General features: G+C 59.8%; 48 protein-coding genes (1 of these 48 only partly in view). 19 read left to right on the top strand and 29 right to left on the bottom strand.

The genetic code is table 11. The features are described from left to right. Positions 1-158: 158 nt before the first annotated feature. Positions 159-1,592: an FAD-binding oxidoreductase gene (locus tag AGR13A_RS02970; protein ID WP_035218750.1), complete on the bottom strand. Its 1,434-nt coding sequence runs from the start codon at positions 1,590-1,592 to the stop codon at positions 159-161. Positions 1,593-1,704: 112 nt separating this feature from the next. Here AGR13A_RS02970 and AGR13A_RS02965 point away from each other — a divergent pair, with 112 nt between their 5' ends. Next, positions 1,705-2,604: a LysR family transcriptional regulator gene (locus AGR13A_RS02965; protein WP_080836471.1), complete on the top strand. Its 900-nt coding sequence runs from the start codon at positions 1,705-1,707 to the stop codon at positions 2,602-2,604. A gap of 61 nt (positions 2,605-2,665) precedes the next feature. Here the strand turns inward: AGR13A_RS02965 and AGR13A_RS02960 are convergent, their stop codons facing one another. Further along, a complete protein-coding gene (locus AGR13A_RS02960; protein WP_080833569.1) occupies positions 2,666-3,940 on the bottom strand; it encodes a DUF3422 family protein in 1,275 nt (424 codons plus the stop codon). A gap of 310 nt (positions 3,941-4,250) precedes the next feature. Here AGR13A_RS02960 and AGR13A_RS02950 point away from each other — a divergent pair, with 310 nt between their 5' ends. The 7 genes from AGR13A_RS02950 (at position 4,251) to AGR13A_RS02920 (ending at position 11,919) form a co-directional block, all read left to right on the top strand. After that, a complete protein-coding gene (locus AGR13A_RS02950; protein WP_035218756.1) occupies positions 4,251-5,024 on the top strand; it encodes a FadR/GntR family transcriptional regulator in 774 nt (257 codons plus the stop codon). 103 nt (positions 5,025-5,127) lie between these two features. Beyond that, on the top strand, positions 5,128-6,474 hold the full coding sequence (locus AGR13A_RS02945) for a glycosyltransferase family 4 protein (protein ID WP_162180477.1): 1,347 nt from the start codon (positions 5,128-5,130) through the stop codon (positions 6,472-6,474). Beyond that, on the top strand, positions 6,471-7,241 hold the full coding sequence (locus AGR13A_RS02940) for an HAD-IIB family hydrolase (RefSeq protein ID WP_080833567.1): 771 nt from the start codon (positions 6,471-6,473) through the stop codon (positions 7,239-7,241). Before AGR13A_RS02945 ends, AGR13A_RS02940 begins: the two co-directional genes overlap by 4 nt. Before the next feature lie 262 nt (positions 7,242-7,503). Next, positions 7,504-7,944, top strand: a complete 441-nt coding sequence (locus AGR13A_RS02935) for an NUDIX hydrolase (RefSeq protein ID WP_035218764.1) — start codon at positions 7,504-7,506, stop codon at positions 7,942-7,944. 161 nt (positions 7,945-8,105) lie between these two features. Beyond that, entirely contained in the window at positions 8,106-9,614 is a 1,509-nt protein-coding gene (locus AGR13A_RS02930) for an inorganic phosphate transporter (RefSeq protein WP_080833565.1), read from the top strand. 20 nt (positions 9,615-9,634) lie between these two features. Beyond that, positions 9,635-10,372 carry a 16S rRNA (uracil(1498)-N(3))-methyltransferase gene (locus AGR13A_RS02925; protein ID WP_080833562.1) on the top strand — a complete coding sequence of 246 codons (738 nt, stop codon included), beginning with the start codon at positions 9,635-9,637 and terminating at the stop codon, positions 10,370-10,372. A 173-nt stretch (positions 10,373-10,545) separates the two neighbouring features. Then, a complete protein-coding gene (locus tag AGR13A_RS02920) occupies positions 10,546-11,919 on the top strand; it encodes a glutamate--cysteine ligase (RefSeq protein ID WP_035218769.1) in 1,374 nt (457 codons plus the stop codon). 301 nt (positions 11,920-12,220) lie between these two features. Here AGR13A_RS02920 and AGR13A_RS24835 read toward each other — a convergent pair whose 3' ends face one another. After that, entirely contained in the window at positions 12,221-12,652 is a 432-nt protein-coding gene (locus tag AGR13A_RS24835; RefSeq protein ID WP_167377387.1) for a hypothetical protein, read from the bottom strand. 750 nt (positions 12,653-13,402) lie between these two features. On the opposite strand from AGR13A_RS24835, the gene AGR13A_RS02910 reads away from it, so the two are divergent. After that, positions 13,403-13,984 carry a transglutaminase-like cysteine peptidase gene (locus AGR13A_RS02910; protein WP_167377386.1) on the top strand — a complete coding sequence of 194 codons (582 nt, stop codon included), beginning with the start codon at positions 13,403-13,405 and terminating at the stop codon, positions 13,982-13,984. A gap of 267 nt (positions 13,985-14,251) precedes the next feature. Here AGR13A_RS02910 and AGR13A_RS02905 read toward each other — a convergent pair whose 3' ends face one another. Continuing rightward, the gene (locus AGR13A_RS02905) at positions 14,252-14,545 is read right to left on the bottom strand and encodes a DUF1127 domain-containing protein (RefSeq protein WP_035218772.1); all 294 of its coding nucleotides are present in this window, start codon (positions 14,543-14,545) and stop codon (positions 14,252-14,254) included. A gap of 205 nt (positions 14,546-14,750) precedes the next feature. Between AGR13A_RS02905 and AGR13A_RS02900 the strand changes: the two genes are divergently transcribed. Next, a complete protein-coding gene (locus tag AGR13A_RS02900; protein WP_035218774.1) occupies positions 14,751-15,701 on the top strand; it encodes a LysR substrate-binding domain-containing protein in 951 nt (316 codons plus the stop codon). Between the two features lie 226 nt (positions 15,702-15,927). Here the strand turns inward: AGR13A_RS02900 and AGR13A_RS02895 are convergent, their stop codons facing one another. Continuing rightward, a complete protein-coding gene (locus AGR13A_RS02895) occupies positions 15,928-18,366 on the bottom strand; it encodes a DUF1217 domain-containing protein (protein WP_080833558.1) in 2,439 nt (812 codons plus the stop codon). Positions 18,367-18,732: 366 nt separating this feature from the next. Here AGR13A_RS02895 and AGR13A_RS02890 point away from each other — a divergent pair, with 366 nt between their 5' ends. Then, positions 18,733-19,299: a DUF6101 family protein gene (locus AGR13A_RS02890; RefSeq protein WP_035218780.1), complete on the top strand. Its 567-nt coding sequence runs from the start codon at positions 18,733-18,735 to the stop codon at positions 19,297-19,299. Between the two features lie 78 nt (positions 19,300-19,377). Here AGR13A_RS02890 and ubiA read toward each other — a convergent pair whose 3' ends face one another. The 4 genes from ubiA to AGR13A_RS02870 form a co-directional block, all read right to left on the bottom strand. Beyond that, positions 19,378-20,331: a 4-hydroxybenzoate octaprenyltransferase gene (gene ubiA / locus AGR13A_RS02885; RefSeq protein WP_080836469.1), complete on the bottom strand. Its 954-nt coding sequence runs from the start codon at positions 20,329-20,331 to the stop codon at positions 19,378-19,380. Between the two features lie 265 nt (positions 20,332-20,596). Beyond that, on the bottom strand, positions 20,597-21,397 hold the full coding sequence (locus tag AGR13A_RS02880) for a MipA/OmpV family protein (protein WP_035219028.1): 801 nt from the start codon (positions 21,395-21,397) through the stop codon (positions 20,597-20,599). Between the two features lie 281 nt (positions 21,398-21,678). Beyond that, positions 21,679-22,935, bottom strand: a complete 1,257-nt coding sequence (locus AGR13A_RS02875; RefSeq protein ID WP_080833556.1) for an SAM-dependent methyltransferase — start codon at positions 22,933-22,935, stop codon at positions 21,679-21,681. Between the two features lie 168 nt (positions 22,936-23,103). Further along, positions 23,104-25,428, bottom strand: a complete 2,325-nt coding sequence (locus tag AGR13A_RS02870; protein ID WP_080833554.1) for a Tex family protein — start codon at positions 25,426-25,428, stop codon at positions 23,104-23,106. 201 nt (positions 25,429-25,629) lie between these two features. Between AGR13A_RS02870 and purD the strand changes: the two genes are divergently transcribed. From purD to AGR13A_RS02855, 3 genes are all read left to right on the top strand, one after another. Continuing rightward, complete coding sequence (purD, locus tag AGR13A_RS02865; RefSeq protein WP_080833552.1) at positions 25,630-26,901, top strand: phosphoribosylamine--glycine ligase; 1,272 nt, start codon at positions 25,630-25,632, stop codon at positions 26,899-26,901. Positions 26,902-27,058: 157 nt separating this feature from the next. Continuing rightward, positions 27,059-27,562 (top strand): plant virulence effector HPE1-like domain-containing protein, encoded by a 504-nt coding sequence (locus AGR13A_RS02860; RefSeq protein WP_167377385.1) that lies wholly within the window; start codon positions 27,059-27,061, stop codon positions 27,560-27,562. A 329-nt stretch (positions 27,563-27,891) separates the two neighbouring features. Next, the gene (locus tag AGR13A_RS02855; protein ID WP_080833548.1) at positions 27,892-29,715 is read left to right on the top strand and encodes a methyl-accepting chemotaxis protein; all 1,824 of its coding nucleotides are present in this window, start codon (positions 27,892-27,894) and stop codon (positions 29,713-29,715) included. Positions 29,716-29,936: 221 nt separating this feature from the next. On the opposite strand, the gene AGR13A_RS02850 is transcribed toward AGR13A_RS02855, so the two are convergent. The 13 genes from AGR13A_RS02850 to AGR13A_RS02790 all read right to left on the bottom strand — a co-directional run bounded on the left by AGR13A_RS02850 (position 29,937) and on the right by AGR13A_RS02790 (position 41,393). Then, positions 29,937-30,422 (bottom strand): DUF523 domain-containing protein, encoded by a 486-nt coding sequence (locus tag AGR13A_RS02850; RefSeq protein WP_374701839.1) that lies wholly within the window; start codon positions 30,420-30,422, stop codon positions 29,937-29,939. 60 nt (positions 30,423-30,482) lie between these two features. Further along, the gene (glyS, locus tag AGR13A_RS02845) at positions 30,483-32,636 is read right to left on the bottom strand and encodes a glycine--tRNA ligase subunit beta (protein WP_080833547.1); all 2,154 of its coding nucleotides are present in this window, start codon (positions 32,634-32,636) and stop codon (positions 30,483-30,485) included. 125 nt (positions 32,637-32,761) lie between these two features. Next, positions 32,762-34,699, bottom strand: a complete 1,938-nt coding sequence (locus AGR13A_RS02840; protein ID WP_080833545.1) for a DUF2207 domain-containing protein — start codon at positions 34,697-34,699, stop codon at positions 32,762-32,764. A gap of 216 nt (positions 34,700-34,915) precedes the next feature. Next, a complete protein-coding gene (locus AGR13A_RS02835) occupies positions 34,916-36,193 on the bottom strand; it encodes a 3-phosphoshikimate 1-carboxyvinyltransferase (RefSeq protein WP_080833544.1) in 1,278 nt (425 codons plus the stop codon). Positions 36,194-36,280: 87 nt separating this feature from the next. Further along, positions 36,281-36,832: a LemA family protein gene (locus AGR13A_RS02830; protein WP_080833542.1), complete on the bottom strand. Its 552-nt coding sequence runs from the start codon at positions 36,830-36,832 to the stop codon at positions 36,281-36,283. Positions 36,833-36,952: 120 nt separating this feature from the next. Further along, positions 36,953-37,393: a hypothetical protein gene (locus tag AGR13A_RS02825; RefSeq protein ID WP_139786008.1), complete on the bottom strand. Its 441-nt coding sequence runs from the start codon at positions 37,391-37,393 to the stop codon at positions 36,953-36,955. A 51-nt stretch (positions 37,394-37,444) separates the two neighbouring features. Continuing rightward, on the bottom strand, positions 37,445-38,407 hold the full coding sequence (locus AGR13A_RS02820; protein ID WP_035218800.1) for a glycine--tRNA ligase subunit alpha: 963 nt from the start codon (positions 38,405-38,407) through the stop codon (positions 37,445-37,447). Positions 38,408-38,487: 80 nt separating this feature from the next. Beyond that, on the bottom strand, positions 38,488-38,904 hold the full coding sequence (locus tag AGR13A_RS02815) for a PIN domain-containing protein (RefSeq protein WP_080833540.1): 417 nt from the start codon (positions 38,902-38,904) through the stop codon (positions 38,488-38,490). Next, positions 38,901-39,131 carry an AbrB/MazE/SpoVT family DNA-binding domain-containing protein gene (locus AGR13A_RS02810; RefSeq protein WP_035218801.1) on the bottom strand — a complete coding sequence of 77 codons (231 nt, stop codon included), beginning with the start codon at positions 39,129-39,131 and terminating at the stop codon, positions 38,901-38,903. Before AGR13A_RS02810 ends, AGR13A_RS02815 begins: the two co-directional genes overlap by 4 nt. Positions 39,132-39,183: 52 nt before the next feature. Then, a complete protein-coding gene (locus AGR13A_RS02805) occupies positions 39,184-39,378 on the bottom strand; it encodes an NfeD family protein (RefSeq protein ID WP_020813606.1) in 195 nt (64 codons plus the stop codon). Between the two features lie 20 nt (positions 39,379-39,398). After that, a complete protein-coding gene (locus AGR13A_RS02800) occupies positions 39,399-40,265 on the bottom strand; it encodes a S49 family peptidase (protein WP_035218803.1) in 867 nt (288 codons plus the stop codon). Positions 40,266-40,355: 90 nt separating this feature from the next. Next, entirely contained in the window at positions 40,356-41,156 is an 801-nt protein-coding gene (locus tag AGR13A_RS02795) for a tRNA1(Val) (adenine(37)-N6)-methyltransferase (protein WP_139786007.1), read from the bottom strand. A gap of 6 nt (positions 41,157-41,162) precedes the next feature. Beyond that, complete coding sequence (locus AGR13A_RS02790) at positions 41,163-41,393, bottom strand: putative signal transducing protein (RefSeq protein ID WP_080833538.1); 231 nt, start codon at positions 41,391-41,393, stop codon at positions 41,163-41,165. A gap of 111 nt (positions 41,394-41,504) precedes the next feature. On the opposite strand from AGR13A_RS02790, the gene AGR13A_RS02785 reads away from it, so the two are divergent. The 4 genes from AGR13A_RS02785 (at position 41,505) to moaB (ending at position 46,044) form a co-directional block, all read left to right on the top strand. Beyond that, the gene (locus tag AGR13A_RS02785; protein ID WP_080836461.1) at positions 41,505-42,521 is read left to right on the top strand and encodes a polyprenyl synthetase family protein; all 1,017 of its coding nucleotides are present in this window, start codon (positions 41,505-41,507) and stop codon (positions 42,519-42,521) included. Positions 42,522-42,714: 193 nt separating this feature from the next. Continuing rightward, positions 42,715-44,562 carry a tetratricopeptide repeat protein gene (locus AGR13A_RS02780; RefSeq protein ID WP_080836459.1) on the top strand — a complete coding sequence of 616 codons (1,848 nt, stop codon included), beginning with the start codon at positions 42,715-42,717 and terminating at the stop codon, positions 44,560-44,562. Positions 44,563-44,568: 6 nt separating this feature from the next. Continuing rightward, positions 44,569-45,453, top strand: coding sequence for a 4-(cytidine 5'-diphospho)-2-C-methyl-D-erythritol kinase (locus AGR13A_RS02775; RefSeq protein WP_080833536.1), 885 nt, complete (start codon positions 44,569-44,571; stop codon positions 45,451-45,453). Between the two features lie 45 nt (positions 45,454-45,498). Then, positions 45,499-46,044 (top strand): molybdenum cofactor biosynthesis protein B, encoded by a 546-nt coding sequence (gene moaB / locus AGR13A_RS02770; protein ID WP_080833534.1) that lies wholly within the window; start codon positions 45,499-45,501, stop codon positions 46,042-46,044. Positions 46,045-46,316: 272 nt separating this feature from the next. On the opposite strand, the gene AGR13A_RS02760 is transcribed toward moaB, so the two are convergent. The 5 genes from AGR13A_RS02760 to AGR13A_RS02735 form a co-directional block, all read right to left on the bottom strand. After that, positions 46,317-47,192 (bottom strand): dienelactone hydrolase family protein, encoded by an 876-nt coding sequence (locus AGR13A_RS02760; RefSeq protein ID WP_080833532.1) that lies wholly within the window; start codon positions 47,190-47,192, stop codon positions 46,317-46,319. A 118-nt stretch (positions 47,193-47,310) separates the two neighbouring features. Next, complete coding sequence (gene adhP, locus AGR13A_RS02755; protein ID WP_080833530.1) at positions 47,311-48,339, bottom strand: alcohol dehydrogenase AdhP; 1,029 nt, start codon at positions 48,337-48,339, stop codon at positions 47,311-47,313. Between the two features lie 149 nt (positions 48,340-48,488). Further along, entirely contained in the window at positions 48,489-48,890 is a 402-nt protein-coding gene (locus tag AGR13A_RS02750) for an MAPEG family protein (protein WP_167377513.1), read from the bottom strand. A gap of 112 nt (positions 48,891-49,002) precedes the next feature. Next, entirely contained in the window at positions 49,003-50,508 is a 1,506-nt protein-coding gene (gene guaB, locus AGR13A_RS02745) for an IMP dehydrogenase (protein WP_080833526.1), read from the bottom strand. Positions 50,509-50,687: 179 nt separating this feature from the next. Then, positions 50,688-51,689, bottom strand: a complete 1,002-nt coding sequence (locus AGR13A_RS02735) for an MBL fold metallo-hydrolase (RefSeq protein WP_167377383.1) — start codon at positions 51,687-51,689, stop codon at positions 50,688-50,690. 210 nt (positions 51,690-51,899) lie between these two features. Between AGR13A_RS02735 and AGR13A_RS02730 the strand changes: the two genes are divergently transcribed. Beyond that, positions 51,900-53,297, top strand: coding sequence for an MDR family MFS transporter (locus tag AGR13A_RS02730; RefSeq protein ID WP_080833524.1), 1,398 nt, complete (start codon positions 51,900-51,902; stop codon positions 53,295-53,297). Here AGR13A_RS02730 and AGR13A_RS02725 read toward each other — a convergent pair whose 3' ends face one another. Continuing rightward, positions 53,298-54,038 (bottom strand): RlmE family RNA methyltransferase, encoded by a 741-nt coding sequence (locus tag AGR13A_RS02725; protein ID WP_080833522.1) that lies wholly within the window; start codon positions 54,036-54,038, stop codon positions 53,298-53,300. Further along, on the bottom strand, positions 54,035-54,975 hold the 3' portion of the coding sequence (locus tag AGR13A_RS02720) for a Ppx/GppA phosphatase family protein (RefSeq protein WP_167377382.1). 691 nt of this gene lie beyond the right edge of the window; only the last 941 of its 1,632 coding nucleotides appear in the window; the start codon falls outside the window, past its right edge — the gene reads right to left on this strand; the stop codon is at positions 54,035-54,037. The genes AGR13A_RS02725 and AGR13A_RS02720 overlap by 4 nt, the downstream gene beginning before the upstream one ends.

Raw genomic sequence — 54,975 nt, 5'->3', positions numbered from 1 at the left:
GGGGGAGATCGGCAAGAGGCTGGCATATCGTTTCAGTCGCGCCGTTCGAAAATTGAGCGGGAGGTCGCCGCTGGTCGATCTCCCCCCTTGAGGGGGAGATGCCCGGCAGGGCAGAGGGGGGTAAACCACACCCAAAGAGAGCACAGAATTCACACCTATCATCCCCTCCCCTCCAGCGGGAACACCTTGGAAGGGTTCATCAGCCACCCCTCGTCAAATGCCGCCCGCACCGCCATTTGCTGGGCAAGATCGGCCTCGCCATATTGGTGGCGCATCAAATCCCGCTTTTCGATGCCCACACCGTGCTCGCCGGTGAGACAGCCGCCGGCATCGACGCAGAGCTTCAATATTTCATTGCCTGCCTCTTCGGCCCGGGCCGCATCATCAGGGTCATTGGCGTTGAACAGGATGAGCGGGTGCATGTTGCCATCCCCCGCATGGAAGACATTGGCGACGCGCAGGCCGAGGCGGTCGGTGATCTCGCTTGTCTTTTTCAGCACGTAAGAAAGCTGCGAAAGCGGCACTGTACCATCCATGCAGATATAATCCGCGATGCGGCCCGTTGCGCCGAAGGCGGATTTTCGGCCTTTCCAGATCGCCGCCGCCTCCATGGCCGACTGGCATTCCTTCACGGTCTTCACACCATGTTTTCTGGCAATGGTGACGATATCGGCCAGCATGGCGTCCATTTCCGCTTCGGAGCCTTCGACCTCGACGATCAGCAATGCGCCGACATCCAGCGGATATCCCGCCTTGGCGAAGGCCTCGCAAATCTCGATCGCCGGCTTGTCCATGAATTCGATGGCGACCGGGATGATACCCGCACCGATGATATCGGCCACACAGGAGCCGGCCTCCTCAGAGGTTTCAAAACCGAACAGCACCGGGCGCGCGCCCTCCGGCTTGGCGATCAGCCGCACTGTCGCTTCCGTGACAATGCCGAGCTGGCCTTCCGAGCCGCAAACGAGGGCGAGCAGATCGTAGCCGGCAGCGTCGAGATATTTGCCGCCCAGTTCCAGCACCGTGCCATCCACCAGCACCATTTTTACGCCAAGCAGATTATTGGTGGTGACGCCGTATTTCAGGCAATGGGCGCCGCCGGAATTCATGCCGATATTGCCGCCGATGGTGCAGGCAAGCTGCGAGCTGGGATCGGGTGCATAAAAGAAACCTTCCGCACCGGCCGCATCGGAAATGGAAAGATTGGTAACGCCCGCCTGCACCCGCGCCGTGCGATTGTAAAAATCCAGTTCGAGGATCGAGGCCATCTTCGAGAGGCCGATCACCACCGCATCCTCCTGCGGGATCGCGCCGCCGGAAAGCGAGGTGCCGGCGCCCCGCGGCACGACCGGAATACCGTAACGGTGGCAATATTTCATCACCGCCGCCACCTCTTCCGTGGTCTTCGGCAGCGCCACGGCCAGCGGCAGGCGGCGATAGGAAACGAAGGCGTCCGTCTCGAAAGGCACGAGTTCGCGCGGCTCGTGGACAAGACAGTCTGCGGCCAGAATATCCTTCAGGTCGGATATGATGCGGTCACGGCTTGCGACGACGTTTGCGCGCGGCTCCAGAAACTTGATCGGCTGCGTCACCGCCCCTCCTCCATCTACATTTCCTCAACTGGTATTCTTTCTTTACCACTTTGAAAGAGCGCAATCAAATGTTATGGATTTTTTCCATTACGGAAATAATCAGGGGTTAACTGTGACGAATCTGGGCGATCTGGAAGTCTTCGCGAGCGTTGCCGCCTCCGGCAGCATGTCGCTGGCCGCCAAGGAGCTGGGTTATTCACCCGCCGTCATTTCCAAGCGCATCAAGCGGCTGGAAGAAAAGCTCGGCGCGCGGCTGTTTCAGCGCACCACGCGGCAGATTTCGCTGACCGAAGCGGGACAGGGCTTTTATGAGCGGGTGCTTGCCGTGCTGGAAGGGCTGGAAGAGGCGGAGGATTTCGTCTCCGGCCGCGCCAATACCGTCAACGGCACGCTGAAGGTTTCCGCCCCCACCTCCTTCGGGCGCATGCATATCGCACCGCATCTGAAGGGTTTCATGGAGCGACATCCGGACCTTTCGGTCAATCTGGTGCTCAGCGACGAGTTCATCGACATCATCGAAGGCGGTTACGATCTGGCGATCCGCATCGCAGACCTCAATTCCTCCAGCCTTGTGGCCCGCCGGCTAGCGCCGGTGCGCCGCGTGCTTTGTGCTTCAGCGGAATACGTCGCAACCCACGGCATGCCCGCGACAATCGAGGACTTGAAGAAACACCGCTGCCTGCCGGCCCATAATAACGATGTGTGGCGGCTGGAAGGACCGGGCGGCGCGCTCAGCATCCGCCCGGAAGGCATGCTGGTCACCAATTCCAGCGAGGTGATCCGCGAAGCGGTTATTTCCGGGCTCGGCATTGCGCTGCGCTCCACCTGGGATATCGGCCATGAATTGCGCGCCGGCAAACTGGTGCAGGTTCTGCCCGCCTATGAGGGATCACGAAACGTGACGCTCTCGGCGGTTTATCCGAGCCGGCAGTTCCTGCCTGCGAAGGTGCGGCTGTTCATCGATTATCTCGCCGGGCTTTATGGGCCTTCGCCCTATTGGGAGCAGGGTTGAAAAAGGGTCCACTCCCTCATCCCTGTGCTCGTCACAGGGATGAGGGAGACTGGGTTGTCCGTCAGTGCCCGCCCTCGGCATGGGAGCGGCGGATGCGGCGCACCACCCACCAGACACCGAGTACGGCGAAGGGAACCGAGATGCCGGTGACCACGGCGGGATCGACCGGCAGCACATCATGGCTGATCGCCTTGGTGAGATAACCGATGAGGCCAACGACATAATAGGAGATGGCAGCAACCGAGAGGCCTTCCACCGTCTGCTGCAGGCGAAGCTGCATGGCGGCGCGCTTGTTCATGGTGTTGAGCAACACCGTGTTCTGCCGCTCTAGCTCCACGTCGATCCAGCTTCGGACGAGCGCCGTTGCGCGATAGAGCTTGCGCGACAGGTTGGCCTGCCGCTCCTCCACCGACTGGCAAGTGCGCATGGCCGGCGCAAGACGTCTTTCCAGAAAGCTGCCCATGGTTTCGTGTCCCAGCACCGGCGTTTCCGCCAAGGCGCGGATGCGTTCGCGCACGATGCCGTCATAGGCGCGGCTGGCGCCGAAACGATAGAGGCTGAGCGCGGCATTGGCCTCCAGCTCCGCCGCAAGCCGGGTCATTTCGGCCAGCAGCGCATCAGCCTCGTCACGCGCGCCATTCTTCATGCGCTGGGTGATGCCCGTCAAACCATCCTCGATGCGGCGGATTTCCGGCGAGAGTGTCTGCGCCATCGGCAGGCCGAGCATGGCAAGCGTGCGATAGGTCTCGATATCCAGCAGCCGCTGCACCAGCGCACCGCGGCTGTAATCGCTCAAACCCCGGTCGACCACCAATATCTGCGTCAACCCGTCGCGATCCTGACGGAAATCGGTGAGGATCGTCGCCTGCCCGTCGCGCACGTCGCTGTGACAGAGGCTGGTCGGCTCAAACATCGTCCCGGCCTGGGCAGCGAGCGCGCTATCTTCGCGGATTTCCAGTCGAATGCCCGATATCAGGGACCCGGGCGGCGAAAAGCCGTCGCCGAAGGGATCACCGGCAATCTCACCGCCGAATTTTTCCGGTGCAGGGCCATCCCAGAACCAGGTCGAGAATTCCGTGTGCCGTTCCCAGCGCAGCGTGCCCTGCCCCCAGGGCATGGCGTGGTGGCGGGCATCGCGTTCCGGCGGCGCAACGCCCCGGCTGCGCGACATTTCCGCGATGACAGAGTGGTGCACGGCCGAGCCGCCATCCATCATGAAGGCAAGCTGGACGATGATGCGCGACGGGGCGAGAAGCACCGTCGGCCGCGCATGCACCTCCCCGAGCGCCAGCGACCTTTCCGGCGCGCTTGCGAAAGCAAATCTACCCTTGGCCATGCGATACCGTCCCCGCCTGTTTCCGCCGGTTTTCTAAAGCATCAATGGCGATGGCGACACCGCAATCGAAGCCAATGTAATTGTTTTGATGCAACTGGCGAAGAAAACCCGCCATCATCACCCTGTCCGGGTGCTGCTTTAACAAAAGCCAGTTTAAAAGGGCAGATGCCGTGTTGACGCAGGCAATCCAGCATGAACAGGCCACCAAACTGGACAGAATAATTGACCAGTGCGACGCTTCGCTGATAATTTGTGCCGGATTGCACAGACAGGCACACCCCAGGGGCGGATTTCGCCGGAGAATGCTGCGATGGACGAAACGCTATTTGCGCGGATAGAGCACAGCCGCACATCGCAGGAGGTGATCTTACGTTTTGAGGAGCTGATCCTCGACGGCATATTGCGCGACGGCGACCGGCTGCCCGGTGAGCGGGAGCTGGCACAGAGGCTGGATGTCTCGCGGCCTATCCTGCGGGAGGCGCTGAAAGAACTCGAAACCCGCGGCCTTCTCGTGAGCCGACATGGCGGCGGCACCTATGTCGCCGATATTGTCGGCCCGGTCTTTTCCGATCCCCTGAGCGCGCTCATCACCCGTCATAGCCGGGCGACGCGGGATTTTCTCGAATATCGCCGTTATATAGAAGGCATGACCGCCGAACTTGCCGCACAGCGGGCGACAGAGCCGGACAGGCGCAACCTCGCTGCCATCGTCGAGAAAATGCGCGAGGCGCATGAGGCGGGCCGTTTCGAAGAGGAGCTTTCGGGCGATGTGGAATTTCACAACGCCATCGGCGAAGCGGCGCATAATATCGTGCTGATGCACACGTTGCGGTCCTGCTACCGGCTTCTGAGCGACGACATCTTCTACAATCGCCATCTCATCTTCACCGTTACCGGCGCGCATGACGAGGTGCTGAGACAGCATATCGCCATTCACGAGGCCATCGCCGCCGGCGATCCGGCAGCGGCAAGGGCGGAGGCGGAGGCCCATATAGACTTCATCGTGGAGACGACATCCAAGGCACATCAGGCGCGGGAATGGGACCGTATTTCGCGTCTGCGGCAGCAGCAGCGCAGCAGCTGAAAACGCCGTCGGGCGAAATACGCCATCTCTTTTATTCAGGTTTTGATGGAACCTTTTGTGCTGTTTGGTCTTTTTATCGGGTTAATTGGAAAAATTTACCAAGATGGGACCCATGACAACCACGAGCGAAACTGAACGCTATCCGCGGATAGCTCTCATATCGACGCATGGCTATGTCGCCGCGCACCCGCCCCTGGGCGCAGCCGACACCGGGGGACAGGTGGTGTATGTGCTTGAGCTTGCACGCAAACTCGGCCAGCTCGGTTATACTGTCGATCTTTATACCCGCCGTTTCGAAGACCAACCGGAATTCGACGAGGTTGACGAGCGTGTCCGCGTGGTACGCATTCCCTGCGGCGGGCGCGATTTCATTCCCAAGGAATATCTGCACCGCCACCTGATGGAATGGTGCGAAAATGCGCTGCGTTTCATCAAGAAAAACGACCTGAATTATTCCTTCATCAACAGCCACTATTGGGATGCGGGCGTTGCCGGGCAGCGGCTGTCCGAGGCTCTGAAAATCCCGCATCTGCATACGCCGCATTCGCTCGGCCTCTGGAAAAAGCGCCAGATGGAGACCGACTATCCGGAAAAGGCCGATACGTTCGAGCTGGAATTCAATTTCAAGGAACGCATCCAGCATGAGCTGATCATCTACCGCAGCTGCGACATGGTGATCGCCACGACGCCGGTGCAGCTTGACGTGCTGATCGAGGATTATGGCCTCAAGCGCAAGCACATCCATATGATCCCGCCGGGTTACGACGACAACCGCTTCTTCCCCGTCTCGGATGCCACGCGGCAGATGATCCGGCAGCGTTTCGGCTTCGAAGGCAAGACGGTGCTGGCGCTCGGGCGCCTCGCCACGAACAAGGGTTACGACCTGCTGATCGATGGCTTTTCGGTGCTGGCGCAGCGCGAGCCGGAGGCACGGCTGCATCTTGCCGTCGGTGGCGAAAACATGGACGAGCAGGAAACCACGATCCTCAATCAGTTGAAGGAACGGGTGAAAGCGCTCGGTCTCGAAGAGAAGGTTGCGTTTTCCGGTTATGTTACCGATGAAGATTTGCCGGATATTTATCGCGCCGCCGATCTCTTTGTGCTTTCAAGCCGTTATGAACCCTTCGGCATGACCGCCATCGAGGCGATGGCGAGTGGCACACCCACCGTCGTCACCACCCATGGCGGATTGTTCAGGGCCATCAGCTATGGCCGCCATGCGCTGTTTGCCGATCCTTTCGACAAGGAAGACCTCGGCATCACCATGATGAAACCGTTCAAGCATGAGCGGCTTTACGGGCGGCTTTCCCGAATGGGCGCACACAAAGCGCGCAGCCTGTTCACATGGACCGGCATAGCGCAGCAATTGCTGGCTCTTGTGGAAGGACGCACCATGATGCCGGTTCTGGAAGAAGCGGACTGGGCCGAACCATGGAACGACGGCGATTGAAACCACTTCGTCTTTTTTCCACCGATCTCGACGGAACCGTCGTCGGCAATAATGACGCCACGCGCCGGTTCCGCGATTTCTGGCAATCGCTGCCGGATGATCGCCGTCCGGTTCTGGTCTTTAACAGCGGCAGGCTGGTCGATGACCAGCTGGCGCTTATGGAAGAGGTGCCGCTGCCCCGGCCCGATTACATCATCGGCGGCGTCGGCACCATGCTGCATGCGAAAGAGCGCATTGAACTGGAAGACGCCTACAGGCACTCGCTCGGCACGGGTTTCGACCCGCGGAAGATTGCCGGTGTCATGGCTGGCCTGGCCGGCGTAACGATGCAGGAAGAGCGCTATCAGCATGGCCTTAAATCCAGCTGGTTCCTGCACGATGCGGATGAAAAGGCGCTTGCCGATATTGAAAACGCGCTGCTGGCGGCCGAGATCGAGGCCCGCATCGTCTATTCAAGCAATCGCGACCTCGACATCTTGCCGAAGGCCGCCGATAAGGGCGCGGCATTGGCATGGTTATGTGGACAACTGCGCATCGGCCTCGACGAATCAGTCGTTGCGGGCGATACTGGCAATGATCGGGCAATGTTCGAATTGAATGGCGTTCGCGGCGTGATCGTTGGCAATGCCTTGCCGGAACTTGTTTCCCTGGCAAACAGCAAGAGCCAGTTTTTCCTCTCGGGCGCGACGGAAGCGGATGGTGTGGTAGACGGTCTCCGGCATTGGGGACTGGATGCGGGCCAGCGCAATTCCGACCGTAATCCCTGAGCGGTTTGCGTTCCGGAAGACCTGAAAGCAGACAGATACGGCTTTCCGCAATCGGCTGTTTGACCGGGAATTCCGGGAACGGTTTCGCTTGCCTCCATCTTCGCCTCTTAATCTTCATCAGCGTGAAGACAGTAGTGGGTTATGGGTGATGAGGGATTGGCGGAACTTACGGGATATCTATATTAGCAATTATCATTAGCAGGCAAAGAAGGACCTATCCGGATTGAAGATTTTGAATCGATTGGCGACAGATGTTGGCTTGATGTTGCGCAGACCGCCGCGACAGCAATATGCGGCGCTGTGCTATCGATTGGCCGAAAAGCATCAGGAACCTGAAGTTCTGCTGCTGACCAGCCGGGATACGGGACGATGGGTCATTCCGAAAGGCTGGCCGATGGGTGGCAAGAAGGCCCATGCGGTGGCAGAACAGGAAGCCTATGAGGAAGCCGGCGTCAAAGGCACGGTGGAGAAGGCCCCCTTCGGTTTTTATGAATATGAGAAAAAGCTGAACAGCGGCATCAACGTGCTGTGCAGGGTTCAGGTGCATCTGCTCGAAGTATCGGAACTGCAGGACAGCTTTCCCGAAAAGGACTCCAGACGGCTGGAATGGGTCACGCCCCGCGAGGCGGCCAAACGGGTCAACGAGCCGGAACTGAAAGCCCTGATGCTCACTTTCGACAAGCGAATGGCGCTTTCGAAATAGCCTGCCCGCCCGAATAGTGGCAATGTGCAGTTTGTTTTTCCAACATGGCTTTTACCGTCTTTCATTTTGGAAAGATGTGCGAGATGTAACAGTCTTTCTGTAAATTGCCTTCAGCCCGCGACACTGCCGGACGAAAAGGAATGCTGGCAAACGAGGTCTGAATGGCAATAAAGCCACCACCACCGAACATGAAGCCGACGCTCGACAAGGATCTCGAAAAGATCACCCGTGTCGAGGAGGCGACGATGCACGTCACGCAGCAGCTTGCCGGCCTTGGCGCGGGTTTCATGTTCGTGGTTCTCGCGGCCATATTCGCCGGTGTCTTCGTGACAGGCACCGCGGGCTCGGTCATCATCATCGCGGCCGTTGCCATCGGCGCCTATATGGCGATCAATATTGGCGCGAATGACGTGACGAACAATGTCGGCCCGGCGGTTGGCGCCAAGGCCTTGCCGCTTGCAGCTGCCCTCATCATCGCCGCCATCTGCGAGATCGCGGGCGCGCTGATTACCGGCGGCAACGTCGTCGAGACCATTTCCAGCGGCATCATCAACATAAACACCATTCCCGACAGGACCGTGTTTTCCTGGGCGATGTTGTCGGCGCTTCTGGCCGCCGGCCTTCTCGTCAATATCTCGACATGGACGAAAGCGCCGATTTCCACGACCCACACGGTGGTCGGCGGCGTCGCCGGGGCGGGCATGGCCGCCTATGGCATCGGGGCAGTCGACTGGTTATCGCTTGGCAGCATCGCTTTTGCATGGGTTCTGGCGCCCTTCATTAGCGCCGCCATCGCCATCGTCATCCTTGCTTTCATCAAGGAATTCATCATCTACCGCGATGACAAGATCGACGCCGCGCGACTGTGGGTGCCTGTCCTCATCGGCTTGATGGCTGGCGTTTTCACCGCCTATCTCATCTGGGTCGGGCTGAGGCAGATCGTGCATCTCTCGCTTGGCCATGCGAGCGGCATCGGGCTTGTGACTGGCCTTGTCGCCTGGCGGCTCTGCGTGCCGATCATCCGCAAACAATCCGTCGGGCTGGAGAACCGCAACCAGTCGCTTCGCATATTGTTCCAGTGGCCTCTGGTTCTCGCCGCCGGATTGATGTCCTTCGCCCATGGGGCCAATGACGTGTCGAACGCGATCGGCCCGGTGGTGGCCATCGTGCGGGCATTGCATGACGAGGCGGTGCAGACCTCCGCCCGTGCGCCGCTATGGGTCATGCTGGTCGGTGCATTCGGGCTTTCCTGCGGTATTCTGCTTTATGGCCCGCGCCTCATCCGCCTCGTGGGTGAGCAGATCACCAAGCTCAACCCCATGCGCGCCTTCTGCGTTTCCGTGGCCACGGCGCTCACCGTTCTTGTCGCCTCACGCTTCGGCCTGCCGGTCAGCACCACGCACACGGCGATCGGCGCGGTGTTCGGCGTCGGCTTCTTCCGTGAATGGTACACGCAGTCATCACGGCGGCGGCAGGAACTCGTTCAGGCCGGAACCGGCGCGATCCGCCGCGCCGACAGATATGCGGATAATCCCGCCGAGGTGCGCCGCCGTTATCTTGTCCGTCGCTCCCATTTCATGACGATCATCGCCGCCTGGCTGGTCACCGTTCCCTCCAGCGCAACGCTTGCGGCGTTGCTCTATTGGCTTATGTCCTTCCTTTTTCTCTGACGCTGAAACCGAAAAGTCCCATGCGCGCAAATTTCCGGATGCAACGCCTGTTCGTCGAAACCCCGCTTGATGCGGGGGCGGCGCAGGAAGCGACCACCGAACAGTTCAACTATCTCGCCAATGTGCTGCGCATGACCGATGGCGCGGAAATCCTGCTGTTCAACGGGCGCGATGGCGAATGGAAAGCCAGGCTCTCCTTCCCGAGCCGCAAGAAGATCGCGCTCATCCCCCTGGAGCAGACGCGCCCACAGCCACCGGCACCGGATCTTCACTATCTGTTTGCGCCGCTGAAAGTCGGGCGCATGGATTATCTGGTGCAGAAGGCAGTCGAGATGGGCGCGGGTCTTTTGCAGCCTGTCATGACGCAGCATGTTCAGGGCAAGATCCATAATACCGAAAAGCTGCGCGCCAATGCCATCGAGGCCGCCGAGCAATGCGGCATTCTGTCCCTGCCTGAGGTGGCCGAGCCGGTGAAGCTGAGAGACATGCTGGAAACCTGGCCCCGCGACCGGCGCATCATCTATTGCGACGAAGGCGATGCGGGGCAAAATCCGCTGCCTGTCCTGCAATCCATAAAGGAACGCAGGCTTGCGCTGCTGGTTGGCCCGGAAGGCGGCTTTTCCGAGGAGGAAAGGGAGCTTTTGCGAAGCCTTGCCTTCATCACCCCTATTCCGCTCGGGCCACGCATCCTCAGGGCCGATACAGCCGCTGTTGCGGCACTGGCTGTCATTCAGGCGGCGATCGGCGACTGGAACTGACCTCTCTGGCGCATGTCGTCATCGCAAAAACGCCGCACAGTTTCGCGCGGCCTGCTTTGGGATATTGCGCTTCATGCATCTTTAAAAGAAATTCATTTGCCTCCGGATGCGATCCGGCTCTATCTGCCAATCATATGCCTCGCCGCAACAGAGACGTCATAACAAGGTAAGCCATGGCACGCGACACGACCGACCAGACCCCCCTCTCCTCCGTCACGGAGCTTACAGATTATCTGGCGGGCGGTAACAAAGCTGAAGCCGATTTCCGTATCGGCACGGAACACGAAAAATTCGCCTTTTTCCGCGAAGGCAACAAGCCGGTTCCCTATTTCGGCGAGGCCAGCATTTCAGCCCTTCTGAAAGGCATGCAGGAAAAGCTCGGCTGGGAGCCGATCATGGACGGCGACAACATCATCGGGCTTGGCGAACAGCACGGCATGGGGGCCATCTCCATCGAGCCCGGCGGCCAGTTCGAACTATCCGGCGCGCCGCTCGAAAACCTGCACCAGACCTGCAAGGAATCCAACCAGCATCTGGCGACCCTGCGCGAAGTGGCGGAGCCGATGGGCATCCGTTTTCTCGGCATCGGCGGCAGCCCGCTCTGGAGTTACGACGAAACGCCGCAAATGCCGAAATCGCGCTACGCGATCATGACACGTTACATGCCGAAAGTCGGGACCAAGGGTCTCGACATGATGTACCGCACCTGCACCATTCAGGTGAACCTCGACTTCTCCTCGGAAGCGGATATGCGCCAGAAGATGCGCGTTTCCATGAAGCTGCAATCGCTGGCAACCGCGCTGTTTGCCTCTTCACCTTTCACCGAGGGCAAGCCGAACGGCCTTCTTTCCTGGCGTGGCGATATCTGGCGCGACACCGACAACCGCCGCTCCGGTGTGCTGCCTTTCACCTTCGACCAGGATTTCGGTTTCAAGGATTATGTGGAATGGGCGCTGGACGTGCCGATGTATTTCATCGTGCGCGACGGCAAATATCACGATTGCACCCATGTCACCTTCCGTCAGTTCATGAACGGGGCATTGAAGGGCGAAATCGCCGATTGGCAGCCGACCATGGGAGACTGGACGAACCATCTCTCCACACTGTTCCCGGATGTGCGCCTGAAGCGCTTCCTCGAAATGCGCGGTGCGGATGGCGGCCCGTGGCGGCGCATCTGCGCCCTGCCCGCCTTCTGGGTCGGTCTTCTTTATGACCGGGAAGCGCTTGACGCCGCCGATGCGCTGACGTCCGGCTGGAGTTTCGATGAGGTGATCGCGCTTCGTAACGCCGTACCGGCCAAGGGGCTTTCAGCTGAGATTGCCGGCAAGCCGCTGCTCGGCATCGCCCGCGAGGTGCTCGATATTTCCCGCACCGGTCTCAAAAACCGCAAGCGGCTCAACGGCGACGGCCAGGACGAGACCGTGTTCCTGTCCTCGCTGGACGAGGTACTGGCCAAGAAGACCACGCTCGCCGACGATCTGCTCGCGCTCTATAACGGCCGCTGGGGCGGATCGGTCCTGCCGGTCTTCGAGGAATATCAGTACTAGGCCGAGAGCCAATCATGCCCATCGGGTTGCAAACGCTGCGATATGACACGTGCCGCGACCTCGATCACGTGCTTGTCATCTCGGCTGAACACGCCGCAAGCCCGTGCGGCGGCAGGCTAAATCAATGAGATTTCTGCGTTGCACCTTGGGATCGAGGGGCGTCCTCCCTCGGTCGAGGGTTTGAATGCAATTTACGATCACACGGTTGATTGAATTTCGTTCCCTGCACCTTTGAGGGAAACTGCCGGCCGCAAAAACATCGAAACTGGCGACCTTCCGATCGCCAGTTTTTGACAGGGCCTCAGCAATCGGCTCGGTTAATTGTCGTTACCACCTTCGTGATTGTTATGGCCATCATGGTCACCGCCGCGGCCATGGTCGCCGCCGCCATCGTGATCGCCACCGCGGCCATGGTCGCCACCGCCGTCATGATCGCCGCCACGGCCGTGGTCACCTCCGCCGCCATGGTCGCCGCCACCACCGTGGTCGCCGCCACCGCCATGGTCACCACCGCCGCCGTGGTCACCGCCACCGCCGTGGTCACCTCCACCGCCATGGTCGCCGCCACCGCCATGGTCACCACCGCCGCCATGGTCACCTCCGCCGCCGTGGTCACCGCCACCGCCGTGGTGACCGCCACCGCCATGGTCGCCGCCACCACCGTGATGACCGCCGCCGCCATGGTCACCACCGCCACCGTGGTCACCGCCGCCACCGCCGGGGTCACTGCCACCGCCGCCGCCGGGATTACTCGGTCCGCTGCTACCGCCAGGATTGCTGGGTCCGCTGCTCGGATTGCTCGTTCCTGCAAAATTGTTGTCACCGTGATCGTTTTCGTTAACGCCGGGAATGGAGGCTGTCGCTCTGCAAAGTGCAGCCTCCAAAGTTCCGGGCCTTACGAATTCGCATCGCTGCAAACGCGTCTGCGCGGTTCCCAGTGTCGTACTGGACAGCAAGATTGCAATACAAGAGAACACAGTTGTCACCTTACTGCGCATGGGTTTTCCTCCCTTATCGGCAGTTATAACTGGATTGACAAATATATATTAATACAACTACATTCTCAATGTGCTCTTATATTGCGATAAATTTGCTTTAATACTTTGTAATTAATTATTATAAGCTACATAAGACATAAAATTCACCAAATGTACTATTGAAATGAAAAATCACGCACTGAAAACCTATCGTTATTCAGATCGCCCTAGCCCGTCTCCAACTGCCCTGAAATATTTTGCTGCGTCCATGTGCTGTCCCGATTTGGCGCACATCCCAAAAGGCTATGTTAATTTTTTTTGAAATTTTGGGCTAATCATGCAATGAGGTGCACTTTGACGCGTTTTGGATGTGTTTTTTAGTTCGGGCGTGACGGGAAATCGGGGTGATCTTCCGTCAGTGTTTAACTTTATTCATGCGTGAGATCGGGCGGCATGAAGGCCAGTTCCCCAGATCACCAGGTTACCTTGAGGGAACTGATATAATCATGAGGATTTATGTTCTTGCATTCGCTCTGCTGGGCGCGATGACGCTTGGCGCGCAGGTTTCCGCCAGCGAGCTTTCGGCCACCCGCTCCATTAACGCGCCGGTGGGTTTTTCTTCCGCCTGTCAGCGCTACAGCTGGCTGTGTTCCTCCAAAGCCGGCGTGAAAATGGCTGACGACCAGACGCGTGGCCTGCTTTCTGAGGTCAATCGCAAGGTCAACAGCGCCATCAGACCGGTGGAAGACACCGTTGTCTACGGCCGCAGCAATTACTGGGCATTGCCGAAGGACGGTCGCGGCGACTGCGAGGACTATGCCATCGCGAAAACCAAGGCATTGCTGGACGCCGGTTTCCCCTCCAACAAAATGTCCATTTCCGTTGTGCTGGATCGCAGCGGCAACAATCATGCCGTGCTGCTGGTTCGCCTGTCGGACGGGGAGTATGTACTCGACAATCTGAGTGGTTCGATCAAGCCTTGGGACCGCACCGGCTATACTTTTCTTGCGCGTCAGAAATACACCAACAAATCCGCCTGGGAAGTCGTTCTGGCCGGTCCTCGCGCCGGACAGTTCCGGGAAATGTGAGCCTCGGCGGTCATCCAAGGCAGGCCGCGTTCAGTCGCACTCATTTGACGCGCTCGAATTCCCATGCATATCCCGTCCGAAACCGGCGGCAGTTTTGGGAGCGCAGGCAATTAAGCAGCCATAAAAAAGCCCGGTGCGGCCGAGGGGCCGTACACCGGGCAAAGGCAGGGCTATTGGCAAATCACCCTGCGGGGAAAACCTTTCAGCTCAGAAACATTCCGGCAAAACATCCTGGCGGTTTTGCGTCCGGAATTGCTCGGGCAAAGCCTAGAGCGTTTCGAAGCGCCTGACGGCACGCAGCCGCGCAGCCCGGGTCAGATGGGTGGTCGGATCCTCGAGCAAACCGGTATCGAGAGCGTTCATCACATCCGATCGCGCCAGCCCGACATCGGCGAGCAGGCGGTCATCGAGTTCCATGAGATTATTGGCCACGATACGGTTGTAGATGCGCTGGACAAACGTTTTCACGGTGGAAGCAACGGTAATGATGGTGCGGCGCAGGGTGTCGCCCTGGCTTCCCGTTGCAAGTTCCAGTTCCATTCTCCGTTCTGCCGTGCGCATGACACTTATCCTTCCGTAACGGCACGATGCGGCACCGCCCCCGGCGCACCACGCGCTAGAAGCTGCCTTGGGTTAGGGGCCTGACGCTATGTCCGCCCCGGGGTTTGAGATTGATTTGTTGGATGCCAAAATGTCGCAAGACTATTGATCAGTCCAACGAATGTTTCTAATGTGAGACATCAATCATTCTGATGGATGACCATCCATGTCCGCACCTCTCGACATAGACCAGCTGCATACCTTCATCGCGATTGTCGATACGGGTAGCTTCACCAAGGCCGCAGACCGCGTTTTCAAGACGCAATCCGCCGTATCCATGCAGATGCGACGGCTTGAAGAGCGCATCGGCAAACAGCTTTTCGCCAAGGACGGGCGCGGCAACCGCCTGACGGCGGAAGGCGAAAAACTGATGAACTACGCCCGCCGTATCATACGCCTCAACAACGAGGCAATCGCGGCCTTCGACGACAACAGGCTTGAAGGTACGTTGCGCATCGGCACGCCCGATGACTATGCCGACCGCTACATGCCTGAAATCATCGGGCGCTTCGCCAAGACGCATCCCAATGTCGAACTTTATATCGTCTGCGAACCTTCGGTGAGCCTTGCCGAGAAAATGGCGCGCGGTGAGCTGGATATCGCGCTTGTCACCCATAATCCCCGTGCCCGGTCCTCGGATGTCGTGCGCACCGAGCCGCTCTGCTGGGTCGCCTCCGCCAACCATCCGCTGAAGGACGACGCACCCGTGCCGCTGGCCGTCGGGCGACGCGATTGTCACTGGCGTCAGCTTGCCTGCTCGGCGCTCGATGCGGATGGGCGGGATTATCAGGTTCTCTTCACAAGCTGGTCTTCCACCGTGGTCGCGGCCGCCGTGCTGGCGGGCATGGCGGTCTCGGTGCTGCCGGAATCGGCGCTGCGCACCGGCATGAAGGTTCTGACGGCTGCAGATGGCTTCCCGCCCCTGCCGCCGGTACAGATCGGCCTGATGAAACGGCCGGGCCTCTCTCCTTCATTGGTGAACGCCATCACCGACCACATTACCGCCTGCCTCGACAATATTTCGCCAATGAGCGTCACCGACGAGCTGGACAATGATGTGAAGACCTACCCGAAGATGCCGCGCCTGCGCGCCGGACACATGCTGCCGGGCTGGTGAGCGGATCGCCCTAGACAAGTCACGGCCGGCGGGAAAATGACGAGACAGAAAAACCGCTCCTCCATAATGCTCGGGCTTGTCCCGAGCATCTGCAACCTATCTGTTTATGTCAGGTAATTGAATCTTCGGGACAGGCCCGAGGATGACGTCGTGCATGCGGCAAGGTTTACCATCAGCCTGAGCCGCTCAACCCGCTCTTTCTTATCGCCTGTCCGCGCGCTTCCGCCTATCGCGCCCGCAAAGTCGCCACTGCCAGCAGCGTATCGCCGCTGATACCGACCGAGCCGCTGCCATTGAACAGCATCATGATCGGATCGGTCGTGTTCTGGGCGCTGTCATACATGATGGTGAAACGGGCAATCAGCTTCTTGACCTTTTCCGGATCCTGGAAATCCTCGATGTTGAAGTATTTCTTCATCATCGACACCTGCGTATCGACTTCGGCATTTCCGAGTTCACTGGGAATGCTGAAGGTGGTGTTGATGAAACTCTGGATCGCGGTATCGGCGAGAATTGAATAATAGGATGTCGTTCCCGCCGCCATGCGCTGGAAATAAAGCGCCAGTCGCACGCCGGCATTTTCTTCGCCTGCCTGCGTCTCCAGCGTCTGCGTCAGATAGTTATCCAGCGTCTCGTAAAGACCGCGCCGCGTCTGGATCAAACTCCGGTCTTCGCGCAGGATATTGCCGTCCGTATCAAAGTTGAACGCGGTGACGAGGCGGCGGAAGACCGGGTCCATCTCCTTGTTAAGGTAGCTTCCGCTGTCATCGAGCTTGGAAGTGAAAATCTTTTCCAGTTGTTCTTTCGTCACGCTCTCGGGATCGATGCCGAGTGATTCCATCGCGAATTTCGTCAGGCGATCATTGGCCAGGAACTCCTTGAGCGTCTTGACCTTCTGCATCTCGTCCGTGAAGTATTCCGCTTCCTTCTTGGCCGCTTCCTTGTCCTTTTCCGTGCCGAAAGCCGATTTTTTCTTGATGTAGTCGGCCGACATGGTCTGCATCTCGATTTCCGACTGCGCAAGAACCGGAGAGCCCACGGCGCCGTCGGAAGAGAAGTTGAACAGCTCCGCCAGCTTGACGTATCGCTCGTCTTTCAGCGTATAGACGTAGCTTTTCTTGTCCTGAAGGTCGCTGGTGAGGACCTTGCGAATATCCGCGGCGTTCACCTTGGCCGGATCGAGGCCAACCGCCTTCAGTGCATAATTATAGACGGCGCTGCTCTCGAGGAAATCCTTCACGGAGGTGACACTTTTGATGTCGCTCTTGAACAGCTGGATCGCCTTTTCGTCGGCAGCATCATCCTTGTCGTTGTAATGGATCATATAGCCGCTGGTGGTGGCTGCCGTCTGTGTCGTTGTCTGGGGTGTCGTGCCGGCGGCAAGCGTTCCATCCGCCTGAAAATTGAACGCATTTCGCATGGCGAGGTAGCGCTTGTCGTTCTTGCCGAAGGTCGCGATGTAATTGTTCGGATCGTTCAGATCGCTTTTCAGGATGTTCTCGATCGTCGCCTTGACAACCGTCACATCATTCAGGTCGAAGGCGACCTTAAGGTAATTGAGAAGCCGCGTATCGGACGTCAGTTCGGTTACGGTCTTGATCGAGCCGATCTTGGATTCGAAATAGTCCCTGTTCAGGGTAGCGACGGTCGGCGTCACGCGCGGCGCGCTGCTGATATAGGCGTCCGTCATGATCTTGATATTGTCGGCCTTCTGCGCTCCACCGGCTGCCACGGTACCGTCATTCTTGAATTCGAAGGCGGCGGCAATGTACGACATGTTATTGTATCGCGTGACGGTATTCGTCAGCGTCGTCTGCTCCGCCTTGATGGCGGCAAGCTTTGCATCCCACTCGCTTTTTGGCGGCAGCACGGCTTCGAGCTGCGTCAGCTGATCCTGCCGCGTCACCTTTTCCGCCTCGAGTTTCGTGCGCTCCTCATCACTCAAGCCGGTTCCAGCAAGCGCGGTGTCGATTGCGGTAATCCGGGTGGTGACCTGGGCATGCATTTCAATATTGCCCTTCATCGCCAACTTTTCGACGGCGTCGTTATAGGCAGCGCCGTATTGCTGGTTGATGTAGCTATCGGGATCAGAGACGTCGCTCGTCATCAAACCCCTGATATGGGCGTAGGAATAGGTCTTCTCATCAATGTCGAAGACCTCGAAGATGTAGGCGCGTGTCCTGTCGTTGCGGAGCAGCTGGTCCACATTGGTAACCGTGCCTATGATCGCCTTGTAATAACGCGTTTCTTCCGAAAGGCTGTTGTCCAGGTCCGATATGGATGTGCCGTAGAGCCCGATCATCTTGTCGAGCTGGGCTTCCGTCTGGACGGTCTTCGTTGATGCCGTGAAGTTGAAGGCTGCGGCGAACTCCCGGTACCGCTCGTCAGTCAGCTTGTTGGCGAAGCTGTTCTGGTCGTTCAGGTCGCTTTCCAGCACCTTTTTCATGAAGGCCTTGGCATAGGTCATCTCGCCGAGACCGAAAGCATCCATGGCGTAGGAATAGAGCTGATAGTTATCGAGGAACTCGTCGACGCTTTTCACATCGCCGATGTTCTCCTTGTAATATTTCGTCTGCCGCTCGATGAGCCCCTGCTGCGACACGCGCGAAATGCTTGCCTTCATATCGCGGTTGATGAGGTCGTAGCTGAGATAAGTCGATACCATCCGAATGCCCCCTGGAGCACCGCGCATCCCCTGGGACGCCGAAAGCTCCGGTTTAAATCCATGCGTCGTGCCTCCATCCGGAGGCACGGCAAGCCTTGGCGTGACTATGCATGAAGCGCCTTGCCCGGAGCTTGAAAGAGCACAATTTCGGCCGCGATAAAAATCGCATTGTCCCAATCTGCTTTACCTAAGCGAAACCATGCCACAGTGGGTTTTGCTAACCATTTGGGAATGCAAAGTTTTCTTAACCGCGATTTTTAAGCTGTCTCGAAGATACGGCGGATATTCTCCCTGACATCAGAGGACGAAAAGTCCCGATGAGAAGACCGGAAACCGGCTCTCAGGTAAAACAAGGGTAGAATAAACATGACCAAGACCGTTCTGAAGCCCGACTGGGCCGTCGCCACACTCAGACTCGACCCGGCACGTTTCCCGCAACAGGTCACTTATGGCAGAGGCAATGGCGCAACCGACGTTGCCGTCACGCTCGATGAACGGGGCGCCGTTCTGAGAAAGGTTCTTTCCTCTTCCGGCCTGCCTTTGTCCTTCGCTTTGCCCGCCCGCGCCTTCAAGGGCGTTGCCGCCCGCGCCATCGACCATGGTGACGGACAGGTAACGGTGACGCTGGAACTGCACCATGACGATCCGGATCTGTGCGTTCCGCTTCTGGTCGCCCATGATCTCTGCGATATCGCCGCCGACTGGCGCAGCTGGTCCGAAGCCTACCGCATTCCCATGCTGATGGTGGAAGCCGATGGCGTCGCCCGTCCGCTGGAAGAACATCTCGGCAAGGTGCGCACCCAGAATACCCGTCCGCGCCGCCGTCATTCCTATTTCGCGGATCGCCGCCCGCGCTTCCTCGTTCGCCGCTCCACCGGCTCTCTCGGCATGAGCATGAAGATCGAGGGCAAGGAAATCATCGCCCGCAGCTGATAATATTCAGCAAAAACAAATAAAAGCCCGGCGCGCACCACGCGGCCGGGCTTTCTTGTATCTTGCGTTTACCTGGCTTCAGACGAACAGAAGCGGCAGAACGAGGCCTGCGAAAATCAGCACGCCGACACGATTGTTGGATTTGAACAGCACGAGGCATTGCGCCACGTCATCTATATTGAGCACCCATACCTGCCGGAACAGCATGATGGCGGCAGCAGCAAGGCCGCTATAGGCGATCACGTTAACACCTGCGCCCCAGAAGGACAGGGCGATCATGACAAGGGCTGTGCCATAAAGAAAAACCAGCCAGCGATGTGTGTTCTCGCCAAACAGCAGCGCGGTCGAACCGATGCCTACCGCCGTGTCGTCTTCCTTATCCTGATGGGCGTAGATTGTGTCATAACCGATCGTCCATGCGATGGAGCCGACATAAAGCAGGACAGCCGGCCAGGCGATCGAACCGAACTGCCCGGCCCAGCCCATCAGCGCGCCCCAGGAAAAGGCAAGGCCGAGGAAAAATTGCGGCCAGTTGGTGAAGCGCTTGGCGAAAGGATAAATCGCCACGAAGATCAGCGAGAATATGCCTGTCGCAATCGCGAAACCGTTGAACTGCAGAAGCACAACCAGACCGGCAAGCGCCTGCAGCACGATGAAGACCTTGGCCTGCAACCGGGTCACGCGGCCGGACGGCAGCGGCCGGGAGCGGGTACGCGCCACGGCCATGTCGATCTTGTGGTCGGCGAGATCATTATAGGTGCAGCCTGCGCCGCGCATCGCCACCGATCCGATGAAAAACAGCGCCAGGTGCCAGATGAGCGTGGCCCAGGAAAAGCCGCCAGTCGCCACCGCGGCGTTGGCCGCAAGGGCTGCGGACCAGAAGCATGGCCACATCAGCAATTGCCAGCCGATGGGACGGTCCCACCGGGCCAGCTGCGCATAGGGCCAGAGGGGCCTCGGCAAAATCCGATAGACCCAGTTGTTGGATGGCGCGTCCGAAACGCGGTCTGACAAATCGCTGTGGTGAACCATAGGCATGGTTCTACAGCATCGGCGGGGAAATCGGAACGGTTTTCAAAGCGCAAAGATGCGCGGCATTTGACGATTTTTCCTCGGGCGACCGGCAAAGCGCCTTACCTCTACACTGTCATCCTCGGGCCTGGCCCGAGGATTCACAACCCGTTGAAATCAATGGATCCTCGGGTCAAGCCCGAGGATGATGCCGAATATTTGGATAGAAAAAACCCGCAGCGTTCTGCTGCGGGTTTTCAATCTCCAAACAGCGAGTTCATCTATCTCAGGGAAGCGAGAAATTGAATTTGTAGCTTGCCTGAACACCGATGATGAACTGGTTCTTCGAACCGCGCTCGCGCACCAGCGAGCTGTCGGCGGCATCACCGGTGAGACGGCGATATTCGGCGAAGGAACCAACCTCGGCGTTTTCGGTGACTTTCCAGGTAATGGCCGCACCGATACCGGCGGAATGCAGGCCGCCACCGGGGCTATAGGGCGATGGCGCACCGGCAGCCGTCTGCGCAGCACTTACACCGTAATAGCGCTCATTATATTTGCTGCTTACCCATGTGGCCCGCGGACCGGCGGAAATCTGGATGCCGGGGGCGATATCGGTGAAGGCATCGACGGCAACGTCACCGACCACGCCGCTATGGCTGCGGATACCCTGGCGAACTTCACCGCGTACGCGCAGCCAGTCGGTCGGATAGGCCTCGGCGAAACCGCCAAGCTCGCCACCGCGCTTGATGCGGGTCATGCCCTTCAGGTCGGACGAGTCGCCCTCGTCTCGTGGGGATACGAGCTTGCCGGCCAGACCCATGCTGATCGGACCGTTATCCAGAAGCGAGATAGAGGCGCTGTCGTTGCGGGAGGTGAAACGCGCGCCCTGCCCCTGACGTCCGAGAGAGATGATGGGTGAAAAGCCGAATTCATTCTTGTTGTCGCCCTGGTACTTCGGCGCGGTGAAACCGGCGCCACCGAGTTTCAGATACCAGTCGCCGGAAAACCAGCCTTCGGCATGGGCATTGCCCACGGCAAAAAGCGACAGGACACAGGCGGCGACTGCCGCTGATGGCTTGAACATGAAAGAACCCCAGAAACGCAATACAGACAGGTGCCCGTAGAATTAGAGGGATTGTCTTTCCATTCCATTAACCAGCGCGGGAAGAAACGCGCCTCCTCCGGAGTGGCGACAAGGCCTCAAACCTCACCGCCGTCATGCTCGGGCCTGTCCCGAGCATCTGCAACCGACAGACTTTAAGCAACGTGGATAGATCCTCGGGACAAGCCCGAGGATGACGCCGAGATTGCGGAGATGTTTGTCAACAATCTCCACAATTCGGTCGCCCGTTACCCATGCCCTCGTCAGAACGTCACCTTCTCCAGCGGCGCGCGCGTCTTCTCGAATTCCAGCAATTTCGCCTCGTTCTGCGCGATGTAGTCGCGACTATGCGGCACGGAATCCCGGTCCTTGGCGAGCTGGATCTGGAAAATATGGAAGTTTTCGTGGGTAAAGGCCATTTCCGACCCTGCCAGATAGAACTCCCACATGCGGAAGAAACGCTCGTCATAAAGCGCCACCGCTTCGGCCTTGCGCGCCACGAAACGTTCCCGCCAGTGGCGAAGCGTATGGGCGTAGTGCATGGGCAGGATTTCGATATCCTTCACCAGCAGCCGCGATTTTTCGATGGCCGGCAGAACCTCCGCAAGCGAGGGTATATAACCGCCGGGGAAAATATATTTTTCGATGAACGGATTGGTCGCCAGCGCCGGATAGGGCTGACCGATGGAATGCAGCACCATCACGCCCCTGTCGTCCAGCACCTCCGCCACCTTGTCGAAATAATCGCGATAATGGGTCGGCCCCACATGTTCGAACATGCCGACAGAGACGATGCGGTCATATTTCTTCGAGGCCGGCAGGTAACGATAATCCTGCAATTCGAAGCGGACGTTGCCGGCAATGCCACGTTTTGCCGCCCGGTCGCGAGAGACACGCAGCTGTTCTTCGCTGAGCGTGATGCCGGTAACGTCAGCACCGGCGCTTTCGGCAATATACATCGCCATGCCACCCCAGCCGGAGCCGATTTCCAGCACGCTCTGGCCCGGCTCGGTCATCAGCTTGGCGGCGATGTGCCGTTTCTTGGCGACCTGGGCTTCATAGAGGCTGATGCCAGGCGGATTGAAATAGGCGCAGGAATATTGCCAGTCCTCATCGAGGAAGAGATCGAACAGCTTGGCACTCAGATCGTAATGATGGGCGACGTTGCTCTTGTTGTGATTGACCGGCAGATGCATCTTGATGCGGGCGGCGATGATGCGCGCCATGCCGCGCCAGATCATACCGAAAGACAGCGCCTCGCTCAGCGTATTGCCTTTGACGAGCGCCAGAAAGTCGTAGATGTCGCCCTCGGCGACCTTCATACGGCCCTCCATATAAATCTCGGCGAGTTTCAGTGCAGGATCGGCAGCGATCTCCTGCATGGCGGCCTCGTCGGTGAAATTCAGAACCACCCTTTTTCCGGTTCCGTCGCCAAATGTACGGCTCCCGCCCGGGCTGTTGACGACAAGATCACCGGTCTTGATTATCTTTTCGAGAAGAACATGCAGAGACGACGCCATGGCACCCCCAATTGCTAAGTCTCACTTATCAATTTTGCTGACCGTATTCCTTTCAGCACAAGTTTCAAGATAGTCTTATTTCAAAAAAATTGAACGATTTCATCAAGCAAAAAGCCCCGCCGGGGTGTGCGGCGGGGCTTTTTGGTAAAAAATCATTTCAACCGGAGGTCAGCGTCGCTTCATGGCTTCAGCCAGAGCGGCGGCAAGCGCACCACCGGTTTGCGACCCTTCGTTGCGCTCTTTCGGTTTGGATGTGGCGTGCCGCATGGCGCTGGCATTGCCCTTCTCGCGCATCGGCTGCGGCGCTGCCTCGCCGCCATCCTTGCGCATGGTGAGGCCGATGCGCTTGCGCTTCACATCCACTTCCACGACTCGCACCTTGACGACATCGCCCGCCTTCACGACCTCATGCGGGTCCTTCACGAAACGGTCCGCCAGCTGCGAGACATGCACGAGGCCATCCTGATGCACGCCAATATCCACGAAAGCGCCGAAGGCGGCGACATTGGTGACGGTGCCTTCCAGCAGCATGCCCGGTTTCAGATCGGTGATCTCGTCCACGCCCTCGGCAAAGGTCGCGGTCTTGAAGCTCGGGCGCGGGTCGCGGCCGGGCTTTTCCAGTTCGGCGATGATGTCTTTTACCGTCGGCAGGCCGAATTGCTCGTCGATGAACTTCTTCGGATCGAGCGCCTTCAACGCGGCGCTGTCGCCCATCAGCGAGCGCAGATCGCGGCCGCAGGCGGCAACGATCTTTTTCGCCACGCCATAGGCTTCCGGGTGCACCGAGGAAGCATCCAGCGGCTCCTTGCCGTTCGGGATGCGCAGGAAGCCGGCGCATTGTTCAAAGGTGCGCTGGCCCAGGCGCGGCACCTTCAGAAGTTCCCTGCGGCTGGCGAAGGGGCCGGTCTGGTCGCGATGGGCGACGATGGCATCGGCAATCGAGCTGCCAAGGCCGGACACCCGGGCCAGAAGCGGCGAAGAGGCGGTGTTGAGATCGACGCCGACGGCGTTCACCGCATCTTCCACGACAGCATCGAGCGAACGGCTGAGGCGGCCCTGATCGACATCGTGCTGGTACTGGCCGACACCGATGGATTTCGGCTCGATCTTCACCAGTTCAGCCAGCGGATCCTGAAGGCGGCGGGCGATGGAGACCGCGCCCCGGAGCGAAACATCGAGATTGGGGAATTCCGCCGCCGCCCGTTCCGAAGCGGAATAGACCGAAGCGCCCGCCTCCGAGACGATGACCTTGGTGGGCTTTGCGCCCGAAGCCGAAGCCGGCATCTGCGCCAGAAGATCGGCGACCAGCTTTTCCGTTTCGCGGCTGCCAGTGCCATTGCCGATGGCGATCAGCTCGACATTGTGTTTGCGGATAAGCAGGGCGAGTTCCGCCTGCGTGCCGCGCACGTCGTTCTTCGGCGGGAAGGGATAAACCGTTGTGGTGTCCAGCAGTTTGCCGGTGCCATCCACGATAGCCACCTTGACGCCGGTGCGGATGCCCGGATCGAGACCCATGGTGGCGCGGGAACCGGCGGGGGCTGCCAGCAGCAGATCCTTGAGATTGCGGGCGAAAACATGGATCGCCTCTTCTTCGGCGCGCTCGCGCAATTCGCGCATCAGATCGAGCGAGAGCGACATGGAAAGCTTCACCCGCCAGGTCCAGCCTGCCACTTCCATCAGCCATTGGTCGGCGGGGCCGGCATTGCGGATATCCAAGGCGGCGGCGATGGTGCGCTGTGCGGGCTTGACCGGCGAAGGATCGTCCGCGTCGACATCTATGGTCAATGTCAGAATTTCTTCGTTCCAGCCGCGCAGCATGGCCAGCGCCCGGTGGCCCGGCACCGTCGCCCAGCGCTCGAAATGATCGAAATAGTCGGAGAATTTCTCACCCGACGCCTGCTTGCCGTCCACCACCTTGGCGCGGAAGGTGGCGTTCTGGCGCATGTAATCGCGCAGGCGGCCGAGCAGATCGGCATTTTCCGTCATGGTTTCCGCCACGATGTCGCGCGCGCCCTCGAGTGCCGCCTTCACATCGGCCACCTCACCCTGAACATAAGCTTCCGCCAGCTTTGCCGGATCGGCGGCGCGGTTCTCCCATATCGCTTCTGCCAGCGGGCCGAGACCGCGTTCGCGGGCGATTTCGGCACGGGTGCGGCGCTTCGGCTTATAGGGCAGATAGAGATCTTCCAGCTCCGCCTTGGTGCCCGCCTGCATGATCTTGACCATCAGCTCGTCGGTCATCTTGCCCTGGCCGGTGATGGACTCCACGATGGAGCCGCGGCGCGCATTGAGTTCCCGCAGATAAACGAGGCGTTCCGCGAGCGTTCGAAGCTGCGTGTCATCCAGCCCTCCGGTCACCTCCTTGCGGTAACGGGCGATGAAGGGAACGGTCGCGCCCTCATCCAGCAAGGCTACCGCCGCCTTCACCTGATCGGCGCGGGCGTTGATTTCGGAAGCGATGAGCGAGGCGAGGCGGGCATTGTCTGCGGTCATGGGGTTCTCTGCTGTCACGTCTGGAGCGGCGAACATAATGTCTGATTGTGGCGTGACAACAAGAGGCGGCAACGATTCCACAGGAAAGGCGGCGTTCAAGGGAAAGACGGGCATTTGCGGCGCTTTCTCCTTGACCTTTCGCCCCCCTGCCCTTAACGCCCCTGACACAAGGTTACTGGCGAATTTGCAGGGGTATTGACCATGAAAGTTCTGTTGATCGGTTCCGGCGGACGCGAACATGCGCTGGCGTGGAAAATCGCCCAGTCTCCCCTGCTCGATGAGCTTTATGCCGCCCCCGGCAATCCCGGCATTGCCGATCACGCGACGCTGGTGGCGCTTGATGTGGAAGACCACGCGGCCGTCATCGCCTTTGCGAAAGAAAAGGCAATCGACTTCGTCGTCGTCGGCCCGGAAGCGCCGCTGGTTGCCGGTCTGGCGGATGATCTGCGCGCCGCCGGCATCGCCACTTTCGGCCCCTCAAAGGCAGCCGCCCAGCTTGAGGGTTCCAAGGGTTTCACCAAAGATCTCTGCGCGCGCTACGATATTCCGACCGGCGCTTACCAGCGTTTCAAATCCGCCGAACCGGCCAGGGACTATGTTCGCCAACAGGGCGCGCCGATTGTCATCAAGGCCGACGGGCTTGCCGCCGGCAAGGGCGTGACCGTTGCGATGACTGAAGCCGAGGCGCTTGCCGCCATCGACGACTGTTTCGACGGCGCTTTCGGCGCGGCCGGCGCCGAAGTGGTGGTGGAGGCCTTCCTCGATGGCGAGGAAGCGAGCTTCTTCTGCCTTTCGGATGGCAAGACCGCGCTGGCGCTTGCCACTGCGCAGGATCACAAGCGCGTCGGCGATGGCGATACCGGCCCGAATACCGGCGGCATGGGCGCCTATTCCCCTGCTCCCGTCATGACATCAGCCATGGTGGAACGCACCATGAAGGAGATCATAGAGCCGACGATCTCGGGCATGGCCAAGGATGGCAATCCCTTTTCCGGCGTGTTTTTTGCGGGATTGATGATTACCGCCAAGGGCCCGGAACTGATCGAATATAACGTCCGTTTCGGCGATCCCGAATGCCAGGTGCTGATGATGCGCCTGAAAAGCGATCTGCTGCCGATCCTCTACGCCACCGCCACCGGCACGCTGGACAAGGTTGAGGCGGAATGGCGCGATGATGCGGCGCTGACTGTCGTTCTCGCCTCGAAGGGTTATCCCGGCGCTTACGACAAGAACACGCCGATCGCCCATATTCCCGAGGCCAGCGAAGAGGCCAAGGTGTTCCATGCCGGAACCGCGCTGAAGGACGGCGGGCTGGTGGCCACGGGTGGACGCGTACTGAACGTCACCGCCCTTGGAAAGACGGTGACGGAAGCGCAGGCCCGCGCCTATGCACTGGCCGACCGGGTGGAATGGGAAAACGGCTTCTGCCGCCGCGATATAGGCTGGCAGGCCGTCGCCCGCGAAAAGGCCTGATCCTTAAAGCAAACGGGGTTGGGAGCGAATATTTCGTTCAATTTTTACCAAGTTTGCTGACCCGATGGAAACGAAACATCGATAATACTTGCCCGAACATTGAATGGCGCATTGTGTCTCGAACAAGAGACCACGCCGTTATTTCGGGAGTTTTTCGATGCGTCGTCTTCTTCTCACAGCGATTGTGGCGCTGACCGGCGGGTCGGCGATGGCGTCTTCCGTCGAATATATCAATGGCACGCACATCACCAATGGCAGCTTCGTGCGCCTGGATTGCGGTGGTTGCCAGCCCCTGAAGGGCAAGACCGTGACGCAGGGTTACGCCATTCCCTCCATCGAGCCCGGCACACAGCATATGGAAATGCGCGAAATCGATGGCAAACGCACGCTGGTGCGTACCGAAGCCTGGCTGGGCGGCGCACCCGTTACTTTCGTCAGCACCAATCCGGCATGGATGCCCGGCGAGACCCAGAATGCAATCGCGACTTATGACGATGCTGAACCTGTGGCGCAGCCCGACGAAACGGCCTCAACTCCCCCCGCCATCGACGCAACGACGACGACATCGGCTGTGAAGGAAATTTCCGCGGAGAGTGCGGGAGCACCCGCAAGCGCTTCGGCTACGCCGACATTCCCGGATTTCCAATTGCGTGGCAACTGACCGAGAACGCAACGCGTATTCGCATGACAAACGTCAAATAATCGCGCCATTGCTGCATTCGCCACAATTCACGGCAACCATGCGGTGAATAACGGAATTCTCTGCCGTTATTCTGCCAATCGAGCTGATAAAGCTCTTTCTAATTAAATATTTATTCAAATTTTTGGCCGCTAAGTATTTTCATAGTGCAATGCAGCACGACATCATGTCTGGGGCGAAGGCTCGCTTTTCAGGCTGTTCACCGCGCATAAGGCGCGATTCCCATTTCCGAAACTTCGGCAGCGCGCAGCTTTTTTGGGGTGCGCGATGCAAAACGCTTGTGAGCGCCCATGAAGAACCTTTCCATTTCCCGTCAGCTGATCGTTCTCGTCGTGGCCCTGATGGCCGCCTTCTCCGTTGCGACCTTTTACCAGCTGAAATCCGCCACCGACGCGATCTATGAGGAACGCTACGGCATGTTGCGGACGCAGGTGCAGTCAGCCATTTCCATCCTGCAATCCTTCCACGACAGGGAAAAGGCTGGAACGCTTTCGCGGGACGAGGCCATGAAACAGGCCTACGCCACGGTAAGCGCCATGCGCTTCACGCCTGATGGCTATCTGTTCGGTTACGATTACGATGTGACGATGAAGTTCCATCCCGATGCCAAGCGCGTCGGCGAAAGCTTCAAGGGCAAGCCTGACAGCAAGGGTTTCGCCTATCGCGACGAGCTTGTGCGGCTTGGCCGCAATGGCGGCGGCCAGACGGATTTTTACGGTCCGAAGCCCGGCATGGAAGGCAATGACTACGCCAAGAGCTCCTATGCGCTTGCCTTCGAGCCATGGCAGGTGGTGGTCGTGACCGGCGTTTATATCGACGATCTGAACGCGCAGGTACGCGGCGAGGTGATGAAGGCGCTGTCCATCGGTGCCGCCATCTTCGTGCTGGCGCTTGCCGCCGCCTTTTACGTCATCCGTGGCATTTCCAAACCACTCGGCGACATTCACCGTGCGCTCGGTGAAGTGGCCAATGAGAACGTCTCGCTCGCCATTCCCCATACCGGCCTGACCAACGAAGTGGGCATGATGGCCAAGGCCACCGCCTCGCTCCAGGACAAGGTACGCGAGCGCCACGCCATGCAGCGCCGGCAGGAAGAACAGCAGAACCAGCTCGACACCGAGCGCCAGAACAATCTCGACATGCAACGCGATGAGGCCGCCTTGCAGGCGCGTGTCGTCACCACCATCGGCGAGGCACTGGAGAAGCTCGCCGGCGGCGATCTGACCGTGCGCTGCGGCGATCTCGGCAATCGTTATGCGGCGCTGCGCGACAATTTCAACGAGGCCCTGACCCATCTCGACGCCGCCATGGCCAAGGTGAATTCCAAGAGCATCGATATTGGCGGTTCCAAGGAAGAAATTCGCAAGGCCTCCAACGAGCTTTCGCAGCGCACCGAACGGCAGGCTGCAAACCTCGAGGAAACTTCGGCCGCTCTGGATGAATTGACCGTTGCGGTGCGCCAAACAGCAGAGGGTGCAGCCGACGCCGCCAAGCGCGTCACCACCGTCAGCTCCGAAGCCATGCGTAGCGACCGGGTGGTGGAAGAAGCGATATCAGCGATGAGCGGTATCGAACAGTCTTCCGACCAGATTTCCAACATCATCGGCGTGATCGACGACATCGCTTTCCAGACCAACCTTCTGGCGCTGAATGCCGGTGTGGAAGCGGCGCGCGCGGGCGAAGCCGGCAAGGGCTTTGCCGTGGTGGCGCAGGAAGTGCGTGAACTGGCGCAGAAATCCGCCGCCGCCGCCAAGGAGATCAAGGACCAGATCGCCCGCTCTTCCGCCCAGGTGGAAAACGGCGTGCGGCTTGTCGGCGAGGCCGGCGACGCGCTGAAACGGATTTCGGACCAGATCAAATCGGCAAACGAAATCGTCAGCAAGATCGCCCATTCGGCGGCCGAACAGGATACGACATTGCGCTCTATCTCCTCGTCGCTCAACCAGCTCGATGTCGCCACCCAGCACAATGCGGCGATGGCGGAAGAAACCACGGCTTCGGCGGAAGCGCTGGCCGTCGACACCGAGGAACTGCTGAACCTCATCCGCGGCTTCCGCGTCTCCTCCGGCCACCAGCTTCATGGCATGGCAGAGCAGATGCGCATGGCGGGGTGACCACGAACGGTCTCGGCGATTGAAACAAAATGCCGGGCACAGACCCGGCATTTTTATGTGCTCTCCAAAACGTTCCCTACATATTCGGCGGCGTCCTCGGGCTCCACCCGAGGACCCATGGCCAGATTGCATTGTGGATCCTCGCCTCAAGGGCGAGGATGACGGCAGGGAGTATTTACCACCTCGGGAAGCAGGCGATGCAGTATTTGCAGCGCTTCATTTCAGCGGGTCAGCGCATCGAGATGATCGATATCAGCAGGTGAAAATACGGCAATACCGGCTTTTTCGAGCAGCGCCGCCGTCACCCCATTGCCCGCATGTTTGATGCCAGAAAACGAACCGTCATAGATTGCAACCGACCCACAGGACGGGCTGCCGTCGATCAGAAGCGCATAAGTGCAGCCATTGGCCCTGGCGAAGGCCAGCGCTTTTTCCGCGCCGGCGATAAATTGCGCCGTGACATCGCCGCCGGTCACTTCCAGCACACGGGCGCGGCCCTCCAGCACATCGACACCCGAGGCACCCTTCTCGATTTCCGCCGGCGGGCGCGGCACGGGCATGCCGCCCGCCATTTCCGGACAGATCGTGACCAGCCTGCCCTCCTGCCGCCAGCGGTCTACCGCCGGGTGGGACAGGGGTTTGCCTCTGCCGTCATAACGGACCGGCTGGCCGAGGAGGCAGGCGCTGATGAGGATTTTGGGGGAGATGTCCGGCAGGACAGAGGGGGGTGAACCAAGTACGCTGACATACCCGGCCACCCAATCCCCTCACCCCGTAATCTTCGAGAAATCCGCAACCGTTCCCGTCGCCTCGCGAATAGCCTTCAGCAGCGCCAGACGGTTGGCGCGGATGGCCGCATCCTCGTCATTAACGAGCACATCCTCGAAGAACCTGTCGACGGGCGCGCGAAGTGTGGAGAGCGCCTGCATGGCAGAGCGGAAATCCTCGCCCGCAACAGCCTTCGCAGCGTCGGCAGAGGCGGTCTTGATCGCCGCGTAGAGCGCCTTTTCGGCATCGAGCTTCAACAGCTCTTCCGAAACGCTGTTCGCCACCACGGTGCCCTTCTTTTCCTCGGCAGCCAGAAGCTGGGTTGCGCGCTTGGCGCCTGCCAGAAGGTTGCGGCCATCCTCGCCGGTGATGAAGGCGGTGAGCGCCTCGACACGGCGGGCGATCATCAGCAGATCGTCGGATTCCGGCGTCAGAACGGCGTCAATCAGATCGTAACGTGCGCCGAGGTCGCGGAGATAGACTTTCAGGCGGTCGTGGAAGAAGGACAGAAGGTCCGGGTCCTTCGCAACGCTCAGCAGCGGAAGCCGCACGTTTTTCTCAAGCAGAATACGCACGACGCCCAGCGCCGCACGGCGCAGCGCGAAGGGGTCCTTGGAGCCGGTCGGCTTCTCATCGATAGCCCAGAAACCAACGAGTGTATCGAGCTTGTCGGCCAGAGCGACCGTGATCGCCACCTTGTCGGCCGGCAGGCGGTCAGAGGGACCCTGCGGCTTGTAGTGGTCTTCGATGGCGGCGGCAACGCTTTCGTTTTCGCCCTGCAGCGCCGCATATTTACGGCCCATCAGGCCCTGAAGCTCGGGGAATTCACCGACGGCTTCGGTGCGCAGGTCGGCCTTGGCCAGTACCACGGCGCGGTCCACCAGATCGGCATCGGCGCCGACAACCGGGGCCAGCGCCTTCGCCAGTTCGCGGATGCGGGCCACGCGCTCACCCTGCGTGCCGAGCTTCGCATGGAAGGTAACGTTCAATGCATCGAGCTTCGCCATGCGCTGGTCGAGCGGATTCTTGAGATCGAGGTTGAATTTCGCAGCCGAATCTTTGAGCGTTTCCAGATCGGGCAGATCGCCCTGGTCGCGGTTCCAGAAATGGCGGGCATCCGACAGGCGGGCGCGCACGACCTTGCCATTGCCATGGATGATTTCCTTGCCGCCATCGCTCGCCTCGATGTTCGAGATCAGGATGAAACGGTTGGAAAGACCCTCTTCCGCACCCTGATTGCGGGTGACGAAACACTTCTGGTTGGTCTTGATGGTGAGGCGAATGATTTCCGCAGGGATTTGCAGGTAATCCTCTTCGAAGGTGCCCATCAGCACCTGCGGCCATTCGACGAGGCCGGAGACTTCTTCCAGCAGGCCTTCATCTTCCACCAGTTCGAGACCGTTGGCGAAAGCCAGATCCTTGGCGTCGTGCAGGATGATATCCTTGCGGCGCTCGGCATCGAGAATGACCTTCGCCTTTTCGAGGCTCGAGACATAATCCTCGAAACGGCGCACGGTAATCGGGCCCGGCGCATGGAAACGATGGCCATAGGTGACGTTGCCGGCGACGATGCCGTCGATCACGAAAGGAATGACCTGGGTTTCATCATGCTCGGGGCCGAACAGGCAGACGATGGATTGCAGCGGCCGCACCCAGCGCAGGCTTTCGGAACCCTTGCCCTCGATGCCGGCATAGCTCGATCCCTTCGGCATGGAGGCCGGGCCGGAGCGCATGGATTTCGGCCAGGGGAAAGAACGGATGATGCCGGGCATCACTTCCGCGATGATCTCTTCCGCCGGACGGCCGGGCTTGTTGATGATGGCGATGTAGAAATCGCCCTTCTTCGGATCGGAAACGACCTGCGCTTCCGAAATGTCGTTGAGGCCGGCGCCGCGCAGAAAGCCCTCGATGGCCTTTTCATTGGCGTCGGTGCGCGGGCCCTTCTTTTCCTCACGCACATCGGCGGAGCGGGCGTTGAGGCCGCGAATATCCAGCGTCAGGCGGCGCGGCGTCCAATATTCGCGCGCGCCCTCATAGGTCAGCCCTCTCTCCACCAAGGCATCGGTGACGAGTTTCTTCAGATCGCCCGCCGCCTTGCGCTGCATGCGGGCGGGGATTTCCTCGGAGCGAAGTTCAAGCAGAAGATCGGGCATGGGATCAGGACTTTATCTTTGTATCTTTTGTCGGACGATGTATGCCGTGAAAAACGACAGGTCGGCTTAGCAAGCAACGCGGCAAAAGTCACCAAGGCATTCGGTTAAATTACCGCCGGCGCGTATCACCAGCCGCCACCACCGCCGCCCCCGCCGCCGGAGCCGGAAAAACCGCCGCCGCCACCGCCCGAAAAGCTGGAGCCGGACGAGCTGACGGGCTGGGGAATGGTGGAAGCGATGGTATTGGCCATGGAGGTGGAAAAGCCGCCGATCCTGTCGCCAAAGTTTCCGTAATTGCTGCCCGCATACCAGCCGGGCGCATAACTTGCAGCAGCGGCACCGGCGGCAGCCGTTGCGAGCCAGGCCTCGAAGGTTCGGCTCCACGGTTTTTCGACGCCGAGCGCCACGGCATAGGGCAGCAACGTCTCGAAATGCTGCGGCGACATGGCGGGCGCACCAGCCATGTTCATCCGGTCTTTTTCCGCCAGCGTCAGATAGGTTCGGAGGCCTTCAATGCCATCCATCAGCTTGCGGCCGAGCGGCGTCGGCGCGCCCATCAGGAACAGGAACAGCGCATTGGTCAGCACGATGCCGCCAATGGCGGCCAGCGCCAGCGACTTGGTGTCATGCGTCACATCCAGCAGGATTTGCGTGGCGATGCCGCCAATGGCGGAAAAGGCCACGAAACCGGCAAAGGCCAGCATGACGATGCCGCCGATCCGCTTGCGCAGCGGTGCGCCGCGCGAAAACTGGCGGCCGATGCCGATCGACAGGATGCTGAAAAAGAAGGCGAAAAAGCCGAAGACCAGCACGGCGGCAATGGCGCTTTCATCCAGATCGCCGAAGATCAACGTCGCGACGATGAGGGCGATGCTGAGGAAGACGCCGAAGACGATGTAACCGGCATTACTCCGGTAATATTTGCCGCGATGTTCTTTCTCTATCGCCGCGCGAAACTGTGTTCCGACCTTTTCAACCTCCGCACCATGGGCCTTGTCGATGGTCAGCGTCTTGCCAGGGCCGCCGATGGAGGACAGCAGCGTCTTCTGGCCGGTCGGCAGATCGGCAGCGGTCGCCTTTTCCGTGCGGCGAATGACGATGGCGTTCTTCAAGTCCTCCAGAACGACATAACCCTTCACCGCAAGATCAAGGGCCGAGGCAGAGAGCGCTGTCCAGCCGGCACCCGAAAAGCCCCTGTTATCGACGTAATTGACCAGAGCCGGCGAAAGCCCCTCCGGTGCATCCCAGCGCGGCACGACCACGCCCTTCGCCGGATCGCGGCCGACGGCGAACCACGCCCGCAGGTAATAAAGCAGCACGACAAAAAGCCCGCTGCCCGAAAGCAGAATGGCGAGATTATCCCGCAGCCACCAGCCCGCCTCCTGCGAGGTGTCGGGTGCGGCAATCGCGCCCTTGGGGAGCTTGACGGCGACCGTCATGCCCTCACCCACTGTGAAGGGGCGGGTGGAGGCGAAGAATACCTCGTTACCTTCGTTCAGAATGCGCGCATCCTTGCCCTTCGCACCCAGAGGACCGGTGAAGACGGCCGTATCTGTCGCCCTGACGCCCTGCGGCAGCGTGATGGTGGCGGAAATCTCGCCCATGGGGAATTGCCAGCCATTGCCGGTGACGTTCCAGGTCAGCTCGTCATAATCGCTGAAATAACGGATCTGCCGGGCGGTGGTGTAGGTTATCTGGAAGATATGCTCGCCGGTCGGCAGAAAACGCTCGGCGCTGCCGGTATAGATGCGGATGCCGCCATCGATATTCTCGGTGCGCCAGTTTTCCGGCGCGCCATCGCGCTCCACCGAAACGACGTTGAAATCCACCTTGGTGCGGCGATTATTCGCATCCAGCGCATAAAGCGGGAAATCGCGAAAGATGCCGCGTTTGATGTTCTGCCCTTCGGCGCGGGCGGTGATGGTTTCCGTCACCGTCAGCTTGCCATCCGCCGCCACCTCGACAACGGAATGGTAGGAGCGGATGAATTCCTCCGCGAAGGCCGGGAAGGCCGCGCCCAGGAAGATGAACAACGCGAGAAGTCTTGCGGCGATGGTCTTCACGGGCGGTTCTCCTTAAGGGAATGGAGCATTTCCGGTTTCAAGTGATGATGCGCAGCACGGTCATTCCGTCATACCGGTCCCCGGATCAAGTCCGAGGATGACCCGGTATCCAGCAGCTGCGCGTCTGCGCGGCTTGAAAAGTCTTTCGCGATCAAGGACTTGATCGCGCTGGATTCCGGCTCAAGGCCGGAATGACGGAAAACCAATATCGTTCTTCTAATGCTGCGGCTCGGCAGCGCTTTCCTTTTCCGTGTACTCGACCCCGAGCGAGGCGAGCTCTTTCCAGTAAGCCGGGTAGGTCTTGCCCACGCAGGCAGGGTTCTGGATGGCAATGCCGCCGATCTTCAGCGCCGCCAGCGCAAAGCTCATGGCGATGCGGTGGTCGGCAAAGGTATCGATGGAGGCCTTGACCGTCTGGCCCGCAAGAGCCGGATCGGAATGCACGATCAGGTCGTCGCCTTCCTCATGTGCCAGACCGTTACGGATTTCGTTGAGGCCGAGCGACACGGCGCGGATACGGTCGCACTCCTTGACGCGCAGATTGGCGATGCCGACGAAACGCACCGGCGTCTCGTTGAAGGCGGCGAGAACCGCGATGGTCGGAATGGCGTCCTGCATCTGCGAACCGTCGATTTCGGCGGGCAAATGCGGAAACTTCGCCATGACCTCATAGGCCTTGGCATCCGGCTGGGTGAATTTATCGGCCGGCGTGCCGATATCGATCGCGCCGCCGGTCAGAAGCTCCGCGCCCCAGAGATAGGTGGCGGCGGAGGCATCCGGCTCGATGTGGAAATCGGTCGCCGTGTAACCCGTCGGATGCACGCGCCAGATGGCGTTGCTGACCCGCTCCACCTTGGCGCCGAAGGCTTCCATGGCCGATGTGGTGAGATCGATATAGCCCTTGGCGCCGATTTCCTCGCCCTTGAGGATGATATCGACAGGCTTGTCGCCGCAGGCGGCCGCCATCAGAAGTGCCGACACATATTGGCTGGAAAGATTGGCGTCGATGGTGACGCTGCCCTTCGGGAACCCTGTGCCCTTGCCGCAGACGGTGACGGGCGGGCAGCCGGTCGGCGCTTCCGCCTCGACACCGAGGGAGCGCAGGGCCTCCACCAGCGGCATGATCGGGCGTTTGCGCATGTGCTCGTCGCCATCGATGATGACGGCGCCATCGACAAGTGCGGCAGCAGCGGTGAGGAAGCGCGTGGCGGTGCCGGCATTGCCGAGGAAAAGCGGCTTTTCCGGCTGCTGCAGTACACCCGTGCCTTCCACCACAAAGGTGGTGGCATCAGGCTCGGTGACCTTGACGCCCATCTCGCGCAGGGCTTCGGCCATATAAAGCGTGTCGTCGCTTTTCAGTGCGCCGGTCAGGCGGCTTTTGCCCCTGGCAAGACCAGCCAGCAAAAGCGCACGATTGGTGATGGATTTGGAGCCGGGCGGCTCGACCTTGCCGGAAAGCGGGTGGTCGGGCGGGGTGATGGTCAGTTCGATCATGATTGTCGTCTTGTCAAAGAATGCGGCGCGGGGCCGGATTATCGGAATTTGAACGGGAGGTCTTAAGCCGCCGGCGGAACAGTGCGCTTAGAATTTCACTGTCGGCACAGCGCGGTCGGCCGGGTTCTCGATCTCGAAATAGGGTGCCTTGGCAAAGCCGAACTGGCCTGCGACCAGATTGGAGGGGAAGCTATCCACCTTGACGTTGAGATCGCGGGCGGCGCCATTGTAATAACGGCGCGACATCTGGATTTCGCTTTCGATGGTTTCCAGCGACCGCTGCAATTCCAGAAAGTTCGTATTGGCCTTGAGATCGGGATAGGCTTCAGCAAGTGCGAAGAGTTTACCGAGCGCCTGCGACAGCAGCCCTTCCGCCTGGGCGCGACCTTCGACATCGCCCGCCGGCACGGCCTGTGCCCGGTTGCGCATGGCGATCACCTCCTCGAAGGTGCTCTTTTCATGCGCCGCGTAACCCTTCACTGTCTCGATGAGGTTGGGAATGAGATCGGCGCGGCGCTTCAGCTGCACGTCGATGCCCGACCACGCCTCTTCCTTCATCTGCCGCGCCTTGACGAGGCCGTTATAGATGAAGACGACATAAAGCGCGATTGCCGCGATGATTGCCAGCGTGATGAACATGAATTGCGATTCCCAGCTTCGTTGCGCGCAAGATAGCCGCTCATTACCGCAAAGTCATGGGGCTTCGCTCATTCTGTCCGTTTTTGCCGGAACGGACACGCTGCACGAAGCAAGCACCCGTTATTTATAAAAGACGGTGCAATATAATCTCAGGCCAGATGTCTTCCTTACGAAAAGAGTATGCGAGGCAAGTCTGTAGCCGCGTTCAGCCCAATAGTTCTTGTTTTCACCCAGATGGTTCCAGCCATCTATTTCCCAATCAAGCATTTGCGTATTGCGCGTATAGTGCATGCGGACAAGCGCGCTACCCACATCAAGCGTTCGCTGGCCGCTATCCTTGCAATCCATGCGGGTGACGATCATTCCGAAGGAACGCAGCTTGTCGGCGCGGGCAAAGGCATCCTTGCCGCTCATCCAGTCTGTCGTTTCCGCAGCCGCGCTATTGCCGAGAATGCATCCGAGTGTAAGCACAAATAAAAAACAGAAATTTCTAATATTATTCACGGTTAAACCCATCGCTATATTCAGCATACCAATCCATACAAAATAAAAGGCCGTCAAGAACGGCCCTTCAAATTATCAAAAATTCAGACAAGAGCTTACCGCTGAAAATCAGGCGGCCCTGTTCCAGTTCAGCCCGCCCGCATCCGTCAGCAGGAAGGCCTCGCCGCAGGCTTTTGCCAGCGTGCGCACGCGCAGGATGTAGCTCTGGCGTTCCGTCACCGAGATCACACCGCGCGCATCCAGAAGGTTGAAGACATGGCTGGCCTTGATGCACTGGTCATAGGCCGGGAACACGCATTTGTGCAGGCGCTGATTGTCGTTATCACCGGGCGCACCGGCGGCGAGAAGCGCCTGGCATTCCTTTTCGGCGTCGATGAAATGGCGATGCAGCATGGCCGTATCGGCAAATTCGAAATTATGGCGGGAATATTCCTGCTCGGCCTGCAGGAAGACGTCGCCATAGGAAATCTTCTCTTCGCCTTCGCGGCCGTTGAAGTTCAGGTCGTAGACATTGTCGACGCCCTGAACATACATGGCGAGACGCTCCAGACCATAGGTCAGCTCACCCGCAACCGGCGAGCACTCGATGCCGCAGACCTGCTGGAAGTAGGTGAACTGCGACACTTCCATGCCGTCGCACCAGCATTCCCAGCCGAGACCCCAGGCGCCGAGCGTCGGGCTTTCCCAATCGTCTTCGACGAAGCGCACATCGTGCAGCAGCGGATCGAGGCCGATCGCCTTCAGCGAACCGAGATAGAGTTCCTGAAGGTTGGAAGGGTTGGGCTTCAGGATGACCTGATACTGGTAATAATGCTGCAGGCGGTTGGGGTTTTCGCCGTAACGGCCATCGGACGGGCGGCGCGAAGGCTGCACATAAGCGGCCTTCCACGGCTTCGGTCCAAGCGCACGCAGCGTCGTCGCCGGATGAAACGTGCCCGCGCCCACTTCCATATCGTAAGGCTGCAGCACCGCGCAGCCCTTGTCGGCCCAGTAATTGTGCAGCGTCAGGATCAGCGCCTGAAAGGAACGCTTCGGGTTCATATGGTCGGGAATATCGGTCATTGCAGTCATCGCGGCGTTAGGAGGACAAGTAAGCATTGACTTACTTCGGATGCGGACTGGTGCCACGGCATGGCGTGGGGGTCAAGGTTTTATGCGTGGAGGCGGGCGGTGAACGGGTTAACGATCTTCATTCGCCCTTCGACGGTGAGACCGTCATGCATGTCTTCGGAGAGGAACACGCTGCTTTCAGCCTCCAGGGCTGCTGCTACCATCAACGCGTCATAGAAGGCGAAGTTATATTTATCGACAAGATCAATAGCGCTCGCATTTAACTGCACATCGAGTTCAACGACTGTCACCGCCATTCGACGGAGACCATCCAGCGACCTACGGATTTCAACCCATTTTTGAGGCCACTTCCGCCGGACAACACTCGCAAATTCATTGAATGCCTGAACGCTCGTCACATAAGGTTTAGAAACGATCTCTTGGGCCTTGGATGACCGTTCGTCATCCAGAAAGGCATAGATGAAGATATTCGTATCGAGAAAGGGCAAATGGCTCAACGCTCATTTGCCTCTTCGCGGTCGAATTTCCAGCCGGGTGGAAGCTGCCAACGCTGAGCGCGAATATACGACAGTATCTTTTCGCGCTCCTCCTGTGAAATAGAAGCAGGCGGTTCCTGTGTCGGCACAGAAACATCCACCTCGTCGCCCTCCTTGATATGCAAGGCTTCCGCGACATCCGCCGGAATGCGGACCGCAAGACTATCGCCCCATTTCGTGACACGCATGACAGCCTCCTTACTTGAAAGCGACTATAGCAAATTCCACGTTACAGGAAAATTACGTCTCATCCTCGCGCTTCACGCGGTATTCGCCGGTTTCCGGGTCCTTGATCAGCGTGCCGATGGCGCCGGTCTCGCGTTCCTTTTCGCGCTGTTTCGATTTCGCCGAAAGCTTTTCCGCATCGCGGACAAAGCGGCGGTAAAGGATGACGGATCCCACCACCAGAAGAAGAATTGTAATCAGCTGCGCCATAAGGCCCTATTCCTGCGACATCATAGACCGAAACGCGACCACAATGCCTTTTCTTCGGCGACCTCCGCAAGTCCCGAGACGGCCCCTGCGGCCAGCCTTTCGGCATTGAGGTCGAGCGCCGCATTGACGCCTGGCACTTTTTTGCCAAACAGCGAGCGTCCGCCGCTGACGAGCTGAAGCTTGACCTTTTCGCCGAAGCGGCGGCGCAAAATCTCCCTCATATCGCCCAACCCGTCGATCAGGCCGAGGTCGAGACCGCGCATGCCGGTCCAGAATAGGCCGGAGAAGAGCGTCTCATCGTCCTTCAGTTTCGAGCCGCGACGCATCTTGACCATATCGATGAAAACATTGTGGATTTCGACCTGGAGCGACTTCAGATATTCGATATCGCCTTCCTTTTCCGGCTGAAAGGGATCGAGGATCGCCTTGTTCTCGCCGGCCGTATAAACGCGGCGCTCCACGCCGATCTTCCGCAGCATTTCCGGGAAACCGAAGCCGCCCGAAACGACGCCGATAGAACCGACGATGGAGGTGGGGTCGGCGATGATCTCGTCGCCGGCAAGCGCGATCATGTAGCCGCCGGAGGCAGCCACGTCTTCCACGAAGATCAGGACCTTCTTTTCCTTTTCCTCGGCAAGCTGACGGATGCGATTATAGATCATCCGCGCCTGCACCGGCGAGCCGCCGGGAGAGTTGAGCGAAATGGCAACAGCCGGCGCGTCCTTGATGGCAAAGGCTTTTTCAAGCAGCGGCGCATAGGAGGCGAGATTGAGCGCGGGGCGAAACTGGTTACCACCCGCCATGATGGCGCCATGCATGCGCACCACCGGGATGACGAGTTCTTTTTTGCGAAAGCGTTTCGGTACCAGATACTTCAGAAAACCCACAACTCAATCCTCGCAGCAATTGCCTGTTCGTCAGGCATGTATGTATCGCCCGGGAAAACGCAATGGTTTACGCCCGGCGGAACCGCGATTTTATAGGCCCGGCCTGATTGCCTTTACATTACGGCGATAGGCGGCGCGGCCATTGTTCAGGTCATCCACGAAGGGTGTGAAGGCGTGGCTGCCGGTCTCATGCATGACGAGCGGCGCCCGGAACGATAACCTCGCCCGCGAGCCCTTGATGGCGGTGACGAGCATACGCACCGCATCTTCGCCCGGGCGCGGATGAATGAGGGTGATCTCCATGCCGCCGAAACGGGCACCGCAGGCGGCAATGATGTCCGCCACCGATTGCGGCCTTGAAATCAGGGAAAGCTGCCCGCCCGGAACCATGATCGCGCCAGCCGTCCTGATCCAGTCCTCGAACAGACCCTCCGTCATGGCGTGGGCTTCAGCCTTCAACGCATCCGGCGTGCGGCGATCGCCCGCATCATTATAGGGCGGGTTCATGATGACGTGGTGGAAATAGGCGTCCGGCAAGCCGGCTTCGACGCGCGCCTTGGCACGCAGGGTCACATCCGCCTGACATAAGCTGACGCGGGCGGAGAAGACGGCATTTTCCGGCAATGCGAGACTGCGGCGGGCAAATTCCGCCATTTCCGGCGAGCGCTCGTAGAGTGTCACTTCAGCCTTTTCGAGCCGGGCGGCAACAGCAAAGCCCGCCGCACCCGCGCCCGCGCCGAGATCAGCGACCCGGCAGGCGCGCTCATCCGTCACCAGCGAGGCGAGAAGCATGGCGTCCATGCCGGCGCGATGGCCCCTGCCCTTGGGCTGGATGATGTGAAACTTGCCCCGGTGAAAGGCGTCGATCGTTTCGGAAATGCCGCCGCCCACTGCCGCTCAAGCCTCTTCGTTGCGCAGCTCGTCGCCCAGCCCGGCATCGAAGAGGATGCGACGGGCCTGATCGGCACGATCCTCTTCAACCAGAAACCGGCGGGGCAGAAGACCGAGCGAACCTTCCAGAATGCTCATCGCCTGATCGGCGACAAGGCAATGGATACCAGCGTCCTTCATCAGGCTTTCGGCGAAGGACAGGAGGACGGCATCGTTGGTACGGATCAGTTCACGCATGGATAGACCTTAAATTCCCATCTTTTTGAATGGCTAGCGGCAATTCGCCCCTTGCCGCGCAAGGCGTCAGTTTTTATTGTCGAATTCAAATTCGAACTGGAGTCCTGTCCCTTGGGCGTCGTCATACCGCTTGAAGAAAGCAAAAACAAACTCGCATCCGTCAAGCCGCTTGTCGACCTGACCCGCCCCGACATGGAACGGGTGAACCAGCTTATCCTTTCCAAGGCGGGTTCCGATGTCCAGATGATACCTGAGGTGGCCAACCATCTCATCTCGTCAGGCGGCAAGCGCCTGCGTCCGATGCTGACGCTCGCTTCGGCCTCGATGTTCGGTTACGAGGGCGACCACCACATCAAGCTCGCCACCAGCGTGGAATTCATGCACACGGCAACGCTTCTGCATGACGACGTGGTGGATGAGAGCGATCTGCGCCGCGGCAAATCCACCGCCCGCACCATATGGGGCAACCAGGCGAGCGTTCTCGTTGGTGACTTCCTGCTCGGCCAGGCCTTCCGCATGATGGTGGATGTCGGCTCGCTCGATGCTCTCGACGTGCTGTCCACTGCCGCCTCGGTGATCGCCGAGGGCGAGGTGCTGCAGCTTTCGGTCGCCAAGAACATGGAAACGACGGAAGACGATTATCTGCAGGTGATTCGCGCCAAGACGGCCGCCCTTTTCGCGGCGGCGGCGGAAGTCGGCCCGATCGTTGCGAAGACCGACAAGGCGACCCGCGGCGCGCTCAAATCCTACGGCATGAATCTCGGCCTCGCCTTCCAGCTCGTCGACGACGTGCTGGACTACGGCGGCAAGTCCGCCGATCTCGGCAAGAATACCGGTGATGATTTCCGTGAGGGCAAGATCACCCTGCCGGTCATCCTGTCCTATCGTCGCGGCACCCAGGATGAGCGCGCCTTCTGGCGCAACGCCATTGAGAAGGGTGAAAGCAGCGACGAGAACCTCGAAAAGGCGCTGGGCCTGATCACCAAATATAATGGCCTCGGCGATACGATCGGCCGCGCCACGCATTACGGCACCATCGCCCGCGACGCGCTGGCACCGCTGCCGCAGAGCCCATGGAAAAATGCGCTTCTGGAAGTGATCGACTTCTGCATTGAGCGTCTGAACTGACGCCCAAGGCCCGGGCAAACGGCGGATGGACAAGATCATCCCGCCTGATGTCTGGGGGCCAGCTTCTCCGCAAGGCGTGATTGTGGCGTGGGCCATAATTTCTTGCGGGGTTGCTTCAAAAAAGCCATTCTATGGTGACCAAACAATGGAAACTGATTTTTCCGTGCATCTGCACAAAGGCAAAGGTTCCCTCATGCGGCGTAAACCAGCACTCCGTCTTCTCTGCAGCGCGGCTCTTGCCGCCGCTCTCGCAATCGGCGCGGGTGCCAGCCCCGGCTTTGCGGAAACGAAGGCGAAACCGGAAGAAAAGGCCGTCACGTTCGATCCCGGCAAGGTGAACACCTTCTCCGGCGCTTTCCTCGCCGGGCGCAATGCCGATGTCGACCAGGACTATCCGACCGCGATTTCGCTTTACAAGAAGGCACTGGAATTCGATCCGGCCAATACGGAAATCCGCCAGCGGCTGATGATCGCCGAACTCCTGAGCGGCAATTTCGAGGCCGGCGCCAAGATCGCCGATTCCATGAAGGATGACACCTCCGTCGAGCGCGTGACGACCATCGTGCGCGGTCTCGACGCCATCAAGGACAAGGACTTCGCCAAGGCCGAGAAGATCCTGAAATACACGGGTCCCAACGATCTCGACCGCATGGTCAATACGCTTTTGACCGCATGGGCGCGTGCCGGCTCCGGCAAGCCGAAGGAAGCGCTGGCGCTGGTCAACAACATGAAGGGCCCGGGCTGGATCTCGATTTTCCAGAAATACAATGCGGCGGCCATCGCCCTCGTTTCCGGCAACAATGAAGCTGCCCGCAAGAGCCTGAACGAAGCGGTGACGGATCGTGAAGGCGGGGCAACCGCCTCCGACACCTATATGCGCGCCGTGATGGCGCTTGCCCGGCTCGAAGCTTCCGCCGGCAACAAGCAGAAGGCGCTGGACGCGATTGCGGTCGGCGATACTTTCGCGCCGAATTACGCGCCGCTGAAGGCGCTTCGCCAGGCTATCGAGAGTGGTGACAAGCCCGAGCAGCAGATTACCAATGCCGTGGAGGGCGCTGCCAGCGTCATGTTCTCCATCGCCGGCGCGTTGAACCGCGAAGGTGCGGAAGAAATCGTCACGCTTTATTTGCAGACATCGCGCGCTCTCGATCCGAAGAGCCCGGATACGCTCATCCTTCTCGGCGGTCTCTCCGAAGCGCTGAAACAGCCTGACCGCGCCATCGCCTTCTACCGCGAGGTGCCGAAGGATTCGCCGATGTATCGCATTTCCGAGCTGCAGCTCGGACTGACGCTTGCGCAGACGGGCAAGGTGGACGAGGCGCGCAAGCATCTCCAGTCCCTGCTTGAATCCGATCCGAAGGACGTCCGTTCCTATCTCGCTTATGGCAGCGTGCTTTCGGACGCCAAGGATTACCGCGCCATGGCCGAAAACTACGACAAGGCCATCGAGGTAATCGGCGCCGTGCCGCAGAAGTCCGACTGGTCGGTGTTCTTCCAGCGCGGCATCGCCTATGAGCGGCTGAAGGAATGGGACAAGGCCGAACCGAATTTCAAGCGGGCATTGGAATTGAACCCCGAGCAGCCGCAGGTGCTGAACTATCTCGGTTATTCCTGGGTGGACAAGGGCATCAATCTTGACGACGGCATGAAGATGATCAGCCGCGCCGTCGAGCTCCGTCCGAATGACGGCTATATCGTCGATTCGCTTGGCTGGGCGCATTATCGCCTCGGCGCTTTCGATGAGGCCGTGACCGAGCTGGAGCGGGCAATCGAACTCAAGGCCGGCGATCCGACGATCAACGACCATCTGGGTGATGCCTACTGGCGCGTCGGCCGCAAGATCGAGGCGGTCTATCAGTGGAACCGCGCTTTGATCGGCGACAGCGACGATGTGGACAAGGCCAAGGTGAACGAAAAGATCGCCAACGGCCTGCCGCCCCTGGAAAAGGATGCCGAAAACACCGCTAAGAAGGAAGTGGCACCGCCCCCGCCTGCTCCTCCGGCTCCGGCACCGGCCGCCACTCCGGACAAGAAATCCTGACGCCGCATGCGCGTGCATGATGTTTCCGGGGCCACCGAGACAATCGAGGCGGCCCCGGCCAAGATCAATCTGGCGCTGCATGTGACCGGCCAGCGGGCGGATGGTTACCATCTGCTCGAAACGCTGGTGACATTTACGGCAGCCGGCGACGTCATTCGCATTCGCGACGCCGATGCCGACAGTTTCTCCATCTCCGGCCCCTTCGGCGATCTTTTGCGCGCTGGCGATGGTGGCGACAATCTCGTCACCCGCGCCCGAGACCTGTTGCGCGGCGCTCTCGTGTCAACAGGCCAGCCGGCCCGGCCGGTCGCCATTCATCTCGAAAAGAACCTGCCGGTCGCTTCCGGTATCGGCGGCGGCTCGGCGGATGCGGCCGCGACCCTTCGGGGGCTGTTGCGTCACTGGCATGCGGGCATCGATCCGCAAAGGCTCGCCTCCCTCGCGCTTACACTTGGTGCGGATGTGCCGATGTGCCTTGAAAGCCGTTCCCTCATCGCGCGGGGCATCGGCGAGGATATCGAGCCGATCTCGGACCTGCCTGCACTCTTTCTGGTGCTTGCCAATCCTCTGAAGGCCGTCTCGACGCCGGAGATTTTCCGGCGACTGCAGAACAAGGCCAATCCGCCGTTGCCGGAGCGGAAAACAGGCGGCTGGATGGATTTTCTTGCGCAAAGCCGCAATGATCTGCAACCGCCTGCACAGGCGCTGCTGCCGGAAATCGGCGAAATCGTCAGGCTGCTGTCGCAGGAAAATGCTGGCCTTGTGCGCATGTCCGGTTCGGGCGCGACCTGTTTCGGGATTTTTCATTCCTTCGAGGCCGCCCAAAAAGCGGAAACATCGCTTCGGGAGAAACATCCCGGCTGGTATTTTCAGGCGACGCGGACCATTTGAGAACCGGACGTTTATTTCAGGAACGGCCAATTCGAGGACAAGACCATGGCAGGCGAAAGACCCTTCATTCCCCTCGGCATCGCGGTCCTGACCGTTTCGGACAGCCGCACGCTGGAAAATGACAAATCCGGCGATACGCTCGTCGCAAGGCTGGAGGAAGCGGGCCACAGGCTCGCAGCGCGCGCCATCGTGCCTGATGACCGGGCAGCGATTGCCGGCACCGTGCGCGACTGGACGCTCTCTGAAGGCGTGGATGTGGTTATTACCACCGGCGGCACCGGTTTTACCGGCCGTGACGTGACGCCGGAAGCGCTGGAGCCGCTGTTCGAAAAGCGCATGGACGGGTTTTCCGCCCTCTTCCACCGCATCTCCTATGACAAGATCGGCACCGCCACCATCCAGTCGCGGGCGACTGGTGGCGTAGCGAACGCGACCTTCATCTTCGTGCTGCCCGGCTCGCCGGGTGCGTGCAAGGATGCGTGGGATGGGATTCTCAAGGCTCAACTCGATTATCGCCACTTGCCCTGCAATTTCGTAGAGATCATGCCGAGACTCGATGAGCATTTGAAGCGTGGGGCTGGTGGCGTTTAGATCAGCGGATCGAGGGTGGGTGGAGTTTACCCCCCTCTGCCCTGCCGGGCATCTCCCCCTCAAAGGGGGGAGATCGGCAAGCGGCGCCACCACCACTTCATTCGCTGACGTTGAGATGGGCGAGAGCTTACCGCATATCGATCTCCCCCCTTGAGGGGGAGATGCCCGGCAGGGCAGAGGGGGGTAAGCCCCACGCACCTTCGGTTCACAATATTTACGCCTTTCCGCCTCCCCTACTGGCGACAAAAACAGACGCCCACCCAAAAACCCAATCACGCCAGATATTTTTTGAAGAACTCCGTCGTCCGGCCCCAGGCGAGATCGGCAGCCGCCTTGTCGTAACGCGCCGAAGACGTATCATTGTTGAAAGCGTGGTTGACGCCGTCATAAACGAAGATTTCGAAGGTCTTGCCGTTGTCTTCCAGCGCCTTCTTATAGGCATCGATGCCGGCATTGATGCGCTCGTCGAGACCCGCATAGTGCAAGAGCAGCGGCGCCTTGATGGCAGGCACATCGGCCGCCGGGGCCTGCTGGCCGTAATAGGCGACGCCGGCATTCAGGCCCGCCGATTTGGTGGCGAAACGGTTGACCAGCCCGCCGCCCCAGCAGAAACCGACCGCACCGACCTTGCCGTTCGCACCCTGCCTTGCCGCGAGCCATACCCGGCCCGCTTCGGCATTGGCGACCGTTGCGTCCATGTCGAGGCCGCTGAACATTTCCCGCGCCTTGTCCTCATCGGCAGGCGTACCGCCCTGCGGAGAGAGGAAATCGATCGCAAGCGCCCTGAAACCGGCGAGCGCCACACGCCTTGCCACATCGCGGATATGGTCATTCAGGCCACGGTTCTCGTGGATGACGATGACGGAGCCGATGGGGCCGGGAACGGATTTCGGCGTAACGAGATAACCCTTCATCTCGCCGCCGGGGGCGGGATATGTCACCTCTTCCGCAACGATACCCGCATCGTCAGGCGCGACGATAGCCGCACGGGCGCTGTTGGCCGAAAGGAGCGGCGCGATGGCCGCCGCAGCCGCGCCGGACCCGGCAAGGACCGTGAGCTTTTCCATGAATTTGCGGCGGTCGAGGCTGAGATGGGTATATTCATCGTAAGCGTCGATCATGGCCTGCGTGATCTTGGGCTTGTCCATCGCTCTATCCTCCTTGAACGCGCGGATGCGGAAGGATAACGCAGATCGCCCCGGGGGGAACGCGGCGGGGGCAAGCGGCGCCACACATTTACGTGAGCGCCGCGGCCAGGTTTTCACATCAGGCGGCGAGGTCCACGACGATACGGCCGTCGATCTTGCCCTCTTCCATGCGGTGGAAGATATCGTTGATGTTTTCGAGCTTGTCCCAGGAGAAGTGGGCCGCCACCTTGCCTTCGCCGGCGAAGGTCAGCGCTTCTTCCAGATCCTGCCGCGTGCCGACAATGGAGCCGCGCACCGTGATGCGCTTCAGCACCGTGTCGAACACCGGAATGGAGATGAAGCCCGGCGGCAGGCCGACAAGCGCCATGGTGCCCTTGGAGCGCAGGAAGCCGTAAGCCTGCTCCATGGCCTTGGGCGACACCGCCGTCACCAGCGCGCCATGGACCCCGCCGGTCGCTTTCTGCACCTGCTCCACCGCGTCAGGCGCGCGACCATTGACGACGACATCGGCTCCGAGCTTTTTCGCAAGCGCCAGTTTGTCGTCGAAAATATCGGCGGCAACGACATGCATGCCCATGGCCTTGGCATATTGCACGGCCATATGACCGAGGCCGCCAATGCCTGAGATGACCACCCATTCACCGGGCCTGACCTCGGTTTCCTTGAGGCCCTTATAGACGGTGACGCCGGCGCAGAGTACCGGGGCTGCCGGGCCGAAATCGAGATTATCCGGCAGGCGGCCGACGAATTTCGGATCGGCAAGGCCATATTCGGCAAAGCTGCCATTGACGGAATAACCGGAGTTCTGCTGGCTCGGGCAAAGGGTTTCCCACCCCGTGCGGCACGGAATGCAGCAGCCGCAGGCGGTGTAGAGCCACGGTGTGCCGGCGCGATCGCCTTCCTTGATGCCGGTGACGCCTGCGCCGATCTTGGCGACATAACCGACGCCTTCATGGCCGGGGATGAAGGGCGGATTGGGTTTTACCGGCCAGTCGCCCGTTGCGGCGTGCAGGTCGGTGTGGCAAATACCCGTCGCCTTGTAATTGATGAGAATTTCACCGGGGCCGGGATCCGGTATCGCCACTTCCTCGATGGTCAGCGGTTTTCCAAACGCGCGGACGACGGCTGCCTTCATTGTTTTCGCCATGACATACTCCCTAATCTCTGCTCGCCTGAAATCCTCGACGGCAAGGCAGAGATTAACGGGGATGCGGCCTCATGGAATTGACTTATCGCAAATCGGGTTATTTTGAACGCGCGATTGTCTCACTTATGAGGCAACCTGACGGTGCTGTTTTACTCCAGAGCCAACCAAATGGCGAGCCAGCCCCAGAGGCAGACCAGAAGCGCAAAACCGATGCCGAACAAAGCACCGCGGTGACGCAGGCGGTTGCTGGTGACGTGGACATAGGAATGGGCAAAACGCGAAAGGACGAACAGCCAGGCCAGCACGATGGTGACGATATTGTCCGCATCGGTGATGTAAAGCAGCAGGCAGGCGATGTGAAAGAGGATCGGAAGTTCGAACTGGTTGGCAATATTGCGGTTCACCAGATAGCTTTCCCGCGCTTCCTCACCTTTGTCACGAAGACGGATAGCCGATTCGCGATCGGTAAAGGTGTATTTCTTACGCCGGTAAAGCAGCAGCGCATAAAGCCAGAAAACGAGAAAGACATGGGCGATCATCGGCCAGAACATTGCGGTCGTCGGTGACATGCTTTCTCCTCCAATCATGAAAACGCTCCCCGATCCGGCATGAATCGGGGAGCGCCAAATACTCAGTATCCTTTTACGGATTCGCCTCGAAAGATCAAACCGCGCCGGGGTAGTTCGGGCTTTCGCGGGTGATCGTCACGTCATGGGCGTGGCTTTCGCGCAGGCCCGCGCTGGAGATGCGAACGAAGGTGGCGCGCTCCTGGAATTCCTTGATGTTGCCGCCGCCGACATAACCCATGGCAGCCTTCAGGCCGCCTGCCAGCTGGTGCAGGACACCGGAGACCGGACCCTTGTAGGGAACCTGACCTTCGATACCTTCCGGAACGAGCTTCAGCGTGTCGCGCACTTCCGCCTGGAAATAACGGTCTGCCGAACCGCGCGCCATGGCGCCAACGGAGCCCATGCCGCGATAGGCCTTGAAGGAACGGCCCTGGTAGAGGAACACTTCGCCCGGGCTTTCATCCGTGCCCGCCAGCAGCGAGCCGATCATGACGGCGGAAGCGCCGGCGGCGATTGCCTTGGCCAGATCGCCCGAGAACTTGATGCCGCCATCGGCGATAACGGGGATATCAGCCGCATTGGCGACTTCGACCGACGACATGATGGCAGCGAGCTGCGGAACGCCGACACCGGCGACAATGCGGGTGGTGCAGATGGAGCCGGGGCCGATACCGACCTTGACGCCATCGGCGCCGGCATCGATCAGCGCCTTGGTGCCGTCGGCGGTCGCGACATTGCCGGCGATGATGCGAACCGAGTTCGACATCTTCTTGACCTGCGAGACGGCATCCAGCACGCGCTGCGAATGGCCGTGCGCGGTATCGACGACCAGAAGGTCGACGCCGGCATCGATGAGACGCTCGGCGCGCTCGATGGCGTCAGCACCGACGCTGATGGCGGCGGCGGCGCGAAGACGGCCCTGCGCATCCTTGGTGGCGTTGGGGTTCAGCTGCGACTTCTCGATATCCTTGACGGTGATGAGGCCGACGCAATTGCCCTTTCCATCCACCACCAGCAGCTTTTCGATGCGGTGCTTGTGCAGCAGGCGGCGCGCTTCCTGCTGATCGACGCTGCTTTCCTTGACCGTGACCAGATTTTCGCGGGTCATCAGTTCATAGATCTTCTGCTGCGGATCGGAGGCGAAGCGGACGTCGCGGTTGGTGAGAATGCCGACGAGGCGGCCGTTCTTGTGACCGCCGGAACCGCCGTTTTCCACGACCGGAATACCGGAAATGCCGTGCGCCTTCATCAGCGCCTGTGCTTCAGCGAGCGTCGCATCCGGGCCGATGGTGACCGGGTTGACGACCATGCCGCTTTCGAACTTCTTCACCTGCCGGACTTCTTCGGCCTGCTCGATGGGGGTCAGGTTACGGTGGATGACGCCGATGCCGCCAGCCTGGGCCATGGCGATGGCAAGGCGGCCTTCCGTGACCGTATCCATGGCCGAAGACAGGATCGGCAGGTTCAGATCGATATCACGGGCGATGCGGGTGGCGATATTCGTCTGTCCCGGCATGACTTCGGAATGCCCGGGCTGCAGCAACACATCGTCAAATGTGAGAGCGTCCAAACCAGTGGGTGTTTGAATGATGCGTGCCATGACCAAATTCCTTCATAATGAAAATGCGTGGCCGTTCCGGAACGAAAAGTTCACCCCGGCGCCCTGCAAGGATTGCTTGGAAGTTGGCGAGGGCTGGTAACACGTTCATGACAGGAAGGGAATAGAAAAAACCCGGAATTGCCTTCCGGGCTTTTTTTGTTGCTGCATTGCAGCAGATATCAAATGTCGAACTGATAGGATTTCGGCACGAAACGATAACCCGTATCCAGCTTTTCCGCGTAACCGACAGAAGGGAACGGCATGTGATAGCCAAGGAAGGCCAGCCGGTCGGTGGCGATCATATCGTAGACCTTCCTGCGGGTCGCTGCCGCTGCTGCCTTGTCCATGTCGAACTTCACCTCCCAGTCCGGCCTCTGCAGCGAAAGGACAAAATGGTTGGCCGTATCCGCCGTCAGGATCAGCTGTTTGCCTTCCGATTCGACCCGGAAGATCATGTGCCCCGGCGAATGGCCGAAAGCGGCAATGCTGGTGATACCGGAGACCACGTCAGCGCCATCGCCGATGAATGTCGCCTTTTCCGCCAGCGGCTTGACGTTGGCGATGACACCCTTGTGGCCGCCTTCGGCAGGCGTGCCCACGCGCTTCTCATCCGTCCAGAAATCATATTCCGCCTGGCCGACCACATAACGCGCCTTTGAAAAGGCGGGCGCGCCTTTTTCCATCAGCCCGCCGATGTGGTCGCCGTGCATATGGGTCAGCACCACCACCGTCACATCCTCCGGCGTGTAACCGGCAGCCGCCATGCCTTCGATCAGGCGGCCATTGCCCGCGCCGCGGCCGGCCTCGCCAAAACCGGTGTCGAACAGCACGAGGTCCGTGCCGGTGTTGACGAGGACCGGCGAGAAGGAATTGACGAATTGGTCCTTCGGCAGAAAATTATCGTCCAGAAGATTGCCGACGGTTTCCGCCGACTGGTCCGTGCCGAAGGTCTCGCCGGGATTGGGCGCGGCGCGGGCGCCATCCTTCACCACCAGCACCTCGAAATTGCCGAGCTTGAAGCGATTGGTTTCCGGCGGCATGGCGTGTTTGATCTCCATGGAGGTTTGCGGCTGGTTTGTCTGGGCCGTTGCGGTGCGCGCCATCAACAGCGGCGCGCCGAGGACGCTTGCACCGGCCGCACCAATGAGGCCGCGCCTGCTCATGTTCAAGGATTGGGTCATCATCTTTCTCCCGATAGCGCCAACTGGCCATGATCGCCAACTGAACTGTGCCCAACGGACAATAGAGCGAGAAAGTTGCAAGGAAACCGGCCTCACGCAGGTTTGATCGGAACTTGAGAAATTGATAATTAACGTGTTGGCAAGCCCGCTTATCAGGCGTAGGAGGAACGGCGATATCCTTTGTCGCAGCGGAAAGCCGCAGGCAGCCTCATGAACCGCATCATTCCCCTCATCCTGGCAGTCGCTCTCTTCATGGAGCAGATGGACTCCACCGTCATTGCGACCTCGCTTCCGGCGATTGCAGCCGACCTCAATGTCGGCCCGATCACGCTCAAGCTCGCGCTGACGGCCTATATGGTGTCTCTGGCGATCTTCATTCCGATCAGCGGCTGGATGGCCGACAAATATGGCGCGAAGAAAATCTTCCGTTTCGCCATCGGCGTCTTCGTTGTCGGGTCCATCTGTTGCGCGGTCTCGTCGTCGGTGTTCGAATTCGTGCTCTCGCGCTTCCTGCAGGGCATGGGCGGTGCAATGATGACGCCCGTCGGCCGTCTCGTTCTGCTGCGGACAACAAAGCGGACCGAGCTCGTCTCCGCCATGGCGCTGTTGACGATACCGGCGCTTGTCGGGCCGCTCACCGGTCCGCCGATCGGCGGTTTCATCACCACTTATTTTTCATGGCACTGGATTTTCCTGATCAACGTGCCCATCGGCGTCATCGGCATCTGGCTGTCGACGATCTTCCTGCCGGAAATCGAAACCACCAATCCCCCGCCGATGGATGGCAAGGGGTTCGTGCTCTCAGGCATCGCCGCTTCGGGCGTGGTATTTGGTGTGTCGGTGGTCAGTCTTCCGGCTCTGCCACCCGCCATCGGCATCGCCTCGACGATCATCGGTTTCATCTGCGGATTTCTTTACATGCGCCACGCCGCGCGCCACCCCGCCCCCATTCTGGATTTTCGGATTTTCCAGAATGCGACGTTCCGGGCGGCCTCCGTTGGCGGCACGATCTTTCGCATTTCAACGGGCGCCATTCCCTTCCTGATGCCGCTGATGCTGCAGATCGGCTTCGGGCTCAACCCGTTCCAATCCGGCATGATCACCTTTGCGGGCGCGATTGGCGCTATCACCACGAAATTCATGGCCAAGCGGGTCTTTGCGGCAACGGGGTTCCGATCGACGCTGATCGGGGCCGGCATCGTCGGCGCCTGCACGACGCTCGCCAACAGTTTTTTCACGCCTGAGACCCCCTACCCGCTGATCATGATCTTCCTGGTCACGGCGGGATTTGCCCGGTCATTCTTCTTCACCGGGTCGAACGCGCTCAGCTATTCCGATATTGAAGACAGCCAGGCAAGTCAGGCGACCTCGATGGCCTCGGTGATGCAGCAGATCAGCCTGGCGCTTGGCGTGGCTTTCGCCGCTTCCATTCTGGAAGTCAGCAGCATGATGTCCGGCACGCATCTTCAGCTTGCCGATTTCCACATCGCCTTCACCATCGTCGCGCTCGTCTCGCTCTTCGCCATCGTGCCGATCATCCGCATGGACGCACAGGCGGGAGCGGCCGTCTCCGGCCACCGCGGCAAGGTTTCGCAACCGGCGGAATGATCAGTCCTCGGCCGCCTCAATGGCGTCCGCATCGATGTGCGGCTCGTTTTTGCGGCCCTTGAAGTGCTTGGCAAGCAGGAACATTTCGACCGATTCCGAGCGCGACGAGGCAGGCTTGATGTGCAAAACCTGCTTGAAGTTCTTCTTCAGCATATCGAGTAATGCCTTTTCCGTGCCGCCCTGGAAGGTCTTGGCAAGGAAATGGCCGCCCTCCGCCAGCACCTGAACCGCGAAATCGGCAGCGACTTCGCACAGATGCATGGTGCGGATGTGGTCGGTCTTCTGGTGGCCCGTGGTTGGCGCCGCCATATCCGACAATACGAGATCGGGCGTGCCGCCGACGGCCTCCATCAGCTTTTCGGGTGCGGTCGGATCGAGGAAGTCGAGCTGCAGGATCTTGACGCCGGGAATGGGATCGATCTCGAGGAAATCGATGGCGGCGACGCGAATATCGTCCTCGGTGGAATCTGTCACCTTCGAAGCGATCTGCGACCAGCTTCCGGGTGCCGCACCAAGGTCGATGATGCGGGTCGCACCCTTCAATATCTGGTGCTTGTCGTTGATTTCCAGAAGCTTGAAGGCGGCGCGGGCGCGATAGCCCTCAAGCTTGGCGCGCTGGACGTAGGGGTCATTGATATGACGTTCAAGCCAACGGCGCGATGAGGCCTTGAGTTTGGTCTTCTTGACCTTCTGGCCGATCTTTCGGCCGGTGCGATTGGTGCTTGTGGGCGCCTTGCTCATGTCAAACCTTCCGTCCTTTCCTGCCGTGCCATCTGCATGCGCCTTATGCGGTTGCGCCGCCATGCGCCGTCATCCGCCATCATATCCGTCAGCAGGCCCTCGCGAAGACCGCGATCGGCCACGCGCATGCGGCGCGACGGCCAGCGGCGGCGAATGGCCTCGAGGATCGCACAACCGGCCAGAACCAGATCGGCCCTGTCAGGACCGATGCAGGCATTGGCGGCGCGGCCGGCGAAATCCCATGCCAGAAGCTTGTCCTGCATGGCCGTCACCTCGGCGTCGGAAAGCCAGAGGCCATCCACCTTGCGGCGATCATATCGTGGCAGATCGAGATGAACGCCCGCAAGCGTCGTTACCGTACCCGAGGTCCCGATGAGATGAAAATCCTCATGATGCAATTGCGGCGCCAAAGGCGGGCAATGGAATGCATCGAGCAGCCCCTCGACTTCCCGCACCATGGCCGCGAAGACATCAGGCGTCACATCGCGGCCGCCATGGCGTTCAGAGAGCGTGACGACACCGACCGGAAGCGATGTCCAATGCGTGATATGGTTGGCGAGCCGGTTGGAACGGTTTTCACCGACCTTGATAACCGCGATTTCCGACGATCCGCCGCCGATATCGAACAGCACAACCGAACGCGCCTCGCGCCCGACAAGCGAGGCGCAGCCCGATACCGCAAGGCGGGCTTCCGTCTCGCGGCTGATGATTTCAAGCCTGAGCCCGGTTTCGCGGGTGACCCGCTCCAGAAACGCCTCGCCATTGGATGCGGCCCGGCAGGCTTCGGTGGCGATCAGCCGCATGCGCCTGATCGGGCGACCGGCAAGTTTCGAAGAGCAAACCTTGAGGGCCTCCACCGCGCGGTCCATCGCATCGTCGGAAAGGCGACCGCTCGACACCAGGCCCTCGCCCAGCCGGACGATGCGCGAAAAGGCGT

This window comes from Agrobacterium genomosp. 13 str. CFBP 6927, from assembly GCA_900012615.1.
Lineage (GTDB): Bacteria > Pseudomonadota > Alphaproteobacteria > Rhizobiales > Rhizobiaceae > Agrobacterium.
The sequence above is the reverse complement of the archived record's forward strand: the minus strand, read 5'-3'. Positions and strand labels throughout refer to the sequence as shown.

What these genes read in the sequence shown, in the direction of transcription:
- AGR13A_RS02960 (WP_080833569.1), bottom strand. Translation starts at nt 3,940, where the DNA reads ATGGCCAAGGGTAGATTTGCTTTCGCAAGCGCGCCGGAAAGGTCGCTG.
- AGR13A_RS02950 (WP_035218756.1), top strand. Translation starts at nt 4,251, where the DNA reads ATGGACGAAACGCTATTTGCGCGGATAGAGCACAGCCGCACATCGCAG.
- AGR13A_RS02945 (WP_162180477.1), top strand. Translation starts at nt 5,128, where the DNA reads ATGGGACCCATGACAACCACGAGCGAAACTGAACGCTATCCGCGGATA.
- AGR13A_RS02935 (WP_035218764.1), top strand. Translation starts at nt 7,504, where the DNA reads ATGTTGCGCAGACCGCCGCGACAGCAATATGCGGCGCTGTGCTATCGA.
- AGR13A_RS02930 (WP_080833565.1), top strand. Translation starts at nt 8,106, where the DNA reads ATGGCAATAAAGCCACCACCACCGAACATGAAGCCGACGCTCGACAAG.
- AGR13A_RS02925 (WP_080833562.1), top strand. Translation starts at nt 9,635, where the DNA reads ATGCGCGCAAATTTCCGGATGCAACGCCTGTTCGTCGAAACCCCGCTT.
- AGR13A_RS02920 (WP_035218769.1), top strand. Translation starts at nt 10,546, where the DNA reads ATGGCACGCGACACGACCGACCAGACCCCCCTCTCCTCCGTCACGGAG.
- AGR13A_RS02910 (WP_167377386.1), top strand. Translation starts at nt 13,403, where the DNA reads ATGAGGATTTATGTTCTTGCATTCGCTCTGCTGGGCGCGATGACGCTT.
- AGR13A_RS02905 (WP_035218772.1), bottom strand. Translation starts at nt 14,545, where the DNA reads ATGCGCACGGCAGAACGGAGAATGGAACTGGAACTTGCAACGGGAAGC.
- AGR13A_RS02900 (WP_035218774.1), top strand. Translation starts at nt 14,751, where the DNA reads ATGTCCGCACCTCTCGACATAGACCAGCTGCATACCTTCATCGCGATT.
- AGR13A_RS02895 (WP_080833558.1), bottom strand. Translation starts at nt 18,366, where the DNA reads ATGGTATCGACTTATCTCAGCTACGACCTCATCAACCGCGATATGAAG.
- AGR13A_RS02890 (WP_035218780.1), top strand. Translation starts at nt 18,733, where the DNA reads ATGACCAAGACCGTTCTGAAGCCCGACTGGGCCGTCGCCACACTCAGA.
- ubiA (WP_080836469.1), bottom strand. Translation starts at nt 20,331, where the DNA reads ATGGTTCACCACAGCGATTTGTCAGACCGCGTTTCGGACGCGCCATCC.
- AGR13A_RS02880 (WP_035219028.1), bottom strand. Translation starts at nt 21,397, where the DNA reads ATGTTCAAGCCATCAGCGGCAGTCGCCGCCTGTGTCCTGTCGCTTTTT.
- AGR13A_RS02875 (WP_080833556.1), bottom strand. Translation starts at nt 22,935, where the DNA reads ATGGCGTCGTCTCTGCATGTTCTTCTCGAAAAGATAATCAAGACCGGT.
- AGR13A_RS02870 (WP_080833554.1), bottom strand. Translation starts at nt 25,428, where the DNA reads ATGACCGCAGACAATGCCCGCCTCGCCTCGCTCATCGCTTCCGAAATC.
- purD (WP_080833552.1), top strand. Translation starts at nt 25,630, where the DNA reads ATGAAAGTTCTGTTGATCGGTTCCGGCGGACGCGAACATGCGCTGGCG.
- AGR13A_RS02860 (WP_167377385.1), top strand. Translation starts at nt 27,059, where the DNA reads ATGCGTCGTCTTCTTCTCACAGCGATTGTGGCGCTGACCGGCGGGTCG.
- AGR13A_RS02855 (WP_080833548.1), top strand. Translation starts at nt 27,892, where the DNA reads ATGAAGAACCTTTCCATTTCCCGTCAGCTGATCGTTCTCGTCGTGGCC.
- glyS (WP_080833547.1), bottom strand. Translation starts at nt 32,636, where the DNA reads ATGCCCGATCTTCTGCTTGAACTTCGCTCCGAGGAAATCCCCGCCCGC.
- AGR13A_RS02835 (WP_080833544.1), bottom strand. Translation starts at nt 36,193, where the DNA reads ATGATCGAACTGACCATCACCCCGCCCGACCACCCGCTTTCCGGCAAG.
- AGR13A_RS02830 (WP_080833542.1), bottom strand. Translation starts at nt 36,832, where the DNA reads ATGTTCATCACGCTGGCAATCATCGCGGCAATCGCGCTTTATGTCGTC.
- AGR13A_RS02820 (WP_035218800.1), bottom strand. Translation starts at nt 38,407, where the DNA reads ATGACTGCAATGACCGATATTCCCGACCATATGAACCCGAAGCGTTCC.
- AGR13A_RS02810 (WP_035218801.1), bottom strand. Translation starts at nt 39,131, where the DNA reads ATGCGTGTCACGAAATGGGGCGATAGTCTTGCGGTCCGCATTCCGGCG.
- AGR13A_RS02805 (WP_020813606.1), bottom strand. Translation starts at nt 39,378, where the DNA reads ATGGCGCAGCTGATTACAATTCTTCTTCTGGTGGTGGGATCCGTCATC.
- AGR13A_RS02790 (WP_080833538.1), bottom strand. Translation starts at nt 41,393, where the DNA reads ATGCGTGAACTGATCCGTACCAACGATGCCGTCCTCCTGTCCTTCGCC.
- AGR13A_RS02780 (WP_080836459.1), top strand. Translation starts at nt 42,715, where the DNA reads ATGCGGCGTAAACCAGCACTCCGTCTTCTCTGCAGCGCGGCTCTTGCC.
- AGR13A_RS02775 (WP_080833536.1), top strand. Translation starts at nt 44,569, where the DNA reads ATGCGCGTGCATGATGTTTCCGGGGCCACCGAGACAATCGAGGCGGCC.
- moaB (WP_080833534.1), top strand. Translation starts at nt 45,499, where the DNA reads ATGGCAGGCGAAAGACCCTTCATTCCCCTCGGCATCGCGGTCCTGACC.
- AGR13A_RS02760 (WP_080833532.1), bottom strand. Translation starts at nt 47,192, where the DNA reads ATGGACAAGCCCAAGATCACGCAGGCCATGATCGACGCTTACGATGAA.
- adhP (WP_080833530.1), bottom strand. Translation starts at nt 48,339, where the DNA reads ATGGCGAAAACAATGAAGGCAGCCGTCGTCCGCGCGTTTGGAAAACCG.
- AGR13A_RS02750 (WP_167377513.1), bottom strand. Translation starts at nt 48,890, where the DNA reads ATGTTCTGGCCGATGATCGCCCATGTCTTTCTCGTTTTCTGGCTTTAT.
- guaB (WP_080833526.1), bottom strand. Translation starts at nt 50,508, where the DNA reads ATGGCACGCATCATTCAAACACCCACTGGTTTGGACGCTCTCACATTT.
- AGR13A_RS02735 (WP_167377383.1), bottom strand. Translation starts at nt 51,689, where the DNA reads ATGACCCAATCCTTGAACATGAGCAGGCGCGGCCTCATTGGTGCGGCC.
- AGR13A_RS02730 (WP_080833524.1), top strand. Translation starts at nt 51,900, where the DNA reads ATGAACCGCATCATTCCCCTCATCCTGGCAGTCGCTCTCTTCATGGAG.
- AGR13A_RS02725 (WP_080833522.1), bottom strand. Translation starts at nt 54,038, where the DNA reads ATGAGCAAGGCGCCCACAAGCACCAATCGCACCGGCCGAAAGATCGGC.